Raw genomic sequence first — 43151 nt, 5'->3', positions numbered from 1 at the left:
TCCTTCATGAGTCTCGTCGAGGGGTTTTATTAACCGAGTGGTTGACGTAAGATGTGAAGCAAGTCTCACACGCGGGTGCCGATGGCGGTGCCGCCATGAGACGTCGTCGCAAGGGTCGATCGGTACCCGCCGGTCGGCAGGGCATCGGGGCGGACGGGCTGTCCGCCCCGCACCTCTTGTCACCATCTCCGACAGATCCCCGTCACCGTGGACAACCCCAAGGACGTGCCATGCCTCTCAGCTCCAAGACAACGCAGACCAACGTGCAGAACCACCTCTGGCCCGGTCGGCAGGCCGATCGCCGGATCAACCGGCGCACCCTGCTCAAGGGCGTGGGTGGGCTCGCCGCCGCTTCCCTCGTAGGGGGCGGCGCCGTCGTCGCTGGATCGGCCCCGGCGCAGGCCGCCCTCAATGTGGCCCAGCACGAGGACGGCGGCCGCATGCAGTACTACAAGCTGGTGACGCCGTCGATCGGCTGGCTGCCCCGCGTCAACGTGCTGCTGCCCGACGGCTACGACGCCACGCGCCGCTACCCGGTGCTCTACCTGCTGCACGGCGGCGGCGAGGACTACTCGACCTTCGACGCGAAGTACGACATCCGCAACCACACCGCGGGACGCGACCTCATCGTCGTCATGCCCGACGGCGGCAAAGCCGGCTGGTACTCCGACCCCGAGTCCTCCAACGTGGGGCCGCGCAACTGGGAGACCTTCCACGTGGACGAGCTCATCCCCTGGGTGGACGCCACCTTCAGCACCATCGCGCAGCCCGCCGGGCGCGCCGTCTCCGGCTTCTCCATGGGCGGTTTCGGGGCCCTGAAGTACGCCGCGAAGCATCCCGAGCTCTTCGGGTCCGTCTCCTGCCACTCGGGGCCGGCCGACCTGCGCATCCAGGACGGCGCGGTGGTCCACTGGGCGAACTTCACCGCCGGTGCCACCGACCTCAAGGGCGGCACGATCTACGGGATCCCGTGGGACCAGGTGCGGGTGAGCGCCGACAACCCGGTCGAGCACGTGGAGAGCTACCGTGGCAAGCGCATCTTCCTGGTGTCCGGCACTGAGAGCGATCGCTACGAGAGCGTCGTCCTGCCCAGCCAGCGGAGCTTCGAGAAGGCGCTCGACGGCGCCGGCATCGGCTACGAGCACTACGAGGACACCGGTGCCCACATCGTGCGCTGGGGCCGCGTCCAGCAGGACATCGACTCCATGCTCAACTTCCTGACCAAGGCCGGGTGAGGGTCAGGCGACGGTCAGGCGATCGCCGGCTGAGGTCGGGGCGGCGCCGGATAAGCCCCTTGTCTTGGACACGATTCGCCTGCCAGGTGGAGCAAACGCACTGGATAGTGCCTGGAGATGCACGGAACTGGGTGACTCCCGGGCGGTGTGGTTGGCGACTGCGTTTTTCATCGGGAACGTACTTTTCCCGCAGATGACTGAGATCTGCCCTCAGTCATCTGCGGGAAAACGCAGTTCTGGATGGAAATATACGTTCTCGACGGCGTTGGGCGGGTGCACTGGGCCGAGCTGCTAGCGCGCGCCGCCGGTGCGGCGTGAGACGAGGGCCAGCAGGCCCCACAGGACGGCACCCAGACCCACAATGGAGACCACGAGAGGAAGCATGCTCGCCGCGTCCAGCTTCCCGGCCGTCGACATGGCTGACGATCCCAGGGTCAGGGTCTTGCTGAGGATGCCCTGAGGGACGGCGTATACCAGCGGGTTCTGACTCGCCCCGAAGCCGAAGCCTACGACGCAGCCGACGAAGGCGACCGCCACGGGCGCGGCGAAGGATCTCATGAGCATGCTCAGAAGCGACTGCACCGCGACCAGCGGCGCCGCTCCCACGACCGCAAGAAAACCCGACACGATGAAGGCCGTAGGCATCGCGGGTCCCAGCCCCATGACGAGTGACCCCGAGATCCATGCCAGGACCACGAGGATCGCCTGCATTGCCAGCACGGGTACGAAAATGATCAGGGTCTTGGCCAGCGCCACGGCCGTGGGAGAGTGGGGGGTGGTACGCATTGCGTTCCAGCTCGTGCCCCGGTGCTCCACCCGCCACACGGCGGAGGCCAGCAGGGCCACCCCCAGCGGGCAGAACATCATCGAGTAGAAGAGCGTCATCTGGGAGGTGAGGGACACCCAGTTCTGGGGGATGGTCTCTCGGTTTCCGTAAAGGTTGAAGGTGCCGGTGATGACGGCCAGCAGTGGTACCAGAACGGCCACCACCCATGCCGAGGAGCGCTTGAGCTTGATGGCCTCTGCGATCAGCAGGGAGACGAAACCACCGTGTTCCCTGCCGGATGCCGCCGGGCCAACGGGGCGTGACAGTTTGCCGGCGGAGGCGGCCGTCATGGTTGAGACCGGTCCAGTGGCTGCAGTGGGCAGGGTGCCGTTGGTGATGGTGGAAGAGTTCATGGGGATCACCTCTCGATCCGGTCGAGCCGGCGGGTTGCGGCAGTGAAGATGACGGCGGTCAGGACGAGAAAGCCCACGATCCAGCCCATGGGGACCTGGACGTACTCGTGGACGCCGTGGCCGTCCACCATGGAGACCTTGGCGGGCGTGATGACGGCGTAGTAGCCCCAAGGCAGCAGCCGCGCCAGCATTGGCGGGGAGAGCAGCATGTAGACGCCGATGAAGCCGCCTAGAAGTCCCGCGCTCATGACGACCAGCTGGTTCTCCACCACGGCTGCGAGCCACAGGTGGTAGGCGCACATCGCTGTGTTGACCAGGGCGAGCAGAAGCGTGTAGGTGACCCAGGGGCCGACGTCGAGCGGGAGGGAGAGTCCCACCATCCGTGCCACGGCGATGAGGGCGACACTCTGAATGACGGCCGCGGGAACAATGAGGAGCGTCAGCGCGGCGAGCTTGACCCGGCACAGGGCACCGGGCGTCAGGCCCGACGTCGATGCCAGGTTCCATCCGGCCCCGCTGTGCTCGATATCGGTCTGCCGGCTGGCGAGGACCGCCACGAAGATCGGCTGCGTCAGGGCGTTGAACAGGACCATGGCCAGCAAGAGGCTCGCCCACGGCTTGGCGGCCGGGTCGGCGAGGGAATGAATTTTCGACTGGCTGAACAGGTCGATGCTGCTCATCGCCACCGACGCGATGACGAGCAGGACCGTGATCAGCAGCACTCGCAGCCGGCGCATCTTGAGGAGCTCGACGCCGACCGACCTGAGAAAGCCGGGCGCTGTCCGGGTACTGCGGGAGCCGTGTGCTGACGGCGCAGGCCTCGCTGAGCCGGCGATCCCGGCTGTGGCGGGGGGCTGGGAGAGGGCGGGTGCTGACGAGAGTGCTGCGCTGGTCATCACAGCACACCTCCCCGGCCGGTGAGGTCCATGAAGACGTCCTCGAGGCTCTGGGCCTCGCGGCGCACCTCGTGCAGCTCGACGCCTGCGGCGGCCAGCCGGCTGATGAGCTCGGCGACGGCGCTCTTCGACATCCCCGGAATGCGTACGCCCTGTGGTGTCAGCGTTGGGCTGGAGACAGTGTCGGTGACAGGAACGGCGGCCGGGTTGGGGAAGTCGGCCGCTGTTGACGCCGCGAGTGCCTGCGCCGGTACGAGCCCAGCCAGGATCTGCGGGTTCAGGACGGCCTGCGGCGTCGGGGTGTCGATGAGGATGTCCGGCACCGAGCGCTCCATGAGCTCGGCGCGCGTGCCCTGGAAGACGAGGCGGCCGGCCGACAGGATGCCGAGCGTGGAGGCCATGCGGTCGATCTCGTCGAGCAGGTGGCTGGAGACCATGACGGTGACGCCCTCGCCGGCGAGCTCGACCAGGAGGCGGCGCACCTCCTCGATACCGGCCGGGTCCAGGCCGTTGGTGGGCTCGTCGAGGATGAGCAGCTCGGGCTCTCGGGCCAGCGCCAGCGCGATGCCGAGGCGCTGTTTCATGCCCATGGAGTAGGTGCGCACCAGGCGGTCCTTGTGCTCGGTCAGGCGCACCAGTGCCAGGGCGCGGCTGATCTGCTGGTCGCTCAGTCCCTGCATCTTCGCCGCGATCCGCATGTTCTCCGCGCCCGTGAGATGGCCGTAGCCGGGTGGGTTCTCGATCATGGAGCCGGTGCGCGACATGACCTCGGCGCGTGTGGCCGGGGTGAAGGGTCGCCCGAGCACGCTGATCTGCCCGCGGGTGGGCGCCAGCAGTCCCAGCAGCATCTTCATCGTGGTCGACTTGCCCGAGCCGTTGGGGCCGAGGAAGCCGTAGACGCTCCCGCGTGGTACCACGAGGTTCAGGCCCTCGACAACGGTGCGCTGGCCGAAGGTCTTGGTGAGGTCGCGGGTCAGGACGACGGCGTCGTCGGCCGCCGCGGCGAGAGGGGCAGCCGCCTGAGAGTGGGGAGCCGGCTGGGCGGGTGCGACGCTGGGGGAGACGATGCCGGGTGCTGTATCCGGGCGGGTCTGGGACGCTTGGACCGGCTGGGGGAGCGAGGCGGGTGCGGTCTGGAGTCGCTGGGCGGCCGGTGGTGCCAGAGTGCCGGAGGGTGTCATCGGAGGCTGTGATAGTGCGGTCGGTGCTGGTGGGAAGCGGTGTGAAGTAGTCATGGGATTAGCCTGCTCGCCCTGGTCCGGGCGATCATCAGCCCGTGGTCTGCTTCTGGAATCGTCGGGATGGCGCGGTTCATACCCGGGTATGAAATCCCTGCTCGGACCTCCGGGGCGTGCTGTCACGGCGGTACGGTTCGGGCATGAGAAAACGTCGAGGCGTCGAGGCTGCGCAGGCGGGATCGGTGGAGACCGTGCCGACGTCGGCCGGGCACCTGCCGCAGGCGGGTCCGATTCCGGCCGCCTGGCGCTACTCGCGGTCGGGTCCGTGGACGACGGCGTCCGACGTCGTCATCGCCCTCGCCTTCCTCTTCCTGTCTCTCATCGGTCGGTCGGAGGCGGCAGACGGGCCCACTCGGGGCATAGCACCGGCGCTCTATTTCCTTCTGGTGGTGGCTTGTGCGCTGGCCATGGTGGTGAGGCGTCACTCCCCGCTGTTCTTCGTCATCGTGGCCGGCATCTGCCTGAGCGTGCACTTCGTGGTGTTCACCGATTTCTCCATCTTCTTCGTCGTGACGGGCTTGATTGCGGTGGAGACAACGCAGTCCCGCCTGGAGGCACCGTGGCGGTGGGTGGGGCTCGTCCTTGAGCTGGTGGGGGCGGCCGCCGCGACGACGCGGGCGCATGAGCTCATCGGTGACCAGGTCCACGCGGGTGCCGGACGGCTCATCCTTCTCACCAACGCCTGGCTGCTGGTCTCGGTGGCGGCCTTCGTCGGTGCCGCGCGCCGTCGCAGCCGTGACCGCTACAACCAGGCCTTCGAACGGGCCGCGGTGCTCGAGGCGCAGCAGGCCGCTGAGCGGCGTCTCGCGGTCATCGAGACCCAGCAGCGCATCGCCCGCGACGTCCATGACCTGCTCGGACACAGCCTCACCGTCATCGCGATGCAGGCAGAGGGCGCCCGCGCCATCCTGGCCACCGACCCGGCCGCCGCCGACGAGGCCCTGGCCGTCATCGGAGAGACCTCCCGCCGTTCCGTTGATGAGGTGCGCTCCCTGGTCGACATGCTGCGTTCCGACGTCGGCGGCGGCGCTGCCGACGACGTCGATACCGGTGCTGACCCTGACGATCGCACCAGCAGCGACAGCGATACCGGCTCCGGGGCCACCGGCAGCACCGTCGATGCCGAAATCGGAGCCTTGGCCGGAAACGGCGTGGCGGCGTCGGGTCATGAGGATCGCCTGGAGCTTCTGCGCGAACCGGTGCGTCAGGCGCAGCGCGCAGGACTTCCCGTCACCCTGGAGACCGACCCGACCGACCGGATCCCCGCGGCGACGGCGCAGGTCCTCCACCGGGTGGTCCAGGAGTCGCTGACCAACGTGCTGCGCCACGCCCCCGGGGCGGACACCAGAGTCTTGCTGCGCACCGAGATGGGCTGTGTCGCCCTCGTCGTCGAGAACACCCCGGCTCCGCACCCGCCGGGGCCTCAGGCGTCCGACGCGCACGTCGGTGATGGAGAAGACGGTCCTGTGCACCGCGGCTTCGGCCTCATCGGCATGCGCGACCGGGTCACCGACCTCGGCGGCTCCTTCACCGCCGGGCACACCCCCGAGGGCGGATGGCGGGTGAGGGCAGAGCTCCCCGCCTCCCCGAAGTGAGAACCAATCGATCTGATATGGCGAACCTCGCAGGGCGCTGTCGGCACTTCGTCGACACAAAACCCCACAGGCTGAACCCGGAGAGCGGATACTTCCGATGAGTCGACGTCAAGAAGGGGAGGCGCCTGTGATCCGCCTGGGTCTGGCCGATGACGAGCCGCTGTTCACCATGGGGCTGGCCATGCTGCTGGGGGCGCAGCCGGATATGGAGGTCGTCTGGCGGGCTGTCGACGGCAACGATGCTCTCATGCGTAACGACGCCGACCCTGTCGACGTTCTCCTGCTCGACGTGCAGATGCCGGGGCTCGACGGTCTGGCCGCCACCCGCGAGCTCATGGCCCGCGGCATCACCGGGCGGGTCGTCATCCTGACCACCTTCGACACCGACGGCTACGTCATGGGCGCCATCGAGGCCGGTGCGGCCGGTTTCCTGCTCAAGAACACCCCGCCCCAGGACCTCATCACCGCGATCCGTACCGTCCACGACGGCGACTCGGTCATCTCCCCCGGGCCCACGCGTCGGCTGCTCACCGCCGTGCGCACCGGCCAGGTCAGCGGCACCCTCGGCAATGACGCCGGCGCCGGACGCCACGCCTCCGAGGACTCGGTCGAGGCGGTCCGGGCGGCGGAGGCCTCCCAGCAGGTCGCCGCCTTGACCCAGCGCGAGCGCGAGATCCTGGCGCTCATCGCCCTGGGCCTGACCAACCAGGAGATCTGCGACCGGGAGTGGCTGTCCATGCCCACGGTCAAGACCCACGTGAGCCACCTGCTGTCCAAGACCGGCTGCCGCGACCGGGTCCAGCTGGTGCTGCTGGCTCTGCGCGGCGGCGTCGTCGACCTCGACGACGTCCTGGGTCGGGCGTGAAGGTGAGCGGAATCCGTCTGATTCAGCCGGCTGGTACCGCCTCGTGTCACTGTGGGCGACTTTTAGAGTCGATCTGCTCCTCGGTCTTCCATGCTCGCGAACGTATGCCCAGGTCAAGATGGTTTGCTGGTTGCAGCAGGGATTCAAAGGCTTGCGAATAGTCGCCGAGAGTGACAGTTTTCCCGATGAGCCACTACCGGGCGCTGACGCGCTGCCTCAGCGGCTCTGCTGCACTAGGACGGCCACGGTGCGCGCCGGCACCGAGATCGTCCCGCTGGCGCGGTCGAAGCCGGTGCGGCGCACCACCTCATCGGCCCCCTCGGCCTGGATGGGGGAGAGGCGGAAGTCCCGGCCCACCAGCTCGGGCAGCGGCTGGGTGAGCGTCTGCCCTGAGGCGTTGATGACCACCAGGACGGCGTCGAGCTCGGGGTCCACATCGTGCCCGCCCCGGGTGTCGTCGATGAGCATGACGATGACCCCGGCCGGCGCCCCGAAGCCTGCGCCCGGGAAGGTCAGCTTGTCCTGAATGAGTCGCGTGGACCCCAGGCTGAACAGCGGTGTTGAGGCACGCAGCCGCAGGAGGTCCAGGGCCTGGGATCGGGCCGCTGCGATCTCCTCGGGCGAGGGCCTCAGCCAGTCGTCCTGCAGCAGCGGCCCCTGGATCGCCCAGGAGCTCTCGTTACGGCTGGCCGGTGGCAGGCCCCGGCCGAAGCCGTTGAACTGCCCCGAGAAGTCGATGGCGTTGAACCAGTCCCCGGAGTTGTAGGAGTCCCGGTCCAGGGACTTGCTGCGCAGCAGCTCGGTGCCCGCGCTCCAGAAGGCCGGCGACTGCGCCAGCGTCACCGTGGCCAGGCACACCGTGTTCATCCGTACCCGCTCGGCCACCGGCATGCCCTGGGGCAGCTTGTAGGCCAGGAGGTCGTAGAGCGTCTCGTTGTCGTGGGCGTCGACGTAGTTGACGTTCTCCTGGGGGTGGGAGGCGAAGGCGGCCGGAGCCCCGTTGTGGATGAGGTCGATCCCGCGGCGCACCGTCCCGTCGGAGACCGTCATGACATAGTCCTTGAGGTTGCCCGCCAGGCCCAGGCGCACCAGGTCGGTGCGGTGGGCCAGGTCCGCCGACTGATCGTTCCAGCTGCGGTGGTCCAGGCCGCTGGGCTGGGTGAGCAGGCCGGTGCCGAAGCCCTGGAAGACGCGGTGGTCGGGGTCGAAGGCGCCGCCGCCGTGGACGGCGTCGCGCAGGCGGTCGTTGAAGGCGCCGATCCCGGTGCCGTCGAGCTGGCCCTGGGTGGCCTGCACGAACAGGGCGTTGCCCGCGACCTCCCCGAAGTTCCACCCCTCCCCGTACAGGTAGACGGAGCGGCCGTCGACGCCGTCGGTCTCCATGGTCAGCTCGTCCAGGGCCGCCCGCACGCGCTCCATGACGGCGCGCGGGTGGTGGCCCATGAGGTCGAAGCGGAAGCCGTCGACCCGGTACCAGCGCACCCAGCGCACCACCGAGTCGACCATGAGGCGTTCGCACAGGGCGTTCTCGGTGGCCGTGTTGGCGCAGCAGGTCGAGCTCGTCACCCGCCCGACGGCGTCGAGCCGGTGGTAGTAGCCGGGAACCACCCGGTCCAGGACGCTGCGCGGGTCCTGCCCACAGGCGGCTGTGTGGTTGTAGACCTGGTCGAGAACCACCTGGAGCCCCAGGTCGTGCAGGGCCCCCACCATCTCGCGGAACTCCACGATGCGCGCTCCGCCGTCCTGGTGGCCCTCAGTGGCGTAGGAACCCTCGGGGGCGCCCCAGTGGAGGGGGTCGTAGCCCCAGTTGTAGGCGTCGTCGTCGGCCACCTCCGCGACGGCGGCCTGCTGATCGGCCGAGGCCGGGTGCGCCCCGACGGGGATCCGCGGGGAGCGCTGGGATCCGCGGTGCTCGGGGATGGTGGCGATGTCGAAGGTGGGCAGCAGGTGGATCGTGTTCATGCCGGCCTGTGCCAGCTCGGCCAGGTGGCGCACGCCCGCGGAGCCAGCCACGGTGAAGGCCCGGTAGGTGCCGCGCAGCTCGGGCGGGACGGTCTCGTCGGCGGCGGAGAAGTCCCGCAGGTGGAGCTCGTAGATGCTGCGGGCCGAGTCGTTGCGCACCGGGCGAGCTGGGGCGTGGGCCCACTGCTCGGGGGACAGACGCGGGTCGGCCAGGTCGACGGCGACCGAGCGGGTCGAGTCCGTTGTCAGCGCCGTCGAGTAGGGGTCGGTGACGATGTTGGTTTCCACCTGCAAGGTGGAGGGCACGTAGACCCGCACCTCCCACAGGTACTGGCAGCCGGCCGCAATGGGGGCGTCCGCGGTTCCGCTGGTCTCTCGCTCATCGGCGTCGGCCGGCTGGTCGGGGTGGTTGCCGACGACCCAGCGGCCGTCGGCGGTGCGCACGGCCGGGGTACGTCGCGGTGAGCCGGGAACCTCCGGCGTCGAACCCAGCGGGTCGCCGGTCTCCCAGGTCAGGAGGGTGACGGCCTGGGCGGTGGGTGCCCACAGGGCGAAGGAGGGGCGGCCATCGTGGAAGGTGACGCCCAGCTCGGCGCGGGTGGCGGCATCGGCGTAGAGATGGTCCAGGAGAATGGCGGTCTGCACCCCGGTGAAGGCGTCGAGCCGGGCACCGCCGATGTCGGCGGTCTCGGTGGGGTCCGGAAGGCCGACGTACTGGGCGATCGCGACCTGGCCGGTCAGGGCGGAGGTGACGGCGTCGTCGTCGAGCAAGGGGGTTCCGGTGGCATCTGTCGTGCTCAGGGCGATGTAGCCCTCCAGGTGGGGGTGGGCGGCGAGGACCTCGCTGGGCAGGTTCCCGATGATGCGCAGCGGTGTGGACGCCGGAGCGGGCATACCGTCCGCGCCCAGGATGCTGCCGTGGACGGCCGCTGCGCCGCCGTCGGGGGCCGTGATGAGACGTAGAGCGAGGCCGGAGCCGGGGACGGGGTCGCCGGCGTCTGTGACGACGACTTCGCGGTCCATCCCCCTGGGAAGCAGGGACAAGGGCCAGGCCAGAAGGGTGGGGGTGACCCAGTAGGCGCGCTGCTCCTCGCTGCCCGCCACGGGTGGGAAGGCCGCGGTGGCGTCAAGTGTGCAGGTGATCGAGTAGGTGAAGGTCATGGAGGTGTCCTTCCGAACGGAGGCGTCGTGCTGGGGCACCTCCGGTCCTGCCGGTCGTGTCGCGGGCGGCCTCGTGGGGGACGGGTCGGGAGTGGGGCCGCTCACCTCGTAGTCTCTCTCGGGCGGAGGGCCCCTGTCACCCTGACGATGAGGCTTGTTTTCCCCAAGTTCCGGCTCGGCGCCCGCCGGCATCTTGCGCCCGCCAAGCATCTCTCGTGCTTGCCCGCCAGTGGCCCATTACCTTGTCGGTGGCCCTGGCCCAGCCCCCCGGCCTCAACCGCAGGTAACCACCAACAAGGTAACGAGGGAGGATGATTTCCTCTCCTGATTCCAGGACTAGTTTGTGGCTCGTCGGTCGACGGTCTCGGAGACAAGGATGACTAATCCTCAGAATGCCGCTGTTTCCTGCGAAAAGTTAATATCTGTGTTTGCCGAGTTATGTCGTTTGATTGCATCGATATCCCTTGAGCATTGTTGATGTTGTTGGCGGCAGTATAATGCAATGAAAGTCATTGTCGCTTCTTGGTTTTGGAGTGCACCCAAAGTAGCGAAATAATATAATCCCGTTTTTGAGTAATCTCATTCTACCCAAGTCCATCAGTGCATGTATCTACAGATTCTTGGCCACTTTGCTGAAACTTGATTTTTACGCAGGTGTCACCCTCGGCGCTGATCATGTTCGACCAAGTGTTTTGCCCAGAATTATCACCATCGAATCGGCGTGCGGTCGTTACCGGGTCTCCCGGAGATCCTTTACGCCATACCGTCAGCCTATTCTTGGCTCCGGTTTCCCCTTCCCATTTCACCCAGTTAGAACGACATTTTGGTGAATACACGAGGGTGAGAGTTCCGCCTCCTTCTTCCATCTGAACGGGAATGGTTCTAACGGTCATGTGATCACTGTAGCAGTTCGTTCCATAAGGGTCTTTATTTCGGCAAGATTCTTCATTGCAAAACGGAGAATTCGCTTGCTTCTCAATGACGTATATAAGGGCTGACGAGGCTATTAGGCACAAAACCACAGTAAGCGCCGAACCTAAAACAAGGCATGCGGCGATCCGGGAAACCATCCGTCCTCTTGCGGCGTTATTTTTGAAACTGAACTTTCTTCTGGTGAAAATCATTTGCGACTACACCCAAATCTATTAATAGTAGACGCCGCTAGAGTGCGTGCGTAATTAATTAACGTGATATATTTCATTTTTCTTCTACCGCCGATGGCGGCGCGATAATAGCGCCAGAAAAAGCATGGGATAACGACCGCTCCGAGTAATATGTAACCGAGAATTAGTGCAATAATAATATTTCGGCAATCCTCGAGTTTTGTAACCGGAGTCGCCGGAGCTGCCTGACGTGCTATATCAAGTGCCTTGTCGACGCGTTCCATCATTGAATAAGCGATTTCTAGAAATGATGACATCAGCATTACCCAGGCTAGGAGTGACCCTATAATTGTTGCGGACGATACCAGGCGTGCTGTATTTCTAGGGGCATGCAGGTCTTGTTGGAATCTATGCATTCTAGTTCTCTGTGCGGTTATGCTGCGGCGTCGAACTGCCCTAAATGTCATAATTGTTTCCCTTTCACTTAACTCTAGTGCTCGTGTTTACGCCACAACTCCTTACGCTCGCTCCAAAACTATCATACGGTATATAAGTGCCCATATCAATGGGTGGTACCCTTATTTTTTACGTACCATTATGTAGTTCCACTAATGGGGTGTGTGCGTTTGTGATGACAACTTATGAACCCAACATATCTGGCGGTTGGCGGGCGTCCGTCGCTCGCCGGGGTGTTGTTTGCGCGGTATCGTAGTCGTGTGGCTAACGAACGTTCACCTTCGACGCGGGACAGGCTGCTCGACGCAGCTTTGGAGCGGTTCTCCCGGGACGGCTGGGGCGGCACTTCCATCCGCGACCTGGCCCGCGACGTCGGCGTGCGCGAGGGCTCGGTCTACAAGCACTTCGCCTCCAAGCAGGCGATCTTTGACGCCCTCGTCGACCGGGCCGACGCGCGCATGGCCGAGGTCGCCGCCTCCCTGGGCGTCTCGGTGGCCTCGCCCGACGCCGCCCTGCCCGGCTACCTCGGCATCGGCGAGGATCGGCTGGTAGCCGTCGCCGAAGGGTTCTTCGACGCCGTCCTCCACGACCCCGAGCTCGCGGCCCTACGTCGGCTGTTCGTCGTCAGCCAGTACCGCGACCCCGAGATCGGGCGCCGCTTGCGCCACTACTGGATCGAGCAGCCCATCGCCTTCCAGGTCGAGATCTTCGCCGGGCTCATCCGCGTCGGCGAGTTCCGGAGCGGTCTCGACCCGCAGGCCACGGCGCTGGCCTTCTTCGGGCCGATCCTCGCTCTGCTTCAGCTCGCCGAGTCCGGTGATGACGCCGAGGAGCGCGCGCGAGCCCTGTTGCGGGCCCATGTGCGCCACTTCGGGGCTACCCATCGCCGTCAGATGCCGGAAGCGGCGGGGTCGGCGGTGTTGGATCAGGTGACCGAGACGTTGGATGAGGCGACGAAGCCATGAGTTGGTACCGCGCGGTAGTGAGGATGGTCTTCGCCGTCGCCTTCCTGGGCGGGGCGCTGGTCCACCTCTACTTCGGGCTCTTCTCGCCGCACAGCTACGCGCCCTTCGCCGACACGGTCCTATGGCCCTGGCTCGCAGAGCTGTGGAGGGGCTTCATCATGGCGAACATCGGCTGGCTGAGCCTGCTCACGGCCGTCTTCGAGCTTGCGGTTAGCCTCGGGCTGTTCGCCCGTGGGTGCGCACGAAGGGCGGCAGTCCTGGCGGCGCTGGGGTTCTTCGCCTTCATCCTGGTCCTGGGCTACTCCTGGCCGGCGGACGGCTGGTGGGAGGACTTCCTCAAGAACCGCGCCGGCACCCTGGTCATGGCGGCCACGCTGGCGCCGCTCCTGCGGGCGCCGGACCGGTCGCGCCGCGCCTAGGCGCAGGGCCAGCCCACCCAGAATGTGAGGCAGACCGGGCCCGACCGTCGAGTCCCGGCGGCAGTGGGCCGCCTCGCCTACTCACTGTCCGCGGGCGGGTCGACAACGTCGGACGGCTCGGCGGTGCCGTTCTTGCTGCCACCCTCCTCGCCGTCCTTACGCGGCCGACACCGCCCGCGCATGGGGGCGGCCTTGACGCCGCGTCCAGCGTCGTCGAGCGCGCGGTGCAGCAGGACCTCGATCTGCGCGTTGACCGAGCGCAGGTCGTCCGCCGCCCACTTGGCGATGGCCGAGTGGACGGCGGGGTCCAACCGGATCAGGGCCTGCTTGCGCTCTTTACCGGCCACGGCTCAAGCGTAGAGGGAGCCGGTGTTGACGACGGGCTGGGTGCGCTGGTCGGAGCAGAGCACCACCAGGAGGTTGGAGACCATCTGGACGCGGCGCTCCTCGTCCATGGTGACGATGTCGTCCGCCTCGAGGCGCTTGAGGGCCTGATTGACCATGGTGACGGTACCCTCGACGATCTGCTCGCGGGCCGCGATGACGGCGCCGGCCTGCTGGCGCTGGAGCATCGCCTGGGCGATCTCGGGCGTAGGCCAACGAGGAGATGCGCACCTCGACGATCTCCAGGCCGGCCAGCGCCACCCGGGCCGCGACCTCGGCTGCCAGCTCGGTGGAGACGACGTCCGTGCCGCCGCGCAGCGAGGTCTCGCCCGGGCCCGGCTCGTCGTAGGGGTGGGTGGTGGCCACGTGGCGCAGCGCGGACTCGGCCTGGGTCTTGATGAACTCCTCGTAGGCCTCGACGGCGAAGACGGCCCGGGCGGTGTCGGCCACCTGCCACACGACGATGGCGGCGATGTTGACGGGGTTGCCGTCCAGGTCGTTGACCTTGAGCTCGTTGGTCTCGAAGTTGTGGACCTTGATGGAGACCTTCCTGCCGGCGGTCAGTGGCGGGACGAGCACGAGGCCCGTACGGCGCACGGTGCCGATGTAGCGGCCGAGGAACTGGCGCACGCTGGTCTCCACGGGAACCACGATGGTGAAGCTGTCGAACAGGGGGAGGGCGATGAGGAGCTCGACGCTCCTGGCGACGATGCGCAGCACGGCTCCCGGCCGATCGGTCCCTGCGGCGACGAGGCCGAGGACGATGAGGGCCGTGGAGGTGGCGGTGAACGCCAGGATGAGGAGCAGAGCGAGGAGGGCGGGACCGGAGCCCGCGGCCAGGGCCGGCTTCTCCGTGATGTCGACCCGGCTGGAGGCGTGTCCGGGGGTATTGGCGGACTGGTCCAGTGCGTCGGTGGGAATGGGAGTGGGGCGGACAGCTGGGTGGCCGGATATTGATGTCTCCGTCAGGTCCTACGCTCGGGGCATGGCTCGCTACGCGCCCGAACCTGACTCGCCCTCGTTGTTCGACGATGCCGGCCCTGACGGCTCTGGCCTCGTCGACGACCCGGCCCGCCCGTTGGCCGACCGGCTGCGCCCGCGGGCGCTCGACGATGTCGTCGGTCAGGACCAGCTGCTCGCCACTGACGCCCCGCTGGGTCGCATGGTCGGCTCCGGCCGCCTGTCCTCGATCATCCTGTGGGGCCCGCCGGGCTGCGGTAAGACGACGGTCGCCCGGCTCCTGGCCGACCGCACCGGCCTGGTCTTCGAGCAGGTCTCGGCGACCTTCTCCGGGGTGGCCGACCTGCGCAAGGTCTTCGCCGCCGCGGCCCGCCGCCGCGAGATCGGACAGGGAACGCTCCTGTTCGTCGACGAGATCCACCGCTTCAACCGCGCCCAGCAGGACTCCTTCCTGCCCTACGTCGAGGACGGGACGGTCGTCCTGGTCGGCGCGACCACCGAGAACCCGAGCTTTGAGCTCAATGGCGCTCTCCTGTCGCGCTGCCAGGTCATGGTCCTGCGCCGCCTGGACGAGGCCGCCCTGACCGAGCTGCTGGCGCGCGCCGAGTCCCTGACCGGACGCGCCCTCGCCCTGACCGAGGAGGCCCGCACCGCCCTGCTGTCCATGGCCGACGGCGACGGCCGCTACCTGCTGGGCATGGTCGAGCAGGTCCTCGCCGCGCAGGAAGCGGGCGACCCGGAGCGGCTCGACGTCGAGGGCCTGCGCGCCGTCGTCTCCTCCCGGGCGCCCCTGTACGACAAGTCCCGCGAAGAGCACTACAACCTCATCTCCGCCCTGCACAAGTCGATGCGCGGCTCCGACCCGGACGCCGCGCTGTACTGGCTGGCGCGGATGCTGGGCGGGGGCGAGGACCCGCTCTACGTGGTGCGCCGACTGGTGCGCTTCGCCAGCGAGGACGTCGGTATGGCCGACCCGGCCGCCCTCCAGATGACGCTGGCGGCCTGGGACGCCTACGAACGCCTGGGCTCGCCCGAGGGGGAGCTCGCCATCGCGCAGGCAGTCGTCTACCTGGCCACCGCACCCAAGTCGATCGCCGTCTACCGCGGCTACGGCCGGGCGGCGCGCCTGGCGCGCGAGACCGGCTCGCTCATGCCGCCGGCCCATATCCTCAACGCCCCCACCCGGCTCATGAAGGAGCTCGGCTACGGCGAGGGCTACGAGTACGACCCGGACACGACCGACGGCTTCTCCGGCGCGGACTACCTGCCCGACGGCGTTGAGCGCCGGCCCCTCTACGAGCCCACCGCCAACGGCCACGAGCGCCGTATCCGTGAGCGTCTGGAGTACTGGGAGGGTCTGCGGGCGCGCAAGCGCTGACCTCCCGACAGAGCGGGACGGGTGGGGACCAGCTACTCCCCGCCGCGGCGCACGGCCTCCAGCATGAGGGTGGCGACGTCGGTGACCCGCACGTCCGCGCCCTCGGAGGCGACGCCGTCGGAGAGCATCGTGGTGCAGAAGGGGCAGGCGGTGGCGATGACCTGTGCGCCGGTGCCGATGGCCTCGCGCGAGCGCTCCACGGCGATCCGCGTCCCGATCGTCTCCTCCATGAAGGCGCGCGCCCCGCCGCCCCCGCAGCAGAAGCCCCGCTCGCGGCTGCGCGGCATCTCCACCGTGCTCGCGCCGGTTGCCTCCAGCAGCTCGCGCGGCGGGGAGTAGACCTGGTTGTGGCGGCCCAGGTAGCAGGCGTCGTGGTAGGTGACCGTCGGGACGCTCGGCGCGCTCGCCGCCTTGTCGGCTGTCTCCTGGCTCGACGACTCCACCGGGGGCTCGGCTTGCGGAGGCAGGGGGCGCAGCCGGCCCTCGCGCACGAGGCGGTTGAGCAGCTGGGTGTAGTGGAGGACCTCGTAGCGACCCCCGATCTGCGGGTACTCCCGAGAGATCGTGTTGAAGCAGTGCGCGCAGGTCACCACGATCCTCTGCGCCCCGACCTCGCTCAGCGTCTCCACGTTCTGCGCGGCGAGCATCTGGTAGAGGATCTCGTTGCCGGCGCGCCGGGCCGGGTCACCGGTGCAGGTCTCGGCGTCGCCGAGGACCGCGAAGCTCACCCCCGCGGTGTGCAGCAGCTCGGCCACAGCCCGCGTCGTCTTCTTGGCCCGGTCCTCGTAGGCGCCGGCGCAGCCCACCCAGAACAGGTAGTCGACGTCCGCGGCGCTGTCGACGTCGTCGCCGATGACCGGCACCTCGAAGTCCAGGTTCTTGGCCCAGTCCATGCGCTTGCGCGCCGGCAGGCCCCACGGGTTCCCCTTGGACTCCATCTTGCGGAACATGCCGCCGAGTTCCTTGGGGAAGGCCGACTCCATGAGCACCTGCTGGCGGCGCACGTCGACGACGTGGTCCACGTGCTCGATGTCCACCGGGCACTGGTCCACGCAGGCCCCGCAGGTGGTGCAGGCCCACAGGACATCAGCGGGGATGACCTCCCCGGCAAGGGGCGCCGGCCGCGTGGCCACGCCCGTCTCGGTGGGGGCGGCCTTAGCCTCCAGCAGGGCGCCGAGCACGTCGCCGGTGTGGGCGGTGCCCGGCTCCAGACCCAGGTTCGTCTCGCGCGCCAGCCCGTCGTGCATGCCCAGGGCCTTGCCGACCATCCCCCCAGAGGCGGGGCGAGAGGCCACCATCTCCTCGGTGACGTCATCGGGCTCAACGCCCAGGGCGCCGGCAGCCCGCAGGTAGGGGGCGGCCGCGGCGTGGTGGTCACGCAGCGCCATGACGAACAGCTTGGGGGACAGGGGCTTGCCGGTGTTCCACGCCGGGCACAGGTCCTGGCAGCGGCCGCACTCGGTGCAGGTGGAGAAGTCCAGCAGGCCCTTCCAAGTGAAGTCCTCGATGCGGCCCACGCCCAGCTTGACCTCGGGGCCCTCGCCGGAGTCGGCGGCCTCCATGGCCTCCTCCAGCGTGTCCATGGTGGCCTCGGTCAGGGGCTCGTCGCCGATCATGAGTGGCTGGAGCGGGCCCAAGGCCTTGGAGCCATCCACCTCGCGGCGCGCGTAGACGTTGAGGATCGCCAGGAACCGGTGCCAGGCCACGCCCATCGAGGGCTGGAGGCCCACGACGACGAACCAGGTCATCGACAGCACCACCTTGATGGTGGCGACAATGAGGATCGCGTTGCCCAGGGCACTGGTGCCCAAGGGGCTGAGCAGGCTGCCGGTCCAGGCCGTCAGCGGGAAGTGCGTCCAGGAGGCCAGGGCGCGCTCGGCCGGGTCGGGGGAGGCGGCCAGGTGGGCGTGCTCGAGCATCCGCAGGGCCAGCACGCAGGCAACTACCCCGATGATCGTGGCCTCGACGAACTTCGCCTGGGCCGACGTCGACCCGGCGAAGCGCGAGGTGCGCGGACGCTTGCCGCCGTCGGAGTCCGGGGCGTAGGGCGGGGCGGCCCGGCCGGCCCGGGTCAGGCGCCAGCGCAGGATCGTCAGGCCCACGATCCCAGCCGTGGACAGCCAGGCGATGAGCTCGACGACCCAGGCCCACCAGGCGGCGTGCCCGATGAGCGGCAGCGCAAAGCTGGGTCCGCCCAGGACCTGTCCGTAGCCGGCCACGAGCGTGAGGAACAGCAGTGGGAAGGAGACCATGACCAGCCAGTGGGCGGCCTTGATGAAGGGGCGGCCCTTGAAGGCGGTGTGGCCCACGAGCGCTCCCAGCGTGAGCGTCAGGCGCCGGCCGACCGGGCGCAGGCGCTCCGGTGCGGTCGCGCGGCCCACGGCCATGCGGGCGGCAATAGTGAAACAGGCGCGTGCGAAAACTGCGATACCGATCGTCGTGGCGATCACGACGATGACGACACAGGCGATCTGCACGGCACTCATCGGGGCGGGTTTCCTCAGGTTTCCGAAGGTCAAGGCGGAAGCGCTGGGAGGTGGGCCGACGGCGCCCCGGAGGGTCGCCTGCGCGGCACACCGTTGGCGCTCCCGTCAGCCTACCCGTGGGTCGGTGAGGAGCCGTGGTTGAGGGAAGGGTCGGGACGCTAGAGCCGGCGACGAGCGAGCCGAAAAATAGGGGTGTGCCGACCCTGGAATGGGGCCGGCACACCTTGAAGGAATGGTTCTCAGTTGCCGATGGCGCGCAGCGCGTACGGGGAGTCGGGGCGGCGGGCGCTGTACCACTTGGCGGCCTGGCGCAGCCCGAGCTCACGCACCAGGGTGACAGTGGCCCCGGAGATGATGGCGAAGGTGACGATCTCGGCCAGCTTGTAGTTGAGGAGCTGGTCCTCCTCACGGGGGGCGGGCCGACCGGAGATCGCCCGCCAGCCGAGGGCCACGACCTTCTCGGCCACGAACCCGGAGGCGAGCGTGGCCACAGCCGCGGTCGCCTTCCACATGAAGTCGGTGGTCTGGTCGATCTCGACGGGGTCCTGTGCGCTCATGAGTCCTCCTTGTGCCCCGGTCGGGCGACGTGCGTAGGTGCCTGGGTGCTGGTGGCGGGCTGACGGTGTCGGCGCCACTTTGCCCTGATCATGCCGCACCTGCGCCGACTGTGCAGCCAGTGGCCGCCCGCGTGGCGCCGACCGCCCAGCCGGACGACGCAGCGGCTCACGCCTGGGAGGGGCGGATGGCGGCGTTGATCTCCGCGGCCAGGCCGGCGGGATCGTCGACCGTGAGGTAGAGGTGCGTGAAGCGCTCGTCCTCCAAGGTGATGACCAGCGTGTTCTCGTAGCCGGAGATGTTCCAGAACTGCGCTGTTCCGTTGGCGTGGAAGGTTCCGGAGAGCTTACCGCCCGTCTGCAGCCCGGGCCCGCGCCACCCCTTGGGCTCGTGGCGCAGTCCGGGGTCGTGCGTGGCGCCGCGCACGTGCGCGAGCGGGAACTCCAGCCGGGAGGTGAAGGACCAGATCTTGTCCAGCCCGTGCGGCTCGACGCTCAGGGAGGTATCGGTGATGGTAACGGTGTTGCGGCTCATGATGTCTGTTCCTTTCGTGGGCAGGTCGGCTGGGAGGTGTGCTTCTGGCTGATGCTGGCGGGGCCGGTGCAGGCTATGCCGGCGGCGAGACTGGTGCTGTTGAGTCCGACGCCGTAGCGCCGGCTCGCTCCAGCAGGCGTCGGCCGAGCGCCTCGGCGGTGACGCCCGCCTGGTGCAGGGTGGTGACGAGGGCGTCGCGCACTGCCGGGTCCCAGGGGGCGAGCTCCATGAGCGCCACAAGGACCAGGTCGAGCTCGTCACGGCTCGCCCCTGCGGCGTCGGCGGATTCGCTCCGGGTGGCCCCGGGGATCAGAGCGGTCAGCGTGTTGGTGAGGCAGCGCTGGAAGAGTCCGTCCTTGGAGCCGAAGACCCCGTAGAGGCTGGCGCGGCTGACGCCGGTGGCCCGCACCAGGTCGTCCACGGAGGTGCCGGCGAAGCCATGCTCGGCGAAGACCGCCGTGGCAGAGTCGATGGCCTCGTTCTCGATGAAGGTTCGTCGTCGTCCCATGAATTCAGAATAGATGTTCTGGAACGATCAGTCAAGAACATTTGTTCTGAAATGTGTGGCCGAAGGATGCTACGGGATGCGGCTCCACTCAGCCGATGAGCCCCGTCTGGGCGCCGAGGGCCAGCAGCGCGTACAGCACGGCGAAGACACCGGCGACGGCGGCGCAGGCCAGGGCGGGGCGGCGCCGGTAGGTCAGGACGGCGACGTACTCGCGCAGCCAGGCGTTGACGATGTAGAACCAGGCCGTGCGCGCTGGCGCCACCGCCCACGGCACCCCCATGTCGGAGGCGAGGATCGCGGTGCGCACCGCGTGGAAGGAGCTCGTCACCAGCAGTACCTGCGGGTCGACCATGCCTCGCTTGGCCAGGAGGTCACGGGTGCAGGCGATATTCGTGCGGGTCGTCGTCGAACGGTCCTCCAGGAGGATCCGCTCGGACGGGACGCCGCGGGCGATCGCGTAGTCGGCCATGGCGCGCGCCTCGCTGACCGGCTCGTCGGGACCCTGCCCACCGCTCATGACCAGCAGCGGAACTCCGGGGCGCAGGGCGTCCTCATCGCGCCAGGCATCGATGCCTCCCTTGATCCGTGAGCCCAGCAGCGGCCCGACCTTCCCGTTGATGAGCCCGGCGCCATGGACCACGACGACGTCGGGGTGCGGCATGGCCCGACGCCCGCCCCAGATCCGCTGCACCACCGTCTGGCCTAAGAAGATGAGGAGGAAGACGCCCAGGTAGGCGCAGGCGCAGAACATGAGTGCGGCGAGCAAGAGGGCCCACGGGTTGACGGTGGCCACCAGGGCGAGAGCGGCCACCGGCGTGGCGATGAGTCCCAGGCCGGCCGCCAGGCACAGCAGGTTGCTCAGGCGTCGCCCCTCGCGGCGGATGAGGACGACGCCGTTGAACATAAGCAGGAACGGCATGAGGGCGATGAGCAGGAAGAAGGCGACGCCGCCCAGTCCTACTGGGATCTTGAGGGCGGGGATGAGGGAGGCGAGATGGAGCAGTGCTCTTACCGTGGAGCCGGCCAGGAGCAGGAACAGGATTCCGTTGCGCAGCCGGCGATTGTCGCGGCGCCGTGAGAGCTTGAGGAGCCCCCACCACAGCGCCAGGGCGGCGATATCGACCAGCGGGGTGAAGAGGAACCAGGGGGTGCTCATAGGGGTGGGTTCCTCTCGTGGTGCAGGGGCGTTGGGTTTTTCTTGGACGCGGGGGAGGCGGACTCTTCCCGGCATGGCGCGAGGTGGTGGGTGTCGACGAGCCGGCGCTCATCATAGGTCCGGAGCCGGCAGATGCCGCCTTTGCCGCCTTGCGCTTATGCGATCAGGTTAGGAGGCGGCGTCGAGTGGGCGGGAGCGTCTTTGGAACGATTTGTGGGAGCCGCCCCTCCGCCCTTCGGACGACGGCGCCGAGTCCGGTTCCTCCCTAGGGGGAGGCCGCTGAGCCCGCTCGCGCGGGAAGCTCGCGCCACGATCTAACGCACGGGTCTGCCCGGGTGGGCACGGTCGTAATCGGCCTGAGCGTGGGCGATGTCCTCCCGGTGCGCCAGCGACCAGTCGGCGAGGGCTCTCAGCAGATGCGTCAGACTCGCCCCCATCTCGGTGAGCCGGTAGTCGACCTGGGCGGGAACCGTGGGGTAGACCGTGCGGCGCACCAGTCCGTCACGTTCGAGCCGGCGCACGGTCAAGGTGAGCATGCGCTGGGAAACCCCGCCGACGGCGTGCTGCAGCTGCCGGAAGCGCAGTGGACCGCGCGTCAGCTCCACGATGACCAGCAGGGACCACTTGTCTCCCAGCCGGTCGTGGACCGCTCGGACGCCAGGATCCTCGCGGTGCGCCCGGGTGCAGCGCTCCAGAGGCTCCGGACCGGGATCTTCAGTGGTCACATCGCTGTGTGTCGGTGACAAGAAACTGCCTCCTTGTGGGTGCGTGCACGATGCCTCAGGCTCATGCGCAAAAGGCCCGCTGGCTGCGGGAGCCGGCCGCCGGAGCGCGGTTGAGTCTGAAGGAGCCTACTCATGATCATGGTGACCGGTGCGAGCGGACGGTTGTCCTCAGCCGTCCTGGCGGAGCTGCGCGCTCGCGGCATTCCGGCGGTGGGCGGCAGCCGCACGCCGTCGGCGGGGCAACGGCATGTCGACTTCAGCGCCCCGGACAGCCTGGACTTCAACGGCGTCGACACCCTGCTGCTGGTATCCGCCGGGGCGCAGGAGGACGATCGGCAGATCGCCTTCAACCGCGCCGCTGTTGAGGTCGCGGAGCGCGATGGCGTCTCTCACCTCGTCTACACGAGCCTCACTGGCGCGGGCGACCACCTATCGATGGCGCTGCCGCACCGAGTCACCGAGCGAATCATCATGGCTAGCGATATGACATGGACCATTCTGCGCAACGGCGTCTACGCCGAGATTCTCGCGGCCCCACTGTCGTGGGAGAAGCAAGGGGAAGCGCTGAGAATCGTGTCCCCGCTGGGAGACGGAGCCGTCGCCGCAGTGGCGCGACGAGACCTGGCCCGCGCGGCTGCCTCGGTTCTCAGCGACCCGGGCGGGCACGAGGGGAGGGTATACGAGCTGGTGGGAAGCCGTACGGTGTCCGTCGCCGACGTCGCAGGCCGCCTGGGCTGGGAGGTGAGGGACATTAGCCTGGGCGACTACCGGCAGCTGCTCGCCGGGGGTGGGATGCCGGCCTTCCGCCTACCCTTGATGCTCTCGATCGCCAGCGTCATCAGGCACGGCTTCCTGGCCGGAACGGGTGACGACCTCCCCCGTCTGCTGGACGAGGATCCCATGGATCCGCTCGCTGTCGCAGCCGAGGCCATGGTTGCCAGAGCCCCAGTGTCATGAGACATAAGGTCGGCGGACGTCAGCGGATGGAATACCCCGAAAGCGCGCAACCTGCTCGGCGCGCGGTCGTTCCTTAGGTCGCGCGTTCGGGGGTTAAGGGTACGAACCGGCGACCTGCGCTACGACCTTGCGGGCGGAGTCTTCCTCGGCCAGGAACTGATGCCCGTGAGGCGCGAAGCCGGCGCAGGAGTGCGGAGTTGGTGCCGGTGGGCGGGGTCGAACTACAGTTGGCCTGCAACGACAGGGGAGCGCCCCGTCGTCGGCCCGGCCGCGACTGGTCGACGGGCCGATGCCGACGGCGCTGAGAGTGCGGAAGCCCGCAGACCCTCGAACCTGCTCCGGTTAGCACCGGCGAAGGAAGTCGAGTCCATCTCCCCGGTGCGCCGCAGATGGCGTCCGGGCCCTCCGGAGAACCATCCAGGAGGCACACATGACCACCCAGCCCATCCACCGCCCCGGCCGCCCCCGCCCGACCCTCAGCCGCCGCGCCCTGCTCGCCGGAACCGCCGCCGGCGCCGTCGGCCTGAGCCTGGCCGCCTGCGGCAAGGGCAAGAAAGCCGACTCCAAGACCGTCACCGTCGTCACCCACGACTCCTTCCACGTCTCGGACGACCTCATGAAGGCCTTCACCTCCGAGACCGGCTACACCCTCAAGGTCGCCACCTCCGGGGACGCCGGCGCGCTGGTCAACAAGCTCGTCCTGACCAAGGACGCGCCCCTGGGCGACGCCGTCTTCGGCATCGACAACACCTACGCCACCCGCGCCCTCGATCAGGGCGTCATCGACACCTCCGCCACCGTCACCCTGCCCAAGGGCGCCGAGAGCTACGTCGTCGCCGACACTCCGGCCCTCGCGCCCATCGACGTCGGCGACGTCTGCCTCAACATCGACACTGGTTATTTCTCCGGCAAGGGCCTCAAGCCCCCGGCCACCTTCGAGGACCTCACCAAGCCCGAGTACAAGGGCTTGCTCGTGGCCATCAACCCCACGAACTCCTCGCCCGGCATGGCCTGGCTGCTGGCCACCATCGGTCACTTCGGTGCAGGCTCCTTCGCCGACTACTGGAAGCAGCTTGCCGCAGGCGGCGCCCGGATCGCCGAGGACTGGACTGCTGCCTACGAGACCGACTTCTCCGGCGGCGGCAAGGGCACCTACCCCATCGTCGTCTCCTACGCCTCCTCGCCCTCCTTCACGGTCTCCGACGACGGAGTCTCCAGCTCCACCTCCGCCCTGCTGGACACGGCCTTCCGCCAGGTCGAGTACGCCGGGGTCCTCAAGGGCGCCGCCAACCCCGAGGGCGGCAAGGCCTTCGTGACGTGGATGCTCTCCAAGGCCGTCCAGGAGGACATCCCCGGCCAGATGTACATGTACCCGGTCCTGTCCGACGCCGCCCTGCCCGAGGCGCTCACGAAGTTCGGGCCACTGTCGAAGGCGCCGGTGAAGGTCGACCCCAAGGAGATCACCGCCCACCGCGAGGAGTGGCTGGGCACCTGGACGGAGGCCGTCGGCAAGTGACCGTGCCGCGCGAGGAGACTCCAGGGGCCGACGTCACCGCACGAGCCGACGCCGATGCCTCCCGGTCCGCTGGGGCGGCCGCCGGAAGGACCGGCGTCACTCCCGGCGGCCCCCGGCCGAGCTGGGGCGAGCGGGTTGGCTGGACCCTGGCCGTCGCCGGGCCGCTGGCCTTCCTGACAGTCTTCTTCGCCTGGCCCGTGGTCACCCTCGTGGGCCGCGGCCTCGCGCCGGACGGCGCCCTCGACCTGAGTGGCTTCGGCGAGGTCCTGGCCCGCGAGCGCACCTGGCGGATCCTCACGCAGACCCTCACCCAGGCGACGCTCGGCACGGCCGTGTGCGTGGCTCTCGGCATCCCCGGGGCCCTCGTGCTCTACCGGCGCAGCTTCCCCGGCCGCGACCTGCTGCGCGGTGTGGTGACCGTGCCCTTCGTGCTGCCCAGCGTCGTCGTCGGCGTCGCCTTCCACGCCCTGGTCACCCGCGGCGGGCCCCTGGAGGCCCTGGGCCTGGACGGGACGCTGACCGCGGTCGTGGCCGCGCTGGCCTTCTTCAACTACGGGCTCGTCGTGCGCACCGTGGGCACCATGTGGTCGCGGCTCGACCCGCGCGCCGTGGAGGCCGCCCGGGCGCTGGGGGCCTCGCCGGGACGGGCCTTCGCCACCGTCACCCTGCCCGCGCTGGCCCCCGCCATCGCCTCGGCAGCCTCCCTGACCTTCCTGTTCTGCGCCACCGCCTACGGGGTGGTGCTCGTGCTCGGCGGGGTGGGGATCGGAACCATCGAGACCGAGATCTACCGGCTGACCACCCAATACCTCGACCTGCGGGGTGCCGCGGTCCTGTCCGTCGTCCAGCTCGGCGTCATCGCGTTGGCGCTGTGGGTGGCCGAGCGGGCGCGCGCCGCCACCCAGACGCGCCTGCGCCTGCGCACCGAGGCGCCGGCCGGGCGGCTGCGCGCCGCCGACGCCCCCGCGCTCGCGGTCACCGCCGTCACGATCGGGGGGCTGCTGGTGGCGCCGATGGCGGTGCTTGTGGTGCGCTCCCTGCAGCGCGACGGCGCCTGGACGCTGGCGAACTACACCGACCTGGGCACGACCGGCGGGCGCAGCGCCCTGCTCGTGACCGTGTGGGAGGCGGCCGCGAACTCGGTGTCCGTGGCCGTGGCGGCCGCGGCCATCGCCCTGACCCTGGGGGTGGCCGTGTGTCTGGTCGTCTCGCGCCGACCCCGCAGCCGGGCGCTCGCCCGGGTCATCACCGGGCTCGACGCCGCCTTCATGCTGCCGCTGGGCGTCTCCGCCGTGACGGTCGGCTTCGGTTTCCTCCTCACCCTGGCGCGCCCGCCGCTGGCCCTGACCCGCTCCTGGTGGATCCTGCCGCTGGCGCAGGCCGTCGTGGCCGTGCCGCTCGTGGTGCGCACCCTGCTGCCGGCGCTGCGCGCCATCGACCCGCGTCAGCGCGAGGCCGCGGCCGCCCTGGGGGCCGGGCCCGGTCGGGTGCTGCTGACCGTGGACGGGCCCCAGCTGCTGCGCGCCGGCGGGCTGGCGGCCGGTTTCGCTCTGGCGACGTCGCTGGGGGAGTTCGGGGCGACATCGTTCCTGTCCCGGCCTCAGGAACCGACCCTGCCGGTGGTCGTCTACCGGCTCATCGGTAGCCCCGGCTCCCAGAATCAGGGGATGGCGCTGGCTGGTGGCGTGGTCCTGGCGGTGGGCAGCGCCGCCGTCATGCTCGGCTGCGAGTGGCTCCAGACCCGGCTCGGTCCCGGGCGAAGAGGGCCCGCGGGAACCGGTGGGCAAGCGGCGGGCGAAGACAACGAGACGGTCCGGTTGCGCGGGCCCAGGAAGGACGGAGGCGAGCGGCCATGAGCCCGAGCACCAGCGATACCAATGCTCCTGCGGGCCTGTCGGTGCGCGGGCTCGCCGTGGCCTACGGGGACCTGCACGCCGTCGACGGCGTCGACCTGGACGTGGCCGCCGGAGAGGTCGTCGCCCTCCTGGGGGCCTCCGGCTCGGGGAAGTCCTCCCTGCTGCGGGCGGTGGCCGGCCTGGAGGACGTGGCCGACGGCGACGTCGCCTGGGACAGGCGGAGCATGGTGCGCGTGCCCGTTCACAGGCGAGGCTTCGGCCTCATGTTCCAGGACGGCCAGCTCTTCGAGCACCGCGACGTCGGCGGCAATATCGCCTACGGGCTCACCGGTCTGCCGCGCGCACGGCGGGGTGAGCGGGTGCGCGAGATGCTTGAGCTCGTCGGCCTGCCCGGCTTCGAGCGGCGGCGGGTGACGACCCTGTCCGGCGGGCAGGCACAGCGGGTGGCCCTGGCTCGGGCGCTGGCGCCGGCGCCGAGGCTCCTGCTGCTCGACGAGCCCCTGTCCGCCCTTGACCGGGCCCTGCGCGAGCAACTGGCCACCGACGTGCGCGCCATCCTGCGCGAGGGTGGCACCACGGCGCTCTACGTCACCCACGACCAGGACGAGGCCATGACCGTGGCCGACCGGGTCGGTGTCATGGAGTCCGGCCGGCTCCTGCGCCTGGACACCCCCCAGCGCCTGTGGACCGACCCCGGAAGCAGCAAGGTGGCGCGGTTCCTTGGATTCGACGTCGTCGGCGACCTCGCCCTCGCGCCCGGCGCGCTGCGCGTGGTCGAGGATGCGGCGGGCGGCTCGGAGGAGCGAGGGGATCCTGCGGAGACACGGTTGTCAGCCACCGTCCTGGCCTCGCGACTGCGCCGTGGCCAGTGGGAGGCCGAGGTCGAGCTCGCCCCCGAGCAGCTCGCCGAGCTGACCAAGGAAACCGGTGTCGGAACCGATGCCACTGTCGATCGTGTGCCGGCCCGCGTCACGGCCCTGGCCCAGCGCCCTCACGATGCCGGCGAACGTGTTCCCCTGCGCCTCGACCCCGCTCGCACCGCCCGGCTGTAAAGCGCCGGGCCTACGAACGCGCGGAACCGCCTTAGGCCGACTCGGCAAGGGCCCGCCGCACGTGGTCGATGAAGAGCTCGTTCTCGGTCTGCCAGGGGTTGTGACCCGAGTGCTCGAAATAGACCAGAGACTTACGCGGCGCCCGCAGGCGTGCGTAGTAGTCCTCCACCAGACTGGTGGGCGCGTTGTAGTCGTAGCGGCCGTGGAAGATGTGGACCGGGATCTGCTGCTCGGCCGCGGACTGGCGAAGGTCGATCGGGTAGAGCCTGCCGTAGACGGAGTCGAAGGTCCGGTACAGGCCCCAGAAGAAGGCCATCTTGTCGAGCAGGCCGTACTCGACCCCGTAGGGTCCCTCCATGGTGGAGAAGGTGGCGCCACGGAGCTGTCCGGTACGCGCCGACGTCCCATACAGCGGGGAGAGGTAGGCGTTCGTCTTGAGGGCGATGCGCGACTCGTAGGGCGGCGGTCCCTGCTCTTCGAGCTTGTCGACCAGCTTCTTGTTCCCGGTCCTGCGGGCGTCCTCAAGAGCCATCTGGTAGTCGATCCTCTCGGTCTCGAGGAAGTCGACCATCTGACCCGTGCCGATGAAGGCCCGGTAGTGCTCCGGGTGCTCGCGCGCCATCATGAGTCCCAGTGCCGAGCCCCACGACTCGCCCATGAGGTAGATGCGGTCCTGACCGAACTCGCGCCTGAGGATCTCGGTGACTGCGGCGCCGTCGGCGAGGTAGGTCTCGAGAGTGATGTCCGCTGGGTTGATCGCGCTGTAGGACTTCGCCGCCCCCGGCTGCTCCCAGGTGACGACGACGTAGTCGCGCTCCAGGTCGGCGAAACAATGGCGGGCGGTCACCAGCTGTGAGCCTCCGGGCCCACCGGAGAGGAACAGCAGGACGGGCTTGCTTCGGTCCCGGCCGCGCAGGGACAGCCACTCCGTGCGGCCGTTGACAGTGACGGGGCGCAGCTCCGAGATCGGGTCGGACCCCTCGACGGCGGGCGTGAAAGCAGTGACTTGCGACAGCACCACCATGAGGATGAGGAGGGCACCGGTCAGCAGTGAGATCTGCAGTGAGATGGCGGCCGCCGCGGCTGGGCGGTGCAGAAACGCAGTGACGACGCGGATGACTAGGGCCGAGAGGAGGCCCCCGAACGTCACCACCGTGAGTGCGACGGCCCCGTAGACCTCGCCCCGTGGGTCCTGGATGCGAAGTACGTGCTGGCGCAGCCAGACGTAGTAGATGATGAGGCCGATGGCCAGGACTGACCAGATGATCAGCGCCGTCTTGACATGAGACATGGCAACTGCGCCTTGGGTGCTTGACGACAGTGTCGGAAGAAGGCCGATAGGAGGACAGGTGTCTGACGTCGACTGGCACCTGCGGGCGAACGATATCAACCTATCGGCCTGGGTGGGAAGGAACAACCGCTCTCAGCCACCAGCCGCCCCGCCCGATCTCTTGGATAACGGAGAGATTACGAATGGCGTCATGACCAGTGCTTTCACGCCAGCACCAACACTATGATCCTTGTCACTTCGTGGTGCTTCCTGAGTTGCTCCGGCCTGAGCGGAGCCCCGACTTTTCTCCGGCTTGCCGCGGCCGTTGTAGACAGCCGAGAAGCCATGTCGTCGGAGGAATGGCAAGGGGGAGTCCTGCCCAGATTTTGAGCCTCGCGATTTCAAAAGATCACGATCAGGTCGCAGTTGAAGTCTCCAGTTGAGTAGCATCCACAGTGCTGACAGCCGTGGGTGCCTGATGCGCCGGGCTCGTGAATCGGCGTCGTCGCCGACACCGAGCCGCGCCCGGACAGCCCCGGCAACCGGTGCCTTCCTCCGTAATACTCCCGATCCTCCACCGCAAGGAGCCTGACATGTCCGCCTACGTCCGCTACTACCGGCGGCTTCAGGCACTCACTCAGCGCCTGAGCACCTACCTGGACCGGTTGGAGGCCCGTGCCCGGGAGTTCGGCGTCAGCTCAGCCCGCACCGCGATGGAAATGCAGATCACCGATCCGGCCTCCGTCTCCGCCTTCCGCTCGGAGGTCGAGGCCCAGATCATGTTCCTGCACACCAAGGCCCAGCGGGTCTTCGCCAAGCACTTCGCCCCCTTCCTGGACATCGATGCCGACCTGTCCATCGAGGAGGATCGCCAGCTCTCCGCCCGCCTTCAGGACGCGGCCAACCTCGTGGCCGGCTTCGAGGTGCGCCTGCGCAACATCATCGAGGAGGTCTTCGCGCCCGGCCGTGCCGAGCAGGCCCGCGAGGAGTGGAACCGGGCCATGACCGACTGGCGTCAGGCCCAGTTCTCCTTCACCTGCGACAAGTGCGGCGACCCGGTGCCGCTGCCCGAGCTCTACCACATGCCGGTGTTCATCACCTGTCCGCGCTGCAAGTCGCGCGTGGCCTTCCAACCCACCGAGGCCATGGTGGCCGCGCCCACCTGGGCCAAGGAGGTCGCCAAGACCACCTGCTACGCCGAGTGGCAGAAGTCGGAGTCGGAGCAGTCCGCTGAGGAGGGCGTGGGCCTGGCCTTCTTCTACTACGTCGACTACGCCATCGCCCATCACCTCATGATGAACCGCCTGCTGCCCTTCTACGTGCGTTCCGAGGGCGGCCAGGAGGCCCTGCGCCGCGACGTGCGCAACGCGCTGGAGACGCGTACCCATCAGCTGCGCCCCGACGAGGTCTCCCCTCAGTACCACGCCATGGAGTACGTCAACTTCATGGGCGGCCTGGGTCGCTCGGCCCAGATCCTCGGCCAGGAGGGCCTGACCGACCGCCGCCAGCTCATCCTCCAGACGGTGCGCGACATCATGCGCCCCGACGAGCCGCTGGCGCGCTCCATCCTGGACGGCACCTTCACCGAGGAGCTGTGGAGCCAGCAGGCCCGCGCCGCCGACCAGCTCTCCTGCGAGGTGCCCCGCTAGCGTCCCATCTCGCCGCCCGCTCGGCCTGGCCCGCCGGTACTGCGGACGCGGCCCGAGCCGACGGCGCGCCCCGCGTCTTCCTTCGCGGATCCCGTCGGCTCACCATCTCTTCACTCCCTGCGCGGCCCAAGGCCGCTCGACTCCCGAAAGGACCACCATGGTCGGCTTCCGCAAGAAGTCCCAGGACAGCAACTCCGCCGCCCGATCGGCTGGACGAGGAGGCGCCGGCGCCTCGGGCGCACCGCAGCGCTCCCGTGCCTCGCGCACCGAGCCTGCCGCTCGCGCCGGGAAGGGGAGGCGCACGTCGGCCGCCGGCCGCCGGAGCTACAAGACCTCCGAGCAGATGGACTCGCGCTGCCTGACTCTGGCCGAGTCGGCCTCCGGGGTGCTGGGCCGCTCCCTGGACCAGGCGCTGGGCCGCCTCCCGGACGGTCCCGACGCCCCCGCAGCCGCAGGCGGCCCGGCGGGTTCTGCTACGGCGAGCCGGCCCGACGCCGTCGGTGCACCGGGCTCGACTAGGGGAAAAGGGGCTTCTCCGGGTAGCGTGCGCAGCGCACAGACCGGAACCGGCCAGGTCGACACGGTCGCTGACATCGCAGCCGATATCGAGTTCTGAGTCCGGCTCGCGCGTCGGTGTCGGCGGGCCGCCGGCCGGTGTCACAGCCGTGTCAATTCCCATCAGACCTGCAACAACCCAGCACCGGGAAGGAGGCGAACCCGCCCATGAGCGCACAACCGGCACTGACCCTGGCCAGGGTCGAGACCTGGCTGTCCCAGCGCGGCATCGCCGCCGGCCCGGAGGAGGACGGTGCCGTCTTCATGGGCTACCCGGGCTGCGACATCGGCATCTACCTGCATGACGAGAAGGCCGCCCTCGTCGTGGCCGGCATGTGGCGCGGGCGTCCTGCGGCCTGCCGCCTCGACGAGATGCGGGTCTTCATCGACACCCAGCACCGCGCCACCTACGGTCCGGACCTGGCCGTCACCCCCGCCCACGACCCGAGCTCGCTGCTGCTGAGCACCCAGATGGTGGCCTACGTCGGTGAGGGAATGAGCGATGCCCAGCTCGACGCCTTCCTGGACATGGGCCTGGGAATGACCCGGGCCTTCTTCGCCACCGTGGAGGAGCGCTTCCCCGAGCTCGTCACCTGGGAGGAGGACTGATGGCCTGGTGGAACCAGCCGGAGGGGGCCGTGACCCCGACCGTGACCCTCAGGCGCCTGGCCGCCTGGCTCGCCCAGTGCGGCTACGGCTACGACATCGACCTGTCCGAGGGGCTGGTGCGCTCCTCGGTGGCCGGCTTCGACTACGTGCTCACGGTGGTCGACCGTCGGATTCTCGCCGTGCGCGCCCACCACGATCTCGGCGGCCCCGCCCCGAGCGCCGCGATGCTCTCGCGGGTGCGCGCCGTGGCCCAGGAGGTCTCCAGCGGCCGGCTCATTCCCGCCCTCTACACCGAGGTTGATGACGCTGGGCTGAGCCTGTGCGCCGAGGTGCTCACCAATATCGGGGCCGGGCTCGACGACGCCCAGCTCGCCGGCACCATGGACTTCATTCTCGACGGCGTCGACGAGGCTCTGCGCGAGGTCCTCGGCATCCTCGACGACGCTGCCGGCCCGACCGGCACCGAGACCGCCGGCGAGACGACGGCGCAGGAGGCGGTTGCCGTCGCCTTGCCCGATACGACGCAGACGCCGGAGATGGCCGCCGTCGTCAGCGGCCCCGGAACCGACGCGTACGCGCAGTCCCGGACAGAGGCCGATTCGCGGGCTGCGCGGGCCGGTTCAGAGGCCGGTTCAGAGGCCGCTGCAGAAGTCGATGCGGAGTCCGACGCCGGCGTCAAGAGTGATGAGGACATGATTGCCCTGGGTGATGCTGAAGGCGGAACCGGGGTTGAGACAACCGACACCCCCGAGCCCGTGCTCGTGTCCTAGACCATACGGGTCCGGTGGTCTCGGCTGTACGAAACCCGTTGGAAACACTGGAGTAGTGAGAGACGTCGTCGAAGCAGACGGATCTCGAACCGGTCGGTCGGGGTACGGTGTGGGTCTCCGACATGCCCTGCGGTCGAGTTGCCCCTCGGCGCAGCGGTAGCGGATTCTATAACTGTTCGGTAACACTGGACGTCGGACGACCACCCCGCTGGATGAAAGGAGGCCGATATGCCTATGCCGTCGTTCATCGTTGAACGGCGCGGGATGATGGCCTGTCTCCCGCGGCGCTCCCAGGGCACGGTGGAAGCCTCCGCCTCATGACGGCGCAACGTCAGGCTCCGCCCGGAAGGACAGACTCCATGACAACACGCGAAGACATCCTCGAGCGCCTTGCCTACGCCGATGCCCTCGGCCACGGCCCCAGGACCTCGGCCCTTGTCGCGGAGGCGGTCAGCTGGGCGGACGCCCTGGGTGAGGAGGACCTGCGGGTCGCCACCCGGCTGGCCCTGACCGAGGCCTACCAGCAGGGCAATGAGGAGTGGAAGGCGCTGGAGCCCTTCGTGTGGAACCTCGCCCGCTACCAGAGACGTCCCGAGCTGTTCGACGACGCCCAGGTGCGCACCCTGCACTGGCACTTCAAGCGGGCGGTGGCCGTGGCGGCCGCCAATCCCAAGGTCTCCAAGGACAAGGTGCGCCAGCTCGAGGCCAGCCTCGAGGAGTTCTACCGCGCCGGGGGTGCCTCCATGCACGTCGTCCACGGCGAGCGCGCCTCGGTCGCCGGCCTGCTGGGGCTTGAGGAGGAGGCCGCCGAGGAGCTGGCCGCCTGGCGGGCCACCCACCGCGATGAGAACGCCGACTGCGAGGGCTGCGACCCCATGCGACAGGTGGCCTTCGCCTACCGCACCGAGGCGTGGGAGCTGGCCGTGGCCACGGCCGTGCCCGTGCTGACCGGCGCCGTCGGCTGCGCCGAGCAGCCCCAGACCACGCAGTCCCTCGTGCTGCTGCCCCTGCTGGCCTCCGGACGGCCCCGGGCCGCCTGGGAGGCCCACCTGCGCTCCTACCGGGAGATCCGCCGCACGCCCAAGGCCCTCATCTCCTTGTCCTACCACCTGGAGTACCTGGCCCTCGTGAGGCGGGTGGACCGCGGCCTGGAGATCCTGCGACGCCACCTGCCCTGGCTGGCCCAGGCCGAGTCCGCCTACGTGCTGCTGTCGGCGCTGCGAGGCATGAGCCTGGTGCTGCGCGAGGCCGAGCGGGCCGGTCGGGGCGAGGAGGCCCTGGGCGTCGAGCTCCCGACCGCCGACTTGTGGTACCCGCTGCCGGGGTTGGAGGCCTCCACCACCATCTCGCGCGCCTACGCCGAGATGACCGGCTGGGCCCGGCGCCTGGCCCAGCAGTTCGACGCCCGCAACGGCAACTCCACGATCTCCGACCACCTGGAGCGCTCCCTGGTACGGGCCGTCTTCGACGCCGCTCCCGGCGCGGTTCACGGGCTCGGCGTGGAGGTCGACCTCCTGGAGCCCTCCGAGGAGCTGCCCGAGCCGGCCCAGACGAGCCTGACCGTAAACGAGGACGGCGCCGAGCCCGACGTCGCCTCCCTCCTGGGCCTCGTGGCCGACGACGAGGGATCGATCCAGGAGCACGCGCCCCGGACGACGTCGTCGAGCCCGGAGGCGGGTGCCCGACGCACCCGTGCCGGACGCGCCGTCACCAGCCACCAGGGCGGTGACGAGCCCTTCCCGCTGGTGGACCTCGTGCGTCCCCGGCCGGTGCGCAGTGGAGAGGACGCGGTGCGCCGCTACGTCGAGCACCGCCGCTCCATCGGCTCCTCGACGATGGACTACTGGTACGTCGTCGACCAGGTGGCCACGCGCGACCTGCTGCCGCCGCCCGGTGAGGAGATCCCGGGCCTGGAGTACCACACCGGCCTGCTGCGGGCCGCCGCCCTGACGTGTCGTACCGAGATGGACGAGGCCATCGCCGAGCGCCTGCGGATCCGACCCCTCATCGAGCTGGCCTTCGGGCCGCTGGGCGCCTACTACGTCGACCTGCTCAACCTCGACAACGAGATCACCGCCGACTCCATCGCCGAGCGCCCCCTGGAGGCCGAGCGCGACCAGCGCCTGCGGCGCGCCACCTCGCTCATCGGGCAGGTTGAGGCCCAGATCGAGGACCTGGTGTCCACCGAGCTGCTCGATCCCGGTGGCACCGATGCCCTCGTCCTGGCCGCCGACGCGCTGCTCGTGGGCGCCTCGGTCCTCACCGACCTGCACGCCCGCGATGAGGCCCTCGGGGCGATCCAGGTCGTCGCCCGGGCCGCCGCGGTCGTCCCCGAGGACCGCCACGCCGAGCGGATGGACGACATCCTCGACATGGCGCGCGCCGAGGTCCTGGCCGAGTGCGGCGACGTCTACAACGGCTGCCTCCTAGCCGAGGAGGTCATGCGCCGCCATGAGAAGGTCTCCCCGGTCCTGGCCGCCCGCGGGCGGAGGCTGCTGGGCATCTCCTCGATGGAGGTGGGGCAGTTCGACGAGGCCATCACCCAGTTCCGCGAGCAGGCCAACATCATGCTGGCCGCCGGCATCACGCTGTACGCCGTGGCCTCGCTGCTGTCTCTGGGCTCGGCGCTGGAGGCCTCCGAGCGCTACCTGGAGAGCGCCGAGGTCCTGGAGTCCGCACTGTCCCTGGCTCAGCGCGCCGGGGCCGGGAGCATCGCCCTGTACCTGCACCGGCTCCTGGCCCAGACCGGTATGGCCATGGGGGAGGAGGACAGTGTCGCCGAGCACTCGCTGGCCGCCGCCCGGATCCTGCAGGACCAGGGACGCCGGGCGCTGGCGGGGGAGTACCTCTCGCACGCGGCGATGGCCGCCTCCAACCTCAAGGACAATGTGCGCGCCGCCACCCTGTTCCGCCAGGCCGCTGACCTGGAGGACACCCGCACCGACCAGGGCTGCCTGGACCGGGGGCGAGCGCTGCGCCGCTCGGCCCGGGCGCTGGTGGACGACCTCACCCTGCCCATGGCCCGCGCCCGGCTCGACGAGGCCCGGGAGGTCATGGAGGAGGCCCGCCAGGCCTTCGCCGGCGTGGCCGACACCGAGGGCTACTCCTCGGCCTGGGAGATCGGCGACTGGCACGACGACATGGCCTGGATCCTGTGGCGCACCGGCCAGAACTGGCAGGCCGTCCAGCACTGCGAGGCCGCCTACGACGGATACATGGACACCGAGGACCGGGACTCGGCCTCGCGCGCCCTGTGCATGCTGGCCCGCCTGCACGCCGAGCGCGGCGAGCGAGACGACGCCCTGGCCGCCTGCGCTCGCGTGCGCGACCTGCTGGGTGAGCCGCAGTGGGACGGCCACGACGCCCTGGAGTTCGTGGTCTCCATCGAGGAGACGCTGCGCTGACCCGCGGTGCTGCGCCTCGCCCGTTGAGTCGAGAGCGTCCCCGTACGGGTCAAAGGTCCCCTGGGGCGTGCGTGGGTGGCGTATCGCAATGTGACGCGTGGGAGGTTCGCCCCGTGTGAATCGGCTGACGGCCGCGGTCGGGCGAGGAATGATAAGCCTTGGGCACCACGACCCCCTTGACGACCCTCCCGGGAGGCACCCCATGGCCATCGCAGTCTCACACCGATTCTCACCCAGTGGCGACCTACCCGTGGAGGCGGGGCGCTATCGACTCGTGGCGGCGGGCTCGTGCCCGTGGTGCCGCCGCGTCCTCATCGCCCGGCGCCTGCTCGGCCTGACCGAGGCGCTTCCCGTGTCCTGGACCTACGGCAAGGGTGCGGACGGCTACTGGGAGCTGACCGGTCCCGACGGCGAGCCCGGCGTCGACCCGGCGCTCGGCGCCCGCTCCCTGGCCGAGGTCTATGAGAAGACCCCCGGCTACGAGCCGCCCCCCACCGTCCCTGCCCTGGTGGACATGACCACCGGCGAGGTCGTCAGCGACGACTCCGGCGACATGCTCTTCGATCTGTCCACCGCCTGGTGGGACCTCCAGCGCGAGGGCGCCCCGGACCTCTACCCACTCAACCGCCGCAACTCCACCGACGCCTGGGACGAGTGGATCGGCTCCCAGATCAACGTCGGCCATGCGGTGGCCACCCACTCCAAGGACCCGGAGAAGGCTGCGGCTGCGGCCAACGGCGTGCTCGTGGGCTTCGACGTCATCGACACCCTCCTGGCCCGGGCCACGCGGATGGAGGCCTCCCGCGAGGACGGCCTGACGATGCTCGACGGGCCGGCCCTGTCCGCCGTCGTCGCGATCGGCCAGTACCTGTGCGGCGACAAGCCCACCGGCAGCGACATCCGCCTGTTCACCACCGTCCAGTCCTACGAGTACGGCGGGCGTCAGCACTACCCCGGCGGGGAGGCGCCGTCGATCTCCTTCTGGCCAGCGCTGGCCCGCTGGTTCCGCGCCCTGGAGAGCCGCTCGGGCTGGGTGGGTCCCGAGGAGCGCAGCGCCCTGGGCTGCTGAGACTGCCGCGGCCGCCGAGGCCCGCTCTCTCGCTGGCCGCTTCGCCGTACTCCACGCGAGTCCCGAGCCCGCGCAGTACGGACAACCCCTGGTCGGTACAACCCGGGCCTCGTGCAATACGGCCGGCGCAGTCCGACGCCGCCGGCGTCGGACTGCGCCCACCCTCGGCTCTCGCGGCCGGTTCGGCTCAGGAGGACCCGAGCATCCGGCTCAGCCGCTTCATGGGGAGCAGCAGGTGCAGGTTGTTGGCGGGTGATGGAAGAAAGTCGCCGTTGGCGAGATAGAAGGAGCGCGCCTGCTCATCTCGACAGTGCACGACAAGGGCGGCAGCACCCACTTCTCGGCTGAGCATGTAGCAACGCTCGATCGCGTCCTTGAGTAGTGCTGCGCCGATTCCGTGCCCCTGGGCCCGCTCATCAACTGCGAGCCGGGCCAGGAGGATGCATGGAATCTCCTCCGGTCGGCTACGGTGATTGAGTCCCTCCGGTGCGTCATTGCGGGAGTAGGCGGCCGTCGTGATGGCGTAGTAACCGAGAATGACGTCATCCTGGGTGGTGACGTATACGACGGCATTGTTGGCCTTCTGGTTCTGCCACGCGTAGCGCTGGAACCAGTCATCCAGCTCCTTCGCCCCGCTCTGGAACCCTGCTGTGACGTCCTGGCGGATGAGGCGCCGAGGGGCCTGGAGGCCTCCGCTGCTCACGATTCGTTGTCGAGGTCGATGCGGGTCCCGAAGGGCGAGGGGCGGTTCCATAGGCGGGCGAAACGGGACGTTTCCTCCAGTGGAGCGTCCAGCACGGCCTCAATGGCGTCGAACTGCTCCGATGTCACGGAGAACCAGCGGCGATCGGCGAGAACGCGCTCAGCCTCAAGTGTCGCTGAGGACAGGATGAACTCGCTGACGGAGCGGTCCGTCTGGGAGGCGGCTTGCTGAATCAGAGTCTCCTGACGCGGTGTGGCGCGCAGGTCGATTCTTCGGGTTCTGCGGGCTGTTGCGGTTGGCATGTTCTGACCTCCTTCATGGTGCGGATAATGTACGTACAGAGATGGGAGTATGCAAGGCCTGTGACTCCCGCGGTGCGGGCATCTTCCGGCCATCTTGTCCCGCCCCTCGTGCAGTACGGCCGGCCCAGTCCGGCGCCGCCGGCGTCGGATCGCGCCCACCGGCCCCTACGGCCTGGCGGTCAGGACCGGGTTGTACAGGAGCCGGTTGGGGGTCGTCGGGCACTCCTCACCCACGGCCATCGGAGCGATGAGCCGGTCCGCCCGCAGGTCCTCCAGCCGCGCCACCACGCGGTTGCGCAGCGTCCACGGGTCGATCGTGTTGAGGTAGATCTTCGTGCCGCCCTCGAAACCGGCCAGGGTCGAGACCCGCCACTTGAGTGTGATGTGCCAGGGCATGGGCTGGTCCACGTCGAGGGGCTTGTGGTGCCACTCCTCGTTGCTGGGCACGTCCGCGCCCGTGGCCGCGTGCAGGGCGTGGACCAGGTCGGCGACGGCGTCGACCTCCTCGCGGCTCATGAGCCACGGCTCGGGCATGGCCGACGTCGAGTACACCTCCAGCGTCGGGTAGCGGTGCCCGAATCCGGCGAAGGCCACCGCGTGCTCGTTGCTCGCCACGAGCAGTCCCTGGTAGGCGGCGTAGTCCACCGCCATCTCGTTGTACAGGTTGGGGTTGACCCGCACCTTCTGCAGCTCCAGCTGACTGGTCACGCCGCGCTCGTCGATGCCCACCAGCTGCTTGTGCAGGTGGTCGAAGCTCGCCCCGGCCGGCCGCAGCCAGTTCTGGAAGACGGCTACGTAGCGCACCCACCGGTTGGCCTCGTACAGGCTCTGCATCGCGTGGATCGCCAGGCGCGTGTAGGCACGGTGCTCTGCCACGCTCAGGGTTCCCGAGCCGGCCAGGGCGGAGGTGTCGACGGCGTCGTCGGTGAAGTGGCGTCGGCCGACGATGACGTCGTGGCCCCCGGCGAAGAAGGCCGCCAGGAAGGTGTGGCGGGTCCGCTCGTCCATCGAGTCCCAGGAGTCCGGGTCCGCGCCCGCAGCCGCCAGCTTGGTGCGCGCCACCCGCTCGACGTGCTCGACGCCGGCCGGCTCGGCCAGGTAGGCCTCCATGCGCTCGCGGGCGGCGTCGGGGATCTCGTAGCCGTGGTTGATGTGCCAGTAGTCGAAGGAGAGGATCTCGAAGAGGTTGGGCACCCGCCGGAACTCGGCCACCGTGTCGAACAGGGCGGAGACGGTAAGAGCGTCGAGACGCTCGAAGCCGCCGTCGGCCCGGCGCACGACGCGTGCCTTCTCCGGGGGTGTCTCCAGGTAGCGCCCCGAGCAGAAGGCGCAGCTGTGGGTGCGGTCGGCCGCCTCGAGCGGGCGGACCTCGGCGACCGGGTGCGAGATGGGGCGGTTGGCGCGGCCCGGCACGGTCCACACCTCGGTGCCGGTGAAGGGGCTGATCTGCTTGACCGTCCCGTCGGCCAGGCGCGTAAGTGGTTCGGCGGAGGGTGCGTACGGCATGAGCATGCCCCTATTGTGACGCCTTGTGACGCACCCGCGCGCGCTCTGCGTCCCCTCGGATGCCTCCGGGCCGTCGAGGGCGGGGGTAGTCTCTCTGACTCGTGTGGACTCGTGCGCCGGTTCCGGCCCACTGCGCATCCCGACTTCCCCGCACCCGACCGACCAGACACAAGGAGGCGATGCATCCATGACCGACCTGGATCAGGTCCTCACCTCCCTGCTGCTCATCGTGGCGGTGGCCCTCGTGGCGCCGCTGGTCTCCTGGACCGTCCCCAAGCGGCTCGTGCCCGAGGTCGTCCTGCTCATCCTCGGCGGCATGGTCATCGGCCCCCACGGCCTGGGGCTGGCCGGTGAGGGCTCCTCCATCGAGCTGCTGCGCGAGCTCGGCGTCGCCTTCCTCTTCCTCATGGCCGGCTACGAGATCGATGTCAACGAGCTGCGCGGCGCGGGCGGGCGTCACGCAGCCGTCGCCTGGATACTCTCGCTGGGTCTGGCCTTCGGGGCGGTGACGGCCATCGGGGTGACCGGCGGCGCGGCGTCGGCCAACGGCATCGCCATCGCTATCGCGATGACCTCGACGGCGATCGGCACGATTCTGCCGATTCTGCGCGACCGAGGTCTGCTGCCCACAGCGGTGGGCGCCTCGATCCTCAACCACGGAGCCATCGGCGAGGTCGGCCCGATCCTCCTCATGGCGCTGCTGCTGGGCTCGCGCTCCACCTGGGTGAGCCTGGTGATCCTGGGCGTCTTCCTCATCATCACCCTGCTCATCATCCGCTTCACCAGCCGCGTCAAGCGCGTGGGGCGCCGCCTGGTCGAGGCCATCCACTTTGGGGCCTCGACGACGGCGCAGACCACCATCCGCGCCACCGTCCTGCTGCTGGTGGGGCTGTGCGCGATCGCCGCCGTCTTCGATCTCGACGTCATCCTGGGGGCCTTCGCCGCCGGCTTCGTCCTGCGCCACGTCCTGCCAGAGGGCGACGCCGAGTTCGAGGAGAAGCTCGACGGCCTGGCCTACGGGTTCTTCGTCCCGATCTTCTTCGTCACCTCCGGCATGGGCATCGACTCGAGCCTCAGCGCCGGGGACCTGGGCAACCTGCTCGCCTTCTTCGTGCTGCTGGTGCTCGTGCGGGGCGTGCCGGTGTGGCTGGCCTCCCGCGTGGAGCGGCGTCGAGACGGCTCACGCGCCTACTCGATGCGTCAGAGCCTCCAGATCGCCGTCTACTCGACGACGGCGCTGCCCATCATCGTGGCCGTCACCCAGGTGGCGGTCAGCGCCGAGGCCATGTCGACCTCCTTCGCCTCCACGCTCGTGCTGGCCGGGGTGCTCTCGGTGCTCGTCCTGCCGGCGGCGGGGCTGGGGCTGGGGCGCAGGAGCGACCACGTTCCGGCCAACGAGGTGATGCGCGTGGTCCAGGGGCCGGCCGCACCCGACGGACGCACCCCGGAGGAGGCCACCGTCCCTGCCGGCGAGCACGTCTCGGAGCCGCGCCGTCCGGCGTCGCCGCCCAGCGGTATCAGGCTGCCGGAAGGTGTGCGTACCCCAGCCGGAGGCGTGAGGCGGCCGGCGCAGCCCGACCTGGTGGGCTGGCCCGACCTGCGCGAGCAGGCTGCCCCGGTTGCCACGCACCTCGCCGACCTGGGGGTGCACGCCCACGGGCTGTCGGTGGAGGAGTCGCACCGTCTGGCCGCACGTCTGGCCCAGATCGAGCAGGACCACGCCCAGTGGCGCGAGCGCTGGCACCACCTGCGCCGGCGCGGCGGAACGTCCCGAGCCGCCCGGCGTCGTGGGCCCCGCGGCCAGTGACTCCTCTTCCGCCGAGCTAGGGGAGCATCTGCTCGACCATCTCCTCCAGTGACGCCTGCACCGGCCGGTAGCGGGTGCCCAGCTCGAGGCGGCTCCGCGAGGCGTCGGAGCGGACCGTGTAGCCCACGTTGCGTCGAATATAGGTTCGAGTCTGTCCAAGTCTGGGTGCCATGGCCACTACTACTGGCCGAGGCAGGGCGCGCCGTGGCAACGGGAGCGATCGGCCGAAGCGCGGCAGCAGAGTGCTTGTGAGCGCGAAGATGTCGGTATCCTCCGCGGAGGCGATGTAGCGGCCGTGGGCCTCGGGCAGGAAAGCGGCGGCGATATGCGCCTGGGCCACCTCGCGAACGTCGACAACGCTGATGCCCACGCGCGGCGCCCCGAGGCGAGCGGTGCCGTCGATCATCATCCGGATCGTGGAGAAGCTGTCGCTGGTTGGGGCGCTGCCCAGAGAGGGGCCGAGGATCATGGACGGGTTGATGGTTACCAGCCTCCACCGATCCTGCTCTGCGGCCAGTCGCCACGCCTCCTTCTCCGCGAGGGTCTTGGAGTAGGGGTAGGGCTCATGGGACAGGGAGGAGGTGGTGTTCCAGCAGGTCTCGGTCAGGATTCGCCCCGGGTATCCCTCGATGTCCGCGGCGTCGCCGTACATGGCGGCGATGGAGCTGGTGAGGACCACTCGCGTGACCGATGGTGTGCGCCCCACCCCGGTCAGCACGTTGCGGGTTCCTTGCAGCGCTGGGGTGACAAGGTCTCGTTGGGGATCCTCGACTGTGCGAATGAATGGCGAGGCCGTGTGGATGACGACTGCGCACCCTTCCATGGCCTGGTCGTAGGAGCCGGGCTGGAGCAGGTCGCCGGCGAAGAGGCGCAGAGTGCCCGGTGCCTGCTCGGCCATGCGGTTCAGGTGGGCCACCTTGTTCGTGTTCTGGGGGTCGCGCACGGCGGCATGGACGGTGACGCCGGCGTCGAGCAGGCCCTTGGTGACCCAGCTGCCCAGGTAGCCGGTGGCGCCGGTGATCATGACGGGGCTGCTGGTGTCGACCGGGATGCCGCTCAGGTCGATGGTGGAGTCGAAGTCGTTGATGTTGTGTGTGTCCGAGGATCGCATGGCCGCAGCCTGACAGTCTTAGGAAACGAAGTCAATCAGTTTCGCTATTGGTCGGTACGATCGCCCCATGAACGCTGTGGGCTCACAAGCACCGAGGAGCAGGCGCACTCCGGGGCGGCCGGTTGACGCCGCTCTGGGGCCGGCGATCATGCTGGCCGTGCGTGACCTCCTGGCCGAGAGCGGCTACGCCGCGCTGACGACGGCGGCCGTGGCCCGGCGCGCGGGCGTCTCGACCGCCACCCTCTACCGCCGGTGGCCCACCAAGCGCGAGCTCGTCCTGGCCTCGACCAGGCGCATGATCGAGACCGGCGTGGCCGACGAGGCTATGGGCTCCGGTGCCGCCGTGGCCGAGGACTTCGATACCGGTTCGCTGCGAGGGGACCTGCAGGCCTTCATCGCCCACAAGAACCGGGCGCTGTCAGGGGCCACGGGTCAGGCGGTGCTCTCTCTTCTGGGCGAGCTGCCGCAGGACCCGGAGCTCAAGGAGCTGCTCGTCGGGGAGCTCCTCGCCGCCACTCGCTCTCACCTGGAGCAGATCCGGGACCAGGCCCGGGCGCGCGGTGAGGGTGCCTTCGACCTGGATCCTCATGCCGGAGCCCGGCTGGTCCTGGGGGCTGTCCTCGCCGGGATCGCCTTTGCGGCCGGAGATGACGGGGCTGAACCGTTGTCCGACGTCGAGCAGGAGCTGCTGCTTCGGGCCCTCGGTTGCGGGTGATGTGGCTTGGTGTGCTGCCAAGAGGGCGCCGGCCGTCGATGACCGGTCGGCCACGAGGGCGGGTCTCTGCGGTGGGGTGGCCCCGATCAGTTGGTCGACACCGCCACTGCGCTCGTGGCCGCGATGATGGCCATCGTCGTGGCGTCCACGGCCCGCTGCACCGCGCGGCCCACGGGGCTCGCCCCGGAGATCTCCTTGATCCGGTGCTTGAGCTCACCGCGGCTGAGTCCGGTCTCCTGCTGCGGAAGGACGACCGGCGCGATGTTGAGTGCCTGCAGGATCGCCAGCAGGGCGACGTCGGGTCCGGTGGGCGGCTGCACCCCGCGCAGAGCGCCGTCGATGCGCTCGCGCAGCAGCCGCTCGGGAACGGGGTCGAGCGTGGGGTAGGTGGGGCTGAAGGATCCGAACAGTCCGCCCGTGTGGATGCGGATGACTCCGGTCGTCTCCAGGGATGCGGCGATGTGGCGAGTGGGGTTGAGCTTGCCCCATGAGACCACGGAGGAGAAGCGCTTGCCGTCCTTGGCGGGCAGAACCGTCAGC

36 protein-coding genes and 1 pseudogene (1 of these 37 cut by a window edge) are annotated in these 43151 nt (G+C 69.2%); 18 read left to right on the top strand and 19 right to left on the bottom strand.

Annotated elements, in window-relative coordinates; genetic code table 11:
- The first annotated feature begins 230 nt into the window (after positions 1-230).
- The gene (locus BKH33_RS05575; protein ID WP_003782699.1) at positions 231-1235 is read left to right on the top strand and encodes an alpha/beta hydrolase; all 1005 of its coding nucleotides are present in this window, start codon (positions 231-233) and stop codon (positions 1233-1235) included.
- A 291-nt stretch (positions 1236-1526) separates the two neighbouring features.
- On the opposite strand, the gene BKH33_RS05570 is transcribed toward BKH33_RS05575, so the two are convergent.
- Genes BKH33_RS05570 through BKH33_RS05560 form a run of 3 tightly spaced genes read right to left on the bottom strand, consistent with a single transcriptional unit; the run spans position 1527 to position 4545 of the window.
- Positions 1527-2414, bottom strand: coding sequence for an ABC transporter permease (locus BKH33_RS05570; protein ID WP_003782708.1), 888 nt, complete (start codon positions 2412-2414; stop codon positions 1527-1529).
- Positions 2415-2419: 5 nt separating this feature from the next.
- The gene (locus BKH33_RS05565; RefSeq protein ID WP_171972256.1) at positions 2420-3310 is read right to left on the bottom strand and encodes an ABC transporter permease; all 891 of its coding nucleotides are present in this window, start codon (positions 3308-3310) and stop codon (positions 2420-2422) included.
- The gene (locus tag BKH33_RS05560; protein ID WP_043539236.1) at positions 3310-4545 is read right to left on the bottom strand and encodes an ABC transporter ATP-binding protein; all 1236 of its coding nucleotides are present in this window, start codon (positions 4543-4545) and stop codon (positions 3310-3312) included. Before BKH33_RS05560 ends, BKH33_RS05565 begins: the two co-directional genes overlap by 1 nt.
- 143 nt (positions 4546-4688) lie before the next feature.
- On the opposite strand from BKH33_RS05560, the gene BKH33_RS05555 reads away from it, so the two are divergent.
- A complete protein-coding gene (locus BKH33_RS05555) occupies positions 4689-6143 on the top strand; it encodes a sensor histidine kinase (RefSeq protein WP_167368379.1) in 1455 nt (484 codons plus the stop codon).
- Between the two features lie 127 nt (positions 6144-6270).
- Positions 6271-7008: a response regulator gene (locus BKH33_RS05550; protein ID WP_003782705.1), complete on the top strand. Its 738-nt coding sequence runs from the start codon at positions 6271-6273 to the stop codon at positions 7006-7008.
- Between the two features lie 216 nt (positions 7009-7224).
- On the opposite strand, the gene pulA is transcribed toward BKH33_RS05550, so the two are convergent.
- The gene (pulA, locus tag BKH33_RS05545) at positions 7225-10131 is read right to left on the bottom strand and encodes a pullulanase-type alpha-1,6-glucosidase (RefSeq protein WP_043539245.1); all 2907 of its coding nucleotides are present in this window, start codon (positions 10129-10131) and stop codon (positions 7225-7227) included.
- Between the two features lie 584 nt (positions 10132-10715).
- Positions 10716-11201, bottom strand: a complete 486-nt coding sequence (locus BKH33_RS14375) for a DUF2690 domain-containing protein (protein ID WP_076142630.1) — start codon at positions 11199-11201, stop codon at positions 10716-10718.
- Between the two features lie 749 nt (positions 11202-11950).
- Between BKH33_RS14375 and BKH33_RS05535 the strand changes: the two genes are divergently transcribed.
- Together BKH33_RS05535 and BKH33_RS05530 are read left to right on the top strand one after the other, a co-directional pair.
- Complete coding sequence (locus BKH33_RS05535; RefSeq protein ID WP_003782674.1) at positions 11951-12655, top strand: TetR/AcrR family transcriptional regulator; 705 nt, start codon at positions 11951-11953, stop codon at positions 12653-12655.
- On the top strand, positions 12652-13074 hold the full coding sequence (locus BKH33_RS05530; protein ID WP_043539240.1) for a hypothetical protein: 423 nt from the start codon (positions 12652-12654) through the stop codon (positions 13072-13074). Before BKH33_RS05535 ends, BKH33_RS05530 begins: the two co-directional genes overlap by 4 nt.
- A gap of 77 nt (positions 13075-13151) precedes the next feature.
- On the opposite strand, the gene BKH33_RS05525 is transcribed toward BKH33_RS05530, so the two are convergent.
- Positions 13152-13421 carry a type II toxin-antitoxin system antitoxin gene (locus BKH33_RS05525; RefSeq protein ID WP_003782666.1) on the bottom strand — a complete coding sequence of 90 codons (270 nt, stop codon included), beginning with the start codon at positions 13419-13421 and terminating at the stop codon, positions 13152-13154.
- A gap of 3 nt (positions 13422-13424) precedes the next feature.
- Positions 13425-14379 (bottom strand): annotated as a pseudogene (locus BKH33_RS05520) (SPFH domain-containing protein).
- Between the two features lie 64 nt (positions 14380-14443).
- Between BKH33_RS05520 and BKH33_RS05515 the strand changes: the two are divergent.
- Positions 14444-15796, top strand: a complete 1353-nt coding sequence (locus BKH33_RS05515; protein WP_043539241.1) for a replication-associated recombination protein A — start codon at positions 14444-14446, stop codon at positions 15794-15796.
- A 32-nt stretch (positions 15797-15828) separates the two neighbouring features.
- Here the strand turns inward: BKH33_RS05515 and BKH33_RS05510 are convergent, their stop codons facing one another.
- The 6 genes from BKH33_RS05510 to BKH33_RS05485 form a co-directional block, all read right to left on the bottom strand.
- Complete coding sequence (locus tag BKH33_RS05510; RefSeq protein ID WP_076142629.1) at positions 15829-18282, bottom strand: (Fe-S)-binding protein; 2454 nt, start codon at positions 18280-18282, stop codon at positions 15829-15831.
- Positions 18283-18521: 239 nt separating this feature from the next.
- A complete protein-coding gene (locus tag BKH33_RS05505) occupies positions 18522-18839 on the bottom strand; it encodes a DUF4235 domain-containing protein (protein WP_003782693.1) in 318 nt (105 codons plus the stop codon).
- A 166-nt stretch (positions 18840-19005) separates the two neighbouring features.
- Positions 19006-19371: a hypothetical protein gene (locus BKH33_RS05500; protein WP_003782676.1), complete on the bottom strand. Its 366-nt coding sequence runs from the start codon at positions 19369-19371 to the stop codon at positions 19006-19008.
- A gap of 73 nt (positions 19372-19444) precedes the next feature.
- Positions 19445-19879: a TetR/AcrR family transcriptional regulator gene (locus tag BKH33_RS05495; RefSeq protein WP_003782682.1), complete on the bottom strand. Its 435-nt coding sequence runs from the start codon at positions 19877-19879 to the stop codon at positions 19445-19447.
- Between the two features lie 88 nt (positions 19880-19967).
- The gene (locus BKH33_RS05490; RefSeq protein ID WP_003782704.1) at positions 19968-21035 is read right to left on the bottom strand and encodes a YdcF family protein; all 1068 of its coding nucleotides are present in this window, start codon (positions 21033-21035) and stop codon (positions 19968-19970) included.
- 314 nt (positions 21036-21349) lie between these two features.
- Positions 21350-21781 (bottom strand): winged helix-turn-helix transcriptional regulator, encoded by a 432-nt coding sequence (locus BKH33_RS05485; protein WP_003782695.1) that lies wholly within the window; start codon positions 21779-21781, stop codon positions 21350-21352.
- A gap of 111 nt (positions 21782-21892) precedes the next feature.
- On the opposite strand from BKH33_RS05485, the gene BKH33_RS05480 reads away from it, so the two are divergent.
- The 4 genes from BKH33_RS05480 (at position 21893) to BKH33_RS05465 (ending at position 27141) form a co-directional block, all read left to right on the top strand.
- Positions 21893-22717 carry an NAD(P)H-binding protein gene (locus tag BKH33_RS05480; RefSeq protein ID WP_003782670.1) on the top strand — a complete coding sequence of 275 codons (825 nt, stop codon included), beginning with the start codon at positions 21893-21895 and terminating at the stop codon, positions 22715-22717.
- A 430-nt stretch (positions 22718-23147) separates the two neighbouring features.
- Complete coding sequence (locus BKH33_RS05475; RefSeq protein WP_003782691.1) at positions 23148-24233, top strand: thiamine ABC transporter substrate-binding protein; 1086 nt, start codon at positions 23148-23150, stop codon at positions 24231-24233.
- Positions 24230-26089, top strand: a complete 1860-nt coding sequence (locus BKH33_RS05470) for an ABC transporter permease (RefSeq protein WP_373692699.1) — start codon at positions 24230-24232, stop codon at positions 26087-26089. The genes BKH33_RS05475 and BKH33_RS05470 overlap by 4 nt, the downstream gene beginning before the upstream one ends.
- Positions 26086-27141: an ABC transporter ATP-binding protein gene (locus tag BKH33_RS05465; RefSeq protein WP_003781375.1), complete on the top strand. Its 1056-nt coding sequence runs from the start codon at positions 26086-26088 to the stop codon at positions 27139-27141. The genes BKH33_RS05470 and BKH33_RS05465 overlap by 4 nt, the downstream gene beginning before the upstream one ends.
- A 31-nt stretch (positions 27142-27172) precedes the next feature.
- Here BKH33_RS05465 and BKH33_RS05460 read toward each other — a convergent pair whose 3' ends face one another.
- Positions 27173-28432 carry an alpha/beta fold hydrolase gene (locus BKH33_RS05460; protein ID WP_003781374.1) on the bottom strand — a complete coding sequence of 420 codons (1260 nt, stop codon included), beginning with the start codon at positions 28430-28432 and terminating at the stop codon, positions 27173-27175.
- Positions 28433-29004: 572 nt separating this feature from the next.
- On the opposite strand from BKH33_RS05460, the gene BKH33_RS05455 reads away from it, so the two are divergent.
- The 6 genes from BKH33_RS05455 to BKH33_RS05430 all read left to right on the top strand — a co-directional run bounded on the left by BKH33_RS05455 (position 29005) and on the right by BKH33_RS05430 (position 36467).
- A complete protein-coding gene (locus BKH33_RS05455) occupies positions 29005-30060 on the top strand; it encodes a hypothetical protein (RefSeq protein ID WP_003781338.1) in 1056 nt (351 codons plus the stop codon).
- A gap of 157 nt (positions 30061-30217) precedes the next feature.
- Positions 30218-30676: a hypothetical protein gene (locus tag BKH33_RS05450; RefSeq protein ID WP_003781334.1), complete on the top strand. Its 459-nt coding sequence runs from the start codon at positions 30218-30220 to the stop codon at positions 30674-30676.
- Between the two features lie 107 nt (positions 30677-30783).
- On the top strand, positions 30784-31224 hold the full coding sequence (locus tag BKH33_RS05445) for a YbjN domain-containing protein (RefSeq protein WP_003781359.1): 441 nt from the start codon (positions 30784-30786) through the stop codon (positions 31222-31224).
- Positions 31224-31994, top strand: a complete 771-nt coding sequence (locus tag BKH33_RS05440; protein ID WP_003781377.1) for a hypothetical protein — start codon at positions 31224-31226, stop codon at positions 31992-31994. The genes BKH33_RS05445 and BKH33_RS05440 overlap by 1 nt, the downstream gene beginning before the upstream one ends.
- Positions 31995-32353: 359 nt before the next feature.
- On the top strand, positions 32354-35398 hold the full coding sequence (locus tag BKH33_RS05435; RefSeq protein WP_003781352.1) for a tetratricopeptide repeat protein: 3045 nt from the start codon (positions 32354-32356) through the stop codon (positions 35396-35398).
- Positions 35399-35600: 202 nt separating this feature from the next.
- Positions 35601-36467: a glutathione S-transferase C-terminal domain-containing protein gene (locus BKH33_RS05430; RefSeq protein ID WP_003781383.1), complete on the top strand. Its 867-nt coding sequence runs from the start codon at positions 35601-35603 to the stop codon at positions 36465-36467.
- A 187-nt stretch (positions 36468-36654) separates the two neighbouring features.
- Here BKH33_RS05430 and BKH33_RS05425 read toward each other — a convergent pair whose 3' ends face one another.
- The 3 genes from BKH33_RS05425 to BKH33_RS05415 form a co-directional block, all read right to left on the bottom strand.
- Complete coding sequence (locus BKH33_RS05425; protein ID WP_003781341.1) at positions 36655-37170, bottom strand: GNAT family N-acetyltransferase; 516 nt, start codon at positions 37168-37170, stop codon at positions 36655-36657.
- A complete protein-coding gene (locus BKH33_RS05420; RefSeq protein WP_003781347.1) occupies positions 37167-37472 on the bottom strand; it encodes a type II toxin-antitoxin system TacA family antitoxin in 306 nt (101 codons plus the stop codon). Before BKH33_RS05420 ends, BKH33_RS05425 begins: the two co-directional genes overlap by 4 nt.
- A 165-nt stretch (positions 37473-37637) precedes the next feature.
- Positions 37638-38984, bottom strand: a complete 1347-nt coding sequence (locus BKH33_RS05415; protein WP_003781356.1) for a DUF4921 family protein — start codon at positions 38982-38984, stop codon at positions 37638-37640.
- 181 nt (positions 38985-39165) lie between these two features.
- On the opposite strand from BKH33_RS05415, the gene BKH33_RS05410 reads away from it, so the two are divergent.
- Entirely contained in the window at positions 39166-40785 is a 1620-nt protein-coding gene (locus BKH33_RS05410) for a cation:proton antiporter (protein ID WP_003781336.1), read from the top strand.
- A 16-nt stretch (positions 40786-40801) separates the two neighbouring features.
- Here BKH33_RS05410 and BKH33_RS05405 read toward each other — a convergent pair whose 3' ends face one another.
- The gene (locus BKH33_RS05405; RefSeq protein WP_003781366.1) at positions 40802-41896 is read right to left on the bottom strand and encodes an NAD-dependent epimerase/dehydratase family protein; all 1095 of its coding nucleotides are present in this window, start codon (positions 41894-41896) and stop codon (positions 40802-40804) included.
- A gap of 67 nt (positions 41897-41963) precedes the next feature.
- On the opposite strand from BKH33_RS05405, the gene BKH33_RS05400 reads away from it, so the two are divergent.
- Entirely contained in the window at positions 41964-42611 is a 648-nt protein-coding gene (locus BKH33_RS05400; protein WP_100219009.1) for a TetR/AcrR family transcriptional regulator, read from the top strand.
- 86 nt (positions 42612-42697) lie between these two features.
- Here BKH33_RS05400 and BKH33_RS05395 read toward each other — a convergent pair whose 3' ends face one another.
- On the bottom strand, positions 42698-43151 hold the 3' portion of the coding sequence (locus BKH33_RS05395) for a GOLPH3/VPS74 family protein (RefSeq protein WP_003781361.1). It continues 206 nt past the right edge of the window; only the last 454 of its 660 coding nucleotides appear in the window; the start codon falls outside the window, past its right edge; it ends in the stop codon at positions 42698-42700.

Source organism: Actinomyces naeslundii (genome assembly GCF_001956585.1).
In the GTDB taxonomy this organism is placed as follows: Bacteria; Actinomycetota; Actinomycetes; order Actinomycetales; family Actinomycetaceae; genus Actinomyces; species Actinomyces naeslundii.
Note: the sequence above shows the minus strand (reverse complement) of the source record. Positions and strands in the feature narration are given on the sequence as shown.

Bases quoted from the DNA above. Each gene is read 5' to 3' on its own strand.
- BKH33_RS05575 (WP_003782699.1), top strand. From the start codon at position 231: ATGCCTCTCAGCTCCAAGACAACGCAGACCAACGTGCAGAACCACCTC.
- BKH33_RS05570 (WP_003782708.1), bottom strand. From the start codon at position 2,414: ATGAACTCTTCCACCATCACCAACGGCACCCTGCCCACTGCAGCCACT.
- BKH33_RS05565 (WP_171972256.1), bottom strand. From the start codon at position 3,310: ATGACCAGCGCAGCACTCTCGTCAGCACCCGCCCTCTCCCAGCCCCCC.
- BKH33_RS05560 (WP_043539236.1), bottom strand. From the start codon at position 4,545: ATGACTACTTCACACCGCTTCCCACCAGCACCGACCGCACTATCACAG.
- BKH33_RS05555 (WP_167368379.1), top strand. From the start codon at position 4,689: ATGAGAAAACGTCGAGGCGTCGAGGCTGCGCAGGCGGGATCGGTGGAG.
- pulA (WP_043539245.1), bottom strand. From the start codon at position 10,131: ATGACCTTCACCTACTCGATCACCTGCACACTTGACGCCACCGCGGCC.
- BKH33_RS14375 (WP_076142630.1), bottom strand. From the start codon at position 11,201: ATGGTTTCCCGGATCGCCGCATGCCTTGTTTTAGGTTCGGCGCTTACT.
- BKH33_RS05530 (WP_043539240.1), top strand. From the start codon at position 12,652: ATGAGTTGGTACCGCGCGGTAGTGAGGATGGTCTTCGCCGTCGCCTTC.
- BKH33_RS05515 (WP_043539241.1), top strand. From the start codon at position 14,444: ATGGCTCGCTACGCGCCCGAACCTGACTCGCCCTCGTTGTTCGACGAT.
- BKH33_RS05510 (WP_076142629.1), bottom strand. From the start codon at position 18,282: ATGAGTGCCGTGCAGATCGCCTGTGTCGTCATCGTCGTGATCGCCACG.
- BKH33_RS05505 (WP_003782693.1), bottom strand. From the start codon at position 18,839: ATGAGCGCACAGGACCCCGTCGAGATCGACCAGACCACCGACTTCATG.
- BKH33_RS05500 (WP_003782676.1), bottom strand. From the start codon at position 19,371: ATGAGCCGCAACACCGTTACCATCACCGATACCTCCCTGAGCGTCGAG.
- BKH33_RS05495 (WP_003782682.1), bottom strand. From the start codon at position 19,879: ATGGGACGACGACGAACCTTCATCGAGAACGAGGCCATCGACTCTGCC.
- BKH33_RS05490 (WP_003782704.1), bottom strand. From the start codon at position 21,035: ATGAGCACCCCCTGGTTCCTCTTCACCCCGCTGGTCGATATCGCCGCC.
- BKH33_RS05480 (WP_003782670.1), top strand. From the start codon at position 21,893: ATGATCATGGTGACCGGTGCGAGCGGACGGTTGTCCTCAGCCGTCCTG.
- BKH33_RS05475 (WP_003782691.1), top strand. From the start codon at position 23,148: ATGACCACCCAGCCCATCCACCGCCCCGGCCGCCCCCGCCCGACCCTC.
- BKH33_RS05465 (WP_003781375.1), top strand. From the start codon at position 26,086: ATGAGCCCGAGCACCAGCGATACCAATGCTCCTGCGGGCCTGTCGGTG.
- BKH33_RS05460 (WP_003781374.1), bottom strand. From the start codon at position 28,432: ATGTCTCATGTCAAGACGGCGCTGATCATCTGGTCAGTCCTGGCCATC.
- BKH33_RS05455 (WP_003781338.1), top strand. From the start codon at position 29,005: ATGTCCGCCTACGTCCGCTACTACCGGCGGCTTCAGGCACTCACTCAG.
- BKH33_RS05450 (WP_003781334.1), top strand. From the start codon at position 30,218: ATGGTCGGCTTCCGCAAGAAGTCCCAGGACAGCAACTCCGCCGCCCGA.
- BKH33_RS05445 (WP_003781359.1), top strand. From the start codon at position 30,784: ATGAGCGCACAACCGGCACTGACCCTGGCCAGGGTCGAGACCTGGCTG.
- BKH33_RS05440 (WP_003781377.1), top strand. From the start codon at position 31,224: ATGGCCTGGTGGAACCAGCCGGAGGGGGCCGTGACCCCGACCGTGACC.
- BKH33_RS05435 (WP_003781352.1), top strand. From the start codon at position 32,354: ATGACAACACGCGAAGACATCCTCGAGCGCCTTGCCTACGCCGATGCC.
- BKH33_RS05430 (WP_003781383.1), top strand. From the start codon at position 35,601: ATGGCCATCGCAGTCTCACACCGATTCTCACCCAGTGGCGACCTACCC.
- BKH33_RS05420 (WP_003781347.1), bottom strand. From the start codon at position 37,472: ATGCCAACCGCAACAGCCCGCAGAACCCGAAGAATCGACCTGCGCGCC.
- BKH33_RS05415 (WP_003781356.1), bottom strand. From the start codon at position 38,984: ATGCTCATGCCGTACGCACCCTCCGCCGAACCACTTACGCGCCTGGCC.
- BKH33_RS05410 (WP_003781336.1), top strand. From the start codon at position 39,166: ATGACCGACCTGGATCAGGTCCTCACCTCCCTGCTGCTCATCGTGGCG.
- BKH33_RS05405 (WP_003781366.1), bottom strand. From the start codon at position 41,896: ATGCGATCCTCGGACACACACAACATCAACGACTTCGACTCCACCATC.
- BKH33_RS05400 (WP_100219009.1), top strand. From the start codon at position 41,964: ATGAACGCTGTGGGCTCACAAGCACCGAGGAGCAGGCGCACTCCGGGG.